The organism is Simiduia agarivorans SA1 = DSM 21679 (assembly GCF_000305785.2).
In the GTDB taxonomy this organism is placed as follows: domain Bacteria; phylum Pseudomonadota; class Gammaproteobacteria; order Pseudomonadales; family Cellvibrionaceae; genus Simiduia; species Simiduia agarivorans.
The window spans coordinates 2,426,029-2,483,699 of the sequence record NC_018868.3; the positions used below are offsets into that span (position 1 = coordinate 2,426,029).

Consider the following 57,671-nt stretch of genomic DNA (forward strand, 5'->3'; position numbering starts at 1 on the left):
GGAGCGCCCGGTGGAATCGAGCAACAGCACCGGTTGGTTGCTTTTGCCTTTCACCGACAGCTTGTATTTGTCGCCCGATTTGTAGCTGAGGGCGGCCGGGTCAATGTCGTGACCTTTGGCCGCGCGTATCCAGCCCTTATCGGAAATCACCACCGTGATGGGGTCGGCGCTCATGAGCTCAGTTTCGCTGAAGGCCTGCGCCGCGTCGCGCGCCACGATGGGCGAACGGCGCTCGTCGCCGTGAATTTCCGCCACTTCGAGCAATTCTTTTTTGATCAGGTTTTTCAGTTTTACCGCGGAATCCAGGGTTTTCTGCAGGTTGGCCTTTTCCTTTTCCAACGCTTCCTGCTCTTCCTTGATCTTCATCTCTTCCAGCCGCGCCAACTGGCGCAACTTGGTATCGAGAATGTATTCCGCCTGCGCTTCACTCAGATTAAAGCGCGCCATCAGCACCGGCTTGGGTTCATCTTCGGTGCGGATAATGCGGATCACTTCATCCACGTTCAGGAACACAATCATCAACGCGGCCAGGCGCTCCAGGCGCTCTTCCACCTTTTCCAGGCGGTGCTGCAAACGCCGGCGGGTGGTGACGGTGCGGAAGCTGATCCATTCGCTCAACAAAGTGTTGAGCGGTTTAACCGCCGGCCGGCCGTCGATGCCGATCATGTTCATGTTGATGCGATAGGTGCGTTCCAGATCCGTGGTGGCGAACAGGTGCTGCATCATCTGATCCATGTCCACGCGGTTGGAGCGCGGCACAATCACCAGCCGGGTGGGATTTTCATGGTCGGATTCATCGCGCAGGTCGGCCACCATGGGCAGCTTCTTGGCCTGCATCTGGGCCGCTATCTGCTCCAGCACTTTAGCGCCACTGACCTGATGCGGCAGCGCCGTCACCACGGCGTCGCCATCTTCCATAGTCCAGACCGCGCGCATGCGCAGACTGCCGCGGCCGGTTTCGTACATTTTGATGATTTCATCGCGCGGGGTGATGATCTCCGCGTCGGTGGGCATGTCCGGACCCAATACGTGCGTGCACAGATCGGTGACACTGGCCTTGGGGTTATCGATCAGATGAATACAGGCGCTCACCACTTCGCGCAGGTTGTGCGGGGGAATATCGGTGGCCATGCCCACGGCAATCCCCGTGGTGCCGTTCAGCAATACATGCGGCACCTGTGCCGGCAACACCGCGGGCTCGTTCAGGGTGCCATCGAAGTTGGGCAACCAGTCCACCGTGCCCTGCCCCAGCTCGGACAGCAGTACTTCGGAGAATTTGGTCAGGCGCGACTCGGTGTAACGCATGGCCGCGAAGGATTTCGGGTCATCGGGTGAACCCCAGTTACCTTGGCCGTCTACCAGCGGGTAGCGGTAGGAAAACGGCTGCGCCATCAGCACCATGGCCTCGTAGGCGGCCGAATCGCCGTGCGGGTGGAATTTACCGATCACATCACCCACGGTACGCGCCGACTTCTTGTACTTGGCACTGGCCTTCAGGCCCAGCTCGCTCATGGCGTAGATAATCCGACGCTGCACCGGCTTCAGGCCGTCGCCCACGTGCGGCAGTGCGCGATCGAGAATCACGTACATGGAATAGTCCAGGTAGGCTTTCTCGGTGAATTCTTTAAGGGAGACGCGTTCGTCCGCTTGTACGGCGGGGATCAGCTCTGACATCTTCGATCCTGATAGTTATGGCTTTATCGTCCCGCAGCCTTCAAAGTGCGGGAATGGCATGGCTTATACCAAAATCGGGCCCTGGCTGCCACTGCCCATGGCAAGGCGCAGGCGCTAGAATAGGCAATACGCAGTCGTATCAGGGGCGAGGATGCACCAGGCAGTATCGACAATCATAGTCACAGGGATTTTGGCGGCCAGTGCGCCAACCGCGGCTCAGGCGCCCCAGCCCGATTGGCTGGAGGCCATCGGGCAGCAGGCGCAACTGCCCGCCACGCCCACCCCATGGACCATCACCGAATGGCCCGATTTACAGCGGTCGGCGAATACACGGCAGGATGGACACCAGCACGGTGAAATTGACATCCATCATGCGCCCGCGGATTACCGGCCTTACGACAACAGCCACGAACTCAACCTGCGGATGGTCGTGCACACCCGCCAGCACCTGGCCAACCCCGATATCTGGCCCACCTTTCTGGTCAAGGAAAAGGATCAGAACTGGATCGACACCACGCGCGAATACGTGCACGACACCGCCACCGGTCCGGTGGTGTGGTTTGATAACTTCTTCGCCCTCAAGCGCAGTAACACCGAGGACACCGCCAGCCACGACCTGCGCATTACCCCCAAGCTCTCCTGCCGCAATCAGGATGGTTGTAAGCAGGATGTCCGCATCCGCTCGCGCGTGACCCTGCCTCATACCCAGCAACGTCTGCGGTTGTTGCTGACCAACGAAGACCCGAACAGTATTTACGATACCCTGGACCGGCGCCGGACCCTGCCCGATGACCAGACCGACAACCCCTTCTCGGCGGCATTGAGCTACGCGGTCAAGATGACCGACAACTACGACATCCGTTTGTCGTCCGGTGTGCAAGGCGGCGGCACACCGCAGGTGTTCATCCAGGCCGGCAGTTCCGGCCGACTGGAATTAACACCCAACGTGCTGGTGTCCGCCGGCCAGAGCTTTTTCTACCGCACGGCCGAGGGTTGGGGCGCAAGAACCCAGTTGGATTTCGACACCACCTTGCGCCAGAAAGTGAATGAAGTGATCCGGATCCGGCAGACGCTGGATGTGAGTGAGGACTTTGTTGGCGCCGATTACGACGCCAGTGTGGAATACCTGCATCAGGTCAATCGCAACCGCGCTTGGGGCGTGGGGGTATCCACTTCCGTCAATCATTTAAGAAATTTTGACGATGAAGGGCACCGGCTCTGGTATCGCTACCGCAAGCGCTTTTATCGCGAATGGCTGTTCTGGGAAATCCAGCCATTCGTCGCCTGGACCCGCGAATACGATTTTAAAGCCGACCCCGGCCTCGCGCTCAGCATCGAGATTTATCTCGACGAAGAATCATGATTGCTCCTGGCGTGCCACGTAATCCAGCATGGGCATGGAATGCCCGGGGCTGGTAATAATGCGTACATGCGACGGCCGCAACGCGCGCGGCTCGCGCACGCCGCAGGAATGCGCAATCATCGACACGCTCTCGGTCATCTGCCGCTGATACTCCGCCACCCGTTCGCTTTTCTCCGCCGGCACCAGGCCGCGCTGTAGTTTTTTATTGTGCGTAGTGATACCCGTGGGACAGGTGTTCTTATTGCATTGCAGCGCCTGAATGCACCCCAGGGCAAACATGAAACCACGCGCACTGTTGACCGCATCGGCGCCACAGCATAGCGCCATCGCCACCGCGCCCGGCGTGATCAGTTTACCCGCCACAATCACCCGGATGCGCTCGCGCAAACCGTACTGGGTCAGCAATGCCACCACTAACGGCAGGCTTTCCTTGATCAGCAGCCCCATATTATCCATCAACGGTTGTGGCGCCGCACCGGACCCACCATCGCCGGAATCCAGGGTAATAAAATCCGGCGCGCTGGCGTGACCGCGCTCGCCAATCACGGTAAACAGTTCGTGCAGCCATTCGCTGGCACCCAGAACAAATTTGATGCCTGTGGGTTTACCGGTAATGCGGCGGACCCGTTCGATCATGTCGAGCAGATCGCCCACACTGTGCACTTCGCTGTGCGATGACGGCGATATGGACGCCTGACCTTCCGGGATGCCGCGAATGGCGGCAATTTCGGCGGTGACTTTATCGGCCGGGAGTATGCCGCCTTTGCCGGGTTTGGCGCCCTGGCTCAATTTGATTTCAAACATCCGCACCTGGGCGTGACCCGCAACCGCCGCGAGCTTTTTTTCGTCCAGTTCACCGGCGTCATTGCGCACACCGTATTTGGCCGTGCCAATCTGGAAAATAATGTCGCACCCCCCACTGAGGTGGTGCGGCGCGAGTCCGCCCTCACCGGTATTCAACCAACAACCCGCCTTGGCCGCACCGGCCGACAACGCTTGCACCGCGGGCGCGGACAGCGCGCCAAAACTCATGGCCGAAATATTGAAAATGGATCGTGTGGTATAGGGCGATGGACAATCGGCACCAAAAGTAATCGCCGCCGGCGGCTCATGGCTGTTGGCGTCCACCGGCAAAAATGCGTTGAGGAAGATCGGCGTACCGGGCTTGTCCATATCGCGGGTGGAGCCAAACGCAATGTTGAGTCCATTGCGCTTTGCCGCCTTGTACACCCAACTGCGATCGGCCCGATTGAACGGCATTTCCTCCCGGTCCTGGGCAAAAAAGTACTGCCGGAAAAACACCCCCAGGTGTTCAAACAGGTAGCGGAAACGGCCTATCACCGGGTAATTGCGCCGGATGGTATGACGGGTCTGGCTTCGATCCACCAACCAGGCGTACGCCACCCACAAGAGTCCCAAGCCCACCGCCAGTGCCAGCAAATCACCCAGTAACGCCAATAACCAAATGCCCCAATCCATATCCACCTCCATGATGACAGCCTCCATTTTAGGCTTTATGACTAAATGGTCTATCCTTTCAGGATATTGAAACCGGGAGAAACCTGATGAAAGCCTCTGACCTGATGGTGAAGTGCCTTGAAGAAGAAGGCCTGGAATACATTTTCGGCGTGCCCGGCGAGGAAAATGCCGACTTTATGATGTCGCTGGAACACTCCGATCAGATCCGCTTCATATTGACCCGCCACGAGCAGGGCGCCGCCTTCATGGCCGAAATTTACGGGCGCCTGACCGGCAACCCGGCTGGCTGTCTGGGTACCCTGGGCCCCGGCGCCACCAACCTGATCACCGGCGTGGCCGATTCCAACATGGATCGCGCGCCCATGCTGGTGCTCACGGGCCAAGGCGCTTCGACCCGCCTGCACAAGGAATCCCATCAGGTGATGGACGTGGTCAACATGTTCAAACCGGTGACCAAATGGGCCACTACCATCTGGCACCCGGAAAACATCCCCGAAATCGTGCGCAAAGCCGTACGCGTGGCGCGCACCGAAAAGCCCGGCGCCGTGCATGTGGAACTGCCGGAAGATATTGCCAAGCTGAAGATCGATAAGGCGCCCCTGCCGGTACGCAAATTCCGTCGGCCGGTGCCCGACGACAAGGCCATGGACCGGATTTTTGACCGGATCAAAAGCGCCAAACGCCCGATCATCATCGCCGGTAACGGCTGCATCCGCCGCCGCGCCAGTAAACAGCTGAGGATATTCTGCGAGAAAACCGGCATCGGCGTGGTGTCGACGTTTATGGCCAAAGGCTGCGTGGACATGGACGCACCCTATTGCCTGTACACCATCGGCCTTGGCGCCAAGGACATCCCGGCCTGCGCAGTAGATGCCTCCGATCTGGTGATTTGTCTGGGCTATGACATGGTGGAGTACCACCCCAAACTGTGGAACAACGGCCGCACTAAGCCGGTGATTCACATCGATTTCTTACCGGCAGAAATCGATGAAAACTATCACCCCCAATTGGAAGCGGTGGGTGATCTGGCACACGCCTTGTGGATGCTGAACGAACGGGTCGATAAAAACCCGGGCGCGTTTTCGTTTGATTTCACGCAACAAAACGCCGTGCGCCGCGACATGAGTGCGGAGCTGGCCAAACACAAAGACGATAACACCGAAGGCAGTATCCGCCCGCAAAAAGCCCTGTGGGACGCGCGCGCGGTCATGGGGCCCGAGGACATTTTATTGAGCGATGTGGGCGCGCACAAAATGTGGATCGCGCGGCATTTTCAGTGCCATGAACCCAACACCTGCCTGATTCCGAACGGCTTTTGTTCCATGGGCTTCGCCCTGCCCGGCGCCATCGCTGCGGCATTGATCAACCCCGATAAAAATATTCTCGCCATCAGTGGCGACGCCGGCTTCATGATGAACGTGCAGGAAATGGAAACCGCGCGCCGATTGAATCTGAACCTGACGGTGATGGTCTGGGCCGACAACGCCTACGGTCTGATCGCTTGGAAACAGGACAACGAGTTCGGCCGCCACACGGATCTGGATTTTGGCAATCCCGATTGGCTCAAGCTCGCAGAAGCCTTCGATTGGCACGGTCACTGGGTGGATAAATCCACTGATTTACAGGCAGCGCTGAAACAATGCTTTGCCGAATCCGGCCCAAGCCTGCTGGTGATTCCCATCGATTATCGCGAAAACAATCTGCTCACCAAGCGCCTGGGCGAGCTTACCTGCCCCATCTGATCGGCGCCGCCCCGCCGCACGGCGGGGCCTGTGCCGCCCCCCTCCACGCAATAGCATCGCGCCATAAAGCAGCTGAGTGGCAGCGCGTGTCCTGCAATGCCGGTTTCGGCACGATTATGTCTGCCGGTAAACAGCCGCCCGCCAATATGTTTAAATAGCGGCCAAATAATACACAGATGACGGAGTGTGCATGCAAACCGGCGAATTAATTTCATTGGCCTTTTATTTCACCGCCATGATCGGCATCGGCATTTACGCCTGGCGCAAAGCCAGTAAGGACGTCTCCGGCTATATGCTGGGCGGACGCCAGCTGAGCCCTGCGGTCACCGCACTCTCTGCCGGGGCCTCCGACATGAGCGGCTGGATTCTGATGGGCCTGCCCGGCGCCATGTACGTCACCGGATTGTCGTCCAGCTGGATTGCCATCGGCCTGGTGCTGGGCGCCTGGCTCAACTACCTGCTGGTAGCACCGCGGCTGCGCACCTACACAGAGATTGCCGGCGATGCCATTACCCTGCCCGACTATTTTGAAAAGCGCTTCGACGATACCAGCCGGACACTGCGCATTTTGTCCGCCCTGGTGATTATTATTTTCTTTACCCTGTACACCTCCTCCGGCGTGGTCGCCGGTGGCAAACTGTTCGAGAGCTCGTTCGGCTTGTCGTACGAAATGGGGCTGTGGATTACCGCTGGCGTGGTGGTTATCTACACCCTGTTCGGCGGTTTTCTGGCCGTGTCGCTCACGGATTTCGTGCAGGGCTGTATCATGTTTGTGGCGCTGATTCTGGTGCCGCTGATCGCCTTCGGTCAGTTCGATTCCATCGCAGAAATGAACCGCACCGTGCAGCAACAAGACCCCGCACTGCTGACGTTTTTTACCGGCGTCACCTTCGCTGGCATCATTTCCAGCATGGCCTGGGGCCTGGGTTATTTTGGTCAACCGCACATCATCGTGCGCTTTATGGCGATCCGCAGCGTGAAAGATATTCCCGCCGCCCGCCGCATCGGCATGAGCTGGATGATCGTCACCATTGTGGGCGCGTTGGCCGTCGGTTACACCGGCGTGGCGTACGTGGCCGACACCAATGCCGCGCTCACCGACCCGGAAACGATTTTTATTTTCTTCGCCCAGACGCTGTTTCACCCGCTGATCAGCGGTTTCTTATTGGCGGCCATTCTGGCGGCCATCATGAGCACCATTTCGTCGCAATTGCTGGTGAGTTCCAGCTCGCTGACCGAAGACGTGTACAAAGCGTTTTTGAACCGCGACGCGTCTGACACCACGCTGCTGTTAATCGGCCGTGGCAGCGTGCTGGCCGTGGCACTGATTGCCATCTGGCTCGCCTATGACCGCAGCAGTACCATCCTGAGTCTGGTGAGCAACGCCTGGGCGGGCTTCGGCGCGGCATTCGGCCCGCTGATTCTGTTTTCCCTGTTCTGGCGTCGCACCACCCGCGCGGGCGCCATTGCCGGCCTGGTCACCGGCGCCTCTACCGTGCTGTTCTGGCTCTACGCGCCGATCGAAATCGACGGTCAGAGCCTCAGCAGTCTCATGTATGAAATTGTCCCCGGCTTTATTCTGGCCAGTGTTGCGCTGGTATTGGTCAGCCTGAAGACCCCGGCACCGGCCCAACACCTGATGGATCAGTTTGATCAGGCCAAAGCCGCAGCCAGCTGATTTTTTTAGTACACTTCGGGCAAATGTCCCAAAAAGACCTTGCCCATGTACAAAAGGATTTGGCCCGCCGTGCTGTGCACGTTGCTTGCCTGCAAAGAAACCCCTCCACCGGCCCCGGTGGAGGTGGTGACCTCCCCCGCACAATCCACTTATTTCCCGATCTACGGTGATTATGTCGCCACCACCCGCGCCTCACTCGACGTAGAAGTGCGCGCGCGGGTGAACGGCTTTATCGAAGAAGTAGCCTTCACTGAGGGCAGCCGGGTCAAAGCCGGCGACCTGTTGTACCGGATTGATGACCGCCCCTACAAAGCCCGAGTTAACCGCCTTTCAGCAGGTGTGGAAAATGCGCAGGCGTTGCTGCGAAAAACTCAACGCGATGTGGAGCGACTCGAACCGTTGTTCAGACAGGATGCCGCCAGTCAGATGGATCTGGATAATGCACTGGCCGCAAGGGATCAGGCCCGCGCCGGCCTGGCCGCCGCGCAAGCCGAATTGAAAGAAGCGTCATTGGAGCTCGAATACACCCGGGTGACCGCGCCCATCGATGGTCTTGTGGGTGCCACCCAGGCCGACCTGGGTGCGCTGGTGGGCAGCAGCGCACAATCCCTGCTCACCACCGTCAAACGGGTCGACCCCATGTACGTCCAGTTCCACATGTCGGCACTCGACTACCTGAACGCCCGTCGCCGTAAATCCAGCTTTGACGACCAGCAGAAACTGGACACCGAGGGCAAAGCGGTGGAGGGCTTTGTTCAGATCACGCTGCCCGACGACACTCGCTACCGCTATTGGGGCGACGTAGACTTCACCGACCCGCAGGTGAACCCCCGCACCGGGACCTTTGCCGTGCGCGCAGTGATTCCCAACCCCGATCGCGAATTGCTGCCCGGCCAATACGTGCATGCCCGGCTGGAACTGGATGTGATTGCCGATGCGGTGGTGATTCATGAAAAAGCCATCCAGGTCGAGCAGGGCGGGACCTTTGTCATGGTGGCCATGCCAGACAATACCGTTGAACGCCGCTTTATTGTCACCGGCCCCCGCTCGGAAGCGCGAGTAGTGGTGTCTTCTGGACTGTCGGCAGGCGAGCAGATCATTGTGGAGGGCATTCATAAAGTGCGTCACGGCCAAACCATTCGCACGGTCTCGGCCGAGGCCTACGCCAAGCGTCTGGAACAGCAACAAGCGGACCTGCTCGCGCCCGAGGACAGCGCCCCTCAGGACACGCCAGTGCCCGATCAACCCAGCGGGGAGGCCGGCGAGCAACCATGATTGCCGCACATTTTCTGGACCGGCCGGTGAAAGCATCGGTCATTTCCATCGTTATTACGTTGGTGGGATTGATCGCAGTATTTACCTTGCCAATCGACCAATACCCTTACATCAGCCCGCCTTCGGTGAAAGTCAGTACTTCCTTTCCCGGCGCCTCGGCGCGCACTGCCTCGGAGTCGGTCGCCACCCCGATCGAGCAGGAGCTTAACGGCACCCCCAACATGCTGTACATGCGCTCATCCAGCTCCAAAAGCGGTGGCGTCAATATCACTCTCACATTTGAAGTGGGCACCGACCCGGATTTTGCCGCCATCGATGTACAAAACCGGGCCAAACAGGCCGATGCCAACCTGCCTGTGGATGTGATGCAGGAAGGCGTGAGCGTGGACAAGGAATCCGCGGTCGAGTTACTGAAGCTGGCGATTACCTCAACCGATCCGAAATACGACGACATTTACCTCTCCAACTACGCCACCATCAACATCGAGGCCGCCCTGCGTCGCATTCCCGGTGTGGGCCGCACCCGCAATACCGGCGCGCGCTCCTACTCTATGCGGGTCTGGCTCAGGCCCGATTACATGACCGCACACGGCCTGACCACCAGCGATGTGATCAATGCCATTAAAGAGCAGAACACCGAAGCCGCGGCCGGTTCGCTGGGCGGGCAACCTACCAAGGACAACGTCACCCAGTCTTACCCCATCACCACCCAGGGCCGACTGTCGTCACCCGACGAATTCGGCAATGTAATTGTGCGGGCCGACAGCTCCGGTGCCATGATCCGGTTGCGCGACGTGGCGCGCATCGAACTGGAATCTTCCGCTTACACGCTGGAATCCAAACTCAATGGCAAAGACGCCGCCATTCTGCAGGTTTACCTCATGCCGGGCGCCAACGCACTGCAAGTGGCCGCTCAGGTAAAAGCCACCATGGCTGAATTGGCTGGCGCCTTTCCTCAGGGGCTGCAGTGGCAGGTGTGGTACGACGGCTCACTGTTTATTGCAGAGGCCATTAAAGAAGTGATTCTGACCCTGGCCGAGGCCTTGCTGCTGGTGGTGCTGGTGGTATTCCTGTTCCTGCAGAACTGGCGCACCACATTAATTCCCGCCCTCGCGGTACCGGTGTCGATTATCGGCACGTTTGCCGCCATGCAGGCCTTCGGCTTTACCCTCAACACGGTCAACTTGCTGGCCCTGGTGCTGGCCATTGGCATCGTCGTGGATGACGCCATTGTGGTGGTGGAATCGGTTGAGCGCATCATGAAAGACACCGGCGCCAGCGCACTGGAAGCCACCCGGCAGGCCATGGCGGAACTGTCCGGGGCACTGGTGGCCACCAGCCTGGTGCTGGCGGCGGTGTTTGTGCCGGTGGCCTTTTTACCCGGCATCAGCGGCATTCTGTACCGGGAATTTGCGGTGGCCATTACCGTCGCAGTACTGATTTCCACACTGGTGGCGCTCACCCTCAGCCCCGCCCTCTGCACCTTGTTGCTCACTCGCTCAAACACACCGCCGCCCGCGCGTTTGCGCCCCGTGTTTACCCGCGTGGACCAATGGTTGGCCCGCGGCGGCCAGGTGTACGAAACGGCCGTGCGCGCTTGCCTCCATCACCGACGCCGTGCGCTCGTAGGTTTTTGTGCACTGCTGGGTGCCACTTTTTTGCTGTTCAAATACCTGCCCGCCAGTTTTATGCCGGTGGAAGACCAGGGACGTTTTTTTGTGGACCTTGAATTACCCGATGGCGCCTCGGTGGCACGTTCGCGACTCATTGCCAGCCGCGCCCAGGCTATTGCCCAGCAACATCCCGCAGTAGCGCACGTTTTCAGTCTGGCGGGAGAGAGTAAACGCTCGGGCGGCGACGAGGCGGATGCCACGCTGGAAGTTATTCTGAAAGACTGGTCTGAACGCGAGGGCGTAAGCGTGGATCAGGTGATGAATGAATTGGCGCCTGCGTTCGACACGATTCTGGAAACCACCAACCGGGTATTCAAGCCGTCAGCCATTGCGGGGCTGGGTAACTCCAACGGCGTCGAACTGGAGTTACAGGATCGCTCGGGTACTCACTGGCAACAATTGCCCACCTATGCAGAGCAGTTGTCGCGCGCAGTCCAGCAACACCCGGCGGTGAAACGCATGAGCACCGATTTCAAATCACATATTCCGCTTTATGAACTGGAAGTGGACCGCGCCACCGCCAAAGCCATCGGCGTTCCACTGGCGGACATCTATTCCACCATGCGGACCTTTACCGGCTCCAGCTCAGTAAACGACTTCAATTTATTTGGTCGGGTTTACCGGGTCAAAGTCCAGGCCGAAGGCAATTATCGGGACCGCCCCGATGCGATCCGCCATTACTATGTCCGCTCCAATAGCGGCGACATGGTACCCATTGAAGTGCTGGCAGACCTGAAGTTCACCACCGGCCCTGCCAACGTGGTGCGCTACAACATGTTTTCCAGCGCCAGTCTGGTGGCAGAACCCAATACCGGCTACAGCTCGGGCGAAGTCATCAGGGCAATTCAGTCCGAAGCTTCAAAGCTGTTGCCGCCCGGCATGGGCTATGAGTGGACCGGACTGACCTTCCAGGAAATCCGTTCCGGTGGCCAAACCCAAACCGCCTTGTTGTTAGCATTGGTATTCGTCTTTTTGTTTCTGGCAGCACTCTACGAAAGCTGGATAATTCCGCTCGCGGTGCTCACCATCGCGCCGGTCGCCATGCTCGGCGCATTGGCGGCGTCCTGGCTGGGCGGTGTAGAAAACAATTTGTTTTTCCAGATAGCCTTTGTTGCACTCATTGGTCTGGCGGCAAAAAATTCCATTTTGATTGTGGAGTATTGCAACACGCTCGTGCGCGAGGGCGTGTCGCCGGTGGAGGCCGCCATCACTGCCGCGCGTCAGCGATTCCGCCCGATCATGATGACCAGCGTGAGTTTTATTCTGGGTGTCATGCCGCTGGTCTTGTCGGCGGGCCCGGGTGCAATCGCACGTCAATCCATGTCGATTCCCATTCTGGGTGGCATGTTGTTGGCCACCAGTGTCGGCATTGTGCTGGTGCCTCTGTTTTTTGTGGTACTGGCGAAACGTCTGCAGGCCCGGGAGGTGCAGTCATGAGGGTTTTATCACTCGCAGTCGCAGCGTTGCTGGGCGCCTGTGCCCTCGGACCGGAACACGAGACGCCCGCACAGAACACACCCGAGGATTACTATCTGGTGGAGCAGCGTTCCGCGCCTCAGGCGGACAACCTGGCGGCCATGCAATGGCAGCAGATTTATGTGGACACCGAACTCAGCGGTTTTCTGAACACTGCGCTGGCCAACAATCCCGATCTTCAGACGGCTCGCCTGCAGCTGGCCCGCGCTGAAGCCGCCAGACGGGTAGCGCGCGCGCCGCTTTTTCCGCACATTAATGCCAATGCCGGTGCCGAGCGCGAACAAAAATCTGAACAGGACAGCCCCGGCAGTGCACCGATCGATGAATACACGCTGGGTCTGGGCGTCAGCTGGGAGCTGGACCTGTGGGGCGTTAACCGGCGCGCGGCCGAGCGCGCCGATGCCGAACTGGATGCCGCCCGCTTCAGTCACTATGACGTTCAGGTGGCGCTGATTGCCGCCGTGGCCACCACCTATTTTGATCTGCTCGATGCCCACAACCGGCTATTGATAACCCAGGACACGGTCAGCGCCCGGGAGAAAGCGCTGCGTATTCTCGAATTGCGCAAGCAAGGTGGCATTATTTCCGGTTTGGATGTGCGTCAGGCAGAGGTGGCATTGGCTCAGGCGCGCTCGCGGGTGCCGGCGCTGGAAGACGAAATACTCGCGTTGGAAAACAGTTTTAACTTGCTGCTCGGACGCGCGCCGCAGGCGCTGCCTCTGACCCGTACGCTGGGCGATATGGCGCTTCCCGATCAATTGCCGGTGGGTCTGCCGGCAGAATTACTTCAACGGCGGCCGGACATCCGCGCCGCCGACGCCCGCCTGCACAGTGCCACCGCCGGTATCGGCGTCGCCAAAGGTGCGTTGTTTCCGCGCATTCAGTTGACCGGCAGTATCGGCCAAACCAGCAACGAACTCGATACGTTACTGCAATCCAGCGCCAATGGCTGGACCCTGGCCGGCTCGCTCCTGCAACCGGTATTTAACAGCGGCGCCAATCTGGCCAATCTGGAATTGGCGCGCAATAGCCAGGCGCAGGCACTGCTGAATTACGAGAGCACGGTGCGCGTGGCACTGGTGGAAGTCAGTAACGCACTGCAAGGTTATGATTCCGCCACCCGCATCCTCGGCACCACCGAACAACTGATGCAAAGTACCCGCGCCTACCTGCGGCTGGCGCAGCTGCAATACGGTGAAGGCGTACTGGGTTATCTGGATGTGCTGGATGCCCAGCGCCAATTGTTTGATGCGGAACTCACGCTCAGTGGCGCGCGCACTATTCAGTTACAGGCACTGGTGCAGCTCTATCGCGCACTGGGCGGCGGATGGGAACCGCCAACGCCTTGAGGTTCAGGAAGCCAATTGCCCGTAGGCGCGCATGAATTCAAGCCCGGGCGCCAGCGTAATGCGCCAGGCCAGTTCCACCTGCGCATCGTATTGGTGATCGAGTTCGCGCACGGTTTTCAACAGACTCTCGCGCCATAGGTCGTAAAGATTGCTGTGGATATTCAGATTGGCGTGGCGCGTTGCCACCTTTTCCAGGTAGCTGTTGGCGCGCCGGTCGGAGGCGAACGACATCATTTGCATCAGTGACAGATGCAACATGTCGTATTGTTTTTCCATATTGGTATTGGCAAATGCTGCCGCCACCTCGGGCGAGGCGGCGACAAAATGCTGATAAAACGTTTGGAAAAAATCGTGTTGCCCCGCATTCATCAACCGCTCGTAGCTGTCGTTGAATAACTGGGTAAAATTCAGCGGGGCCGATTTTTCTGACACGTTCACTCCACGATGGCAACCATCAGCGCGTTGTCGCGCGCAATTGTGCGGGTTTGAAAAATGGCAGCGGGCCAGCTTCCTCCACGGTAATGGAAGGCAGCATGGCACCCACATCCAGTTTGGCCGACAGCTTGTAATCCAACTCATCGGGTTTGCGGTTGGCCAGATCGGATATCAACGCCAACACACTCATCAGATTAGCAGACACTTCCACCGTGACCGGCGTTTCAGTATAGGCCTTCAGTACCGGCAGCTGGCCAGCCACACCGGAAAAGATGTCGTGACCGGCAATGCCGATGTCGTAGCTCATACCGCGCAGGGCGATGTCATCGGCATTGGGGTTGGTCACCACCAGGCCCACCGCAAAACGCTGCTGGAAGCCTTCAGCCGCCACTGGCGTGAGGCTCACCACCTTCACGCGCGGCTTTTCCATGCCAGGCTTGAGCCCCGCACAGCCCACACACAGGGTGGCGACCAGGGCCACCAGCAACAATCCGATGCGCATCACAACTCCTTCACAGGCGCCCGATCAGGGCGCGGGATAAACATAACTGGCCTGTATACCCAGTGGTAAGCCGAATGACCAGTAAATCAGTAAAAATGCCGTCCACAGCACCAGCAACACCAGCGAGTAAGGCAACATAATTGAAATCAGCGTACCAATGCCGGTGCCTTTCACATAGCGCTGGGCATAGACCACCACCAGCGGGAAATAGGGCATCAACGGGGTGATGATGTTGGAGCTGGAATCGCCGATACGGTAGGCGGCCTGGGTGAGATCGGGCGACAGACCCAATTGCATCAGCATGGGTACCAGAATCGGGCCGATCAGCGCCCACTTGGCGGAGGCCGAGCCCACAAACAGGTTCACAAACGCCGTCAGCAGAATCATCCCCACCACGGTCACCGAGGCCGGCAGCGCCCATTCGCGCAGGGTGTCGGCGCCTTTAACCGCCAATAACGCACCGATGTTGGAGGTATTGAACGCACTGATAAACAGGGCACAGAAGAACGCCATCACAATGTAATAGCTCATCCCGTCCATCGCTTTGCTCATGGCACCTATTACGTCACGCGAGTTTTCGAAGGTGCCCGCCAGGTAGCCATAGACAATGCCGGGGATAATAAACAGCAGGAAAATCAGCGGCACGATGGAGTGCATCAGGGGCGCACTGAAGGACGCAATCTCGCCATTGGGCGCACGCAGCGCCGAAGATTCCGGCCACACCGCCGCCACCAGCGCCACCACGCCCAGGCCCATGGCCACCAGCGCCCAGAACAGCGCGCGCTTTTCTTTGGCGGTGACATCGGCAAATTTCGGAATGTCTTCCGGGTCGCCGTCCACCTTCACTTTGGCCAGGCGCGGCTCGATGATTTTATCGTTCAGGTACCAGCCCACCAGAATCACCAGAACCGACGAGGCACTGGTGAAAAAGTAGTTATTGAGCGGGTTCACCTGAATGGCCGGGTCCACAATCTGCGCCGCGCTCTGGGTGAAGCTCTGCAGCAGCGGGTCGATGGCTGAAGGCACAAAGTTGGCAGAAAAACCGCCGGATACGCCGGCAAAGGCCGCCGTAATACCCGCCAGCGGATGCCGGCCCATGGCGTAGTAAATCACGCCCGCCAGCGGAATCACCAGCACGTAGCCGGCATCGGTGGCCGTGTGGCTCACAATCGCCACCAGAATCACGATGGGCGTGAGCAGGAACTGGGGCGTGCGGTCCAGCACCCGCTTGATGCCGGTATTGATAAAGCCCGAGTGTTCGGCCACGCCCACACCCAGCATGGCCACCAGCACCACGCCGAGCGGCGCGAAGCCGGTAAAGGTTTTCACCATGCCGGCCAGAAAGGTGGCCAGGGCATCACCCGTGAGCTGGTTGTTCACCACAATCGCTTCACCGGTGCGCGGATCGATCTCTTCAAAGCTCATGCCGGACAAGAGCCAGCTCAGGAGCCATACAATCACCAGCGAGAAGAAAAAAATCATCGCCGGGTCGGGCAGCTTGTTGCCCGTGCGTTCAATCCAGTCCAGCACCTTTTGCAGACCGCCGGATTGTTCCGGCGCGGTGGCAGGGGTATCAGCCATGGTCATGTCCTTTTTATTGTGTTTTATCGTTTTGTGAATTTATCGCACAGGGCGTGGAGGAAGCCGATGGCTTTGGCATCCGCTTGTGGCAGAAGCTCCAACGCCCAGCGCGCCAGCTTGGATTCGGGGCCATAGCCCTGTTGTTCCAGCAGTTCCTGGGTTTTATGCCTGAGTGAAAGGTACTGGCTTTGGCGGCCATCCTCAACCACGGGCGCAGACGGGGACGCCGCATTAGCGGCCAGGCTGCGCAGCTCATAGGCGTACAGCATCACCGCCTGGCTCAGATTCAGCGAGGGATAGGTCACCGGCAGGGGAATGCAGGAAATCAGCTGACACAGGGCCAGCTGCTCGTTGGACAGGCCGGACTCCTCACAGCCGAACACGATGGCAGCGCGCGCCACCGTATCGCCCTTGTGGGCAATCAGGTCCGCCAGTTCATCGGCCGGCGTGAGGCTACGCCACTGGTGCCGGCTTTTGGCGGAGGTGGCAATGCTCAGGTCCACATCGGCCAGAGCGCTTGCCAGATCCGGAAAGACTTCCGCAGCCTCCAATACCTCGCCTGACCCGTGCGCCAGGATGCGGGCCTGCTTGTGCTGGTGCGCCTCGGTAGCCACCAGCCGCAAGCGGCCAAACCCCATGGTTTTCAGCGCCCGGCAACTGGCGCCGATGTTTTCCGGCACCGCCGGCGCCACCAGAATAAATACAATGTCCAACATTAGCCTCCTGAATGGCAGCTATTCTAAAGCTAGTGCGCCATTCGGGGTATGCTTATTGGTGTAAGCACCCGCTACACTGAAAATTCACGCATCAACGGATGGCTTCATGCGCAAAACCAAGATCATCTGCACCATCGGCCCGGCAACGGAGTCCTACGCCATGCTGGAACGGCTCGCCCATGCCGGCATGAACGTGGCACGCCTGAACATGTCACACGGCGACCACCAGAGCCATGCCAAAGTGATCAAAGCCATCAAGCGCCTGAATAAAACCCTGCCGCACCCGGTGGCGATTCTGCTGGATACCCAGGGCCCGGAGATCCGCACCGGTGAGCGCGACAACGACCTGAACCTGCAAACCGGCGACATTATCTCGGTGGTGGCGCGCGGCACCCAGGATGTGGAAGAGCATTCGCTGATGGTGAACTACGCAGATCTGATCGACGACATGGATGTGGGCGATAAACTCACCGTAGACAACGGCCTGATCAACCTGGAGATTCTGGAAAAACACGAACGCGTCATGCGCTGCCGGGTGATTGATGGCGGCGTACTCAAAAGCAAACGCCACGTGAACCTGCCCGGCATCCGCGTGAACCTGCCCTCCATCACCGACAAAGACCGCAACGACATTCTGTTCGGCATGGACATGGATGTGGATTTCATCGCGCTCAGCTTTGTGCGAGAAGCCAGCGACATTACCGAACTGAATGAACTGCTGGGCGACAAGGCCGGCCGCATCAAAGTCGTGGCCAAAATCGAAAACCAGGAAGGCGTGGACAATATCGATGCCATCATCGACGCCGCCGATGGCATCATGGTGGCGCGTGGCGATCTCGGCTGTGAGGTGGAATTCTGGGAACTGCCCCACATCCAGCGCCGCATCGTGCGCGCCTGCGCACAACAGGGCAAACGCGTGATTGTGGCCACCCACCTGCTGGAATCCATGATCGACAACCCCATGCCCACCCGTGCCGAAGTGACCGACGTGGCCAATGCCGTGTACGAAGAAGCCGATGCCATTATGCTCTCGGGCGAAACCACCGTGGGCAAATACCCCATCAAATGCGTGGAGGCCATGCACAACATCGCCACCACCATTGAGAAGCACCGCGGGCTCGCGTTCACCAATGACCTGGAAACCCGGGACCACAAACAGAACCTGGCCGCCAGCGCGGTGCACCTGGCCGAATCCTTAAAGGCCAGTGCCATTGTGGTGATTACCCGCCGCGGCCGCATGGCCAACTACATCACCAACTGCCATCCACAGCATTCAGTGATTCACGCCTTCACCAACGACGGCCGCACCCGCCGCCAACTGGGCCTGAACCGCAATGTGTACGCGCACAAACTATTGTTCTCCAAAGACCCGGAAAAAACCCTGCGCAAAGCCTTTGATCTGCTGTTAAGCTACGGCTTCAGTGAGGGCGATCAGGTAGTGGTGATTTCCGACACCCTGGGCCTTTACGATGCCGATGCCGGGCAAGGGATTGAGGCGATTCAGGTGAGGAAACTGGAAGCCAGCAAATAAGCTGACCCCCTGCCTGAACCCACCTGCTCTTCCCCGATGGCGATCCGAACATCCCGCACTGGCAACTTGTGCGCGCCAGTGCGCCATACGGGGAACTCACATGAAGCTATACGGTTCAACCACCAGCCCCTACGTCCGCCGCCTGCGGGTTTTTCTGGCCAATCAGGCGTACGACTTCGTCAACATGAACATCTTTGGCCCGGAAGACAGGGCCACGCTCAAGGCCATCAATCCCACACTGAAAATCCCCATGCTGGAAGACGACGGCAAAGTCATGTTTGACTCCAATGTCATCCACCGCTACCTCACGGAAAAACTCGGCCTTACACCGCTGAGCTGGGACCAGCAAAATCAGCTCACCCTGATTAACGCCGCCAACGATTCCATGATTGAGCTATTGCTGTGCGAGCGCTCGAATCTGGATACCAACAGCGATGTGATGTTTTTTAAATTGCAGCGCGAGCGCATGGCTGAAATCTTCAGCGAGCTGAACCGGCAGTGTGAAGCCGGATTGTTCGCAGACTGGAACTACCCGGCCATCAGCCTCTACTGCCTGCTGGACTGGGCGGCATTTCGCCATCTGTACGATTTCTCGTCTCACCCGGCGCTGGTCAAACAACACGAGGCCAACAAGGCACAGGCCTTTGTGGCGGAGTCAGACCCACGCATTTAACGCTTTACTCACGTTTAAGCCAAAAGGACCCATTGGCCATGGAAAAAATTGTATCCGCTGTATTTATCGCTGCAGGCCTAGCGTTTGCCGGCTTCTTCGTTAGCGAAACGCTCTACAAATCCAATGTGGCGGTGAATACCGCCGACGTGAAAGGCCTGGCAGAGCGCCGGGTCATGGCAGATAAAGCCTACTGGTCTATTGAATACAGTGTGACGGGTAAGACCAAATCCGACATACCGGACCTCTATACCCAATCCGAGAAAAACCGGGAAAAAATAGTCGCCTTACTGCAGGACGCCGGCTTCGATGCGGCTGAAATCAAACCCGGCATCGTGCGTTACTACAAAAACGAATTCCGGGATGAAAACCAGAAGCTGGTGGATGAAAGCCATCTTCTGGTGGGTGAAATTGAAGTGGAAACCAGTAAAGTCAAGCTGGTGGCCGACGGCAGGAACAAGCTGAATCGCCTGGTGGCTGAAGGCATGGACCTGCAGAACAACGCACCGGCCTATCACTTTACCCAACTCAACGATATCAAACCCGACATGCTGAAAGAGGCCACCAGTAACGCAAAGATCGCAGCCGCAGAATTCGCCGCCATTGCCGGCGTGAAAGTAGGCGGAATCCGTAGTGCCCGCCAAGGGGGTTTTGAAATCCGCGATGTAGGCGAAAACTACGGCGACACCAAAAAACTTGAAAAGGACGTGCGCGTTGTAACCACCGTCACTTTTTTCCTGGAAGACTGACACCGCAATAGGTTTTAACGCAGCATCAAACCGACATGAACGGCGAAGCCGAAAAATTTAAAACAGAACAACGTGTATTTCTGGCCTTTGCTCAGACCATTGGCCTGAACACCAACCACCTGCACATTGAGAAAGGTGACCCAACCCAAGGAGAACCGGATATCCGTTGCCATACGCAGGGCCGCGTGCAGTATTTTGAACTAACGGAAGCCTGCAATCCGGCCTTGGCGGCAGCGAAACAACCCGATCATTCCGCCAGCGTCAACGACGGCATCCACAACGCCCGCCAGACCGTTATCAAGAAACTCACCAAGCGCTACCGCGTCGCCGAACCGATCGACCTGGTGATCTACACCGCCGGTCAAACCCTCGCCACCGATACCGCCATCGTCGCAGCCATTAAGCCGCTCCTGAGCAATGATCTTGGGCCCTTTAAGAACATATGGTTTTTCGGCAAGCAAACCGAGCTACTTGCCAGCACTGCGCCGAGGAACAACCCGGCACCCAGTGCATGATTCATTGCCAACACCCTCTATCGATATAGGCAGCCCCACCTGTGCATCCGAGCAATCTTAGTAACCTTGGCTACAGCACCCGCGACATGTAATAAAATCTGTCATCGCTTGATTCAACAACAAAGCCGGATCTCTCATATAAACGATAAGCCGGACTGATTTGAAACACCTTTAACTTCAATACACGTGCACCTTTGGACAATGCCAACTGCACGCACTTGGCTATGGCAGCCGCACCATAGCCACGATTCTTATAGCCTTCCGCTACCTGTAAATCCCGCAGATAACAGCAGTCGCTTTCATAGGAAAGGCGCACAGCACCAACAGCCACACCGTCCGCAATGAGGTCAAAGTTATCAAGATCAGCAGTCTGTGATTCTATAGCAGCAACATCCCACGCCACACCATAGCGCTCATAGTATTCTCGCATATTGACGCTGGTGAGCTTGGCGGATGCGGCCAGATCAATGATTGGGCTAAAGGAAATCAATTGAATTTTCTCGAAAAATACTTTTAAGACCTTATAAATTAGGGGAATTGTCGTATTATTGGGGCTAACTCAATCCGCCCATTTTATCTCTTTATCTCATATCTACGCGAGTACTTGATAAAATCATAAGCACATACAATTTTTATAAACTGACTTCTTTCTCCCGTAGAAAAATCATCATCTGCATGTGCTTTCAGTATGCTTTCAAGATCCGACAAATCAACTTTTTCAGGTGGAACAAAAACTGCCATTCTCAAAAACAGGTTAAAATCCACCGCGTTATACAACTGCTCTATACCTTCTTGTACTTGCGGGATGCCTCTTGATCGCTTCTCTTCATACCCAGTAGGTCTAAACTTTTCAACGCCATGCCCTATTCGTGACTTTACCGCATCACATAGGCCGTCGCTATTCACTTCGCCTTTCTCAGAAATTAAGCCGGCACCGTTTAGATACTTATATATTGGGATGTTAACCTGGCCCTTAATAATACTGGGAAACGCATCAAAGAGAATCGAGCCTGCTTGATAGCCTCCACTATCAAAAATCACATCCCTAACTATGTCCTCCCTAGTGACACCAACAATTCCTTGCTTGGCTATTCCCTCTGACATTTTTATCTTGCTAATAGCTCCGTAGCCGACCACAAATTCGTGTTGCCCCTCAGTTCCATCCAGGTCGTCAGCTTCTTTAACATAGAGCTTGCCTTTCGGATCATTAGTAACAACCAATTCGTATAACTCATCTTTAATTTGTCGAAATATGTGTGCAGGAATACGTCTTTTTACTTCCGAAAGAACTTCAAATATTTGCACATAAGAATTTGCTCTAATTAGCTTAACAGGCAGCGTCTTGAGTATGATTGATTCTGTTAGCACTGGCTCATTGGCATCTGCAGACCATTCAACAAAAATAATATTCTCTCTTAATGCGTCAATCTTGTCACTTGGGAAACATTCGACAATTTCCTCTAGAATTTCCAGTATATGAGGATCTGTTAGTGAGTACCCTAAAAAAATAATTGGGTGCTCTATAAATATCGTTAGCAACTTTGAAGATAGATAAGGATTCTTTTTTCTAAAACGATCATAGTCTTCAGAAGTTAATATGAGGCTATTAGGCTCGCTAGAGCAACCATGAATCTTATATATTTCCGCTATTCCATGGTTTCTACTAGAGAAAAGCCCATCCTGCCCAACAAAAACGGAAAATTCGGTAAATATAGATTCCAGAAATAGATCCCAGTTTGTAGTGATAACTCCATCAATTTTGCTAGAGGATAAGAGCTTGATTTCTGTGTGATATTCTTCTCGTATATTCTCGTGAATATTCTTTAAGTAATCTGATATCTCAATTTTTATTGGAGAGTCCATCTTCAACAAATGGTTTGAGTAGGCATCCTCCTTGCCTCCCTTGATGTCACTATCCCACCACTTGTCACTATATGATTGGGCCAATATACTAGCAATCCTCATCATGTCACCGTCAGCTTGAGATCTAATTTTTGTATAATTTTCACCAATCAATTTGCAAAATCGTTTTAATAACTCCTCCCAGTTTTCTGCTCCTAGGTATCGCCTTGACATACCCGAGCCAACAAAAAGAAATGGAGATGCAGAGAACTTCTTAAAGTGGTCAGAGAGATTCTTTTTAAAATCCATGGATTACCCTACTTAACGGCTATAATTTGATATAATACAAGGCAGTCAAGTGAATTATGCCTGTAGCAACTAGGTTAATTCACTCAGATCCATTTATTATTTTTCTTTGGCTTGTTAAATAATTATTCGAATGGCTCATGAATAAATTTAATATCGTAAAAACGACCCGAGCAGGAATAATTTTTCACCGAAGAATCACTAGAAAATAACAAAAGGCATGACGGAGGATTTGATCTTGCCTTTGACTGTGGCCATTTACTGAACTTGGTCTCACATTCTTCGCTTATAAAACTGAGCTCTCTTCTCACTCCGAGAATCTCTTTCAGTATACCTTTCTTCATCCCAGTATTCTTACATTCGACACCAAGCCATATTTGATCAGGAGTTGGATAGGATTCCAACCCGGGATCAACCATCAATATGTCGAGCTCATGATAATCACCGTATTGTGGTTGTGCAGACCTCAGAAAAGAACTTGTGCGCAAGTAGCTCTGTGAGAGAAAGCAGACATCCGTCCATATTTCTGCAACTAACTCATCATTTTTATAAGCTTGAATGCAAGGATAATTACGATTGATTGGGCCTGTACCACGCTTAAGATAAAGCTTGTGGCCTTTACTTAAAACCAACCGAAATCCTTCTTTTTCCTTCAGATTCCTACATAGGATTGCTAGCGAGTAAGCTTCATACAGCTTGCCTCCTTTTTCCTCAGCCTTAATGATCTCATATTCTGATTCAGACTCCGCATAAATTGATTCTTGAAACATACTAACGATTTCATTTTTAAGGGAAACTAGGGCCACCACTTGGTCCTCTTGGTGTATGTTCTGGAGTATTGCTAATTTTTTTCTTAAAAGATTCTAAACTGATAATCAGAGGCGAATAATCTACGCCTTTTCTTAAGCTTTCAGATTTAACCTTATACCTTTGAGATTCCTCGTTCGATAAAACAATCTCAATCTCTTTTATTGGGTTTCCGGACTTGGTTTCGATGGAACCATTTAATTCATCTAATACCGAATCTCCCATCTTAAAATTACGTTCACGAAGCATCTTTATTAGATATTCAAGGTAACTCTCAACGGCTTCTTTCCCTTCTTGACTTCTATTAAATTCACCGTCGATCACTTGGTCAATATAGCTGAAACCAGCGCGAGAAACCTCAGACCTTAAAAACCTATAAAGCTCATCAAATTCATCTTTGTTCAATGCGATTCCTATAGATTTAACTTAATCCTAACGTGCGCGAATTTACGAGCGTCACGGTTCGGCGCAGATTCCGGGCAGATTCCGGGGACAGTTTACTTAATCTCCCAGACAGACAACTCTGGAGTGGGAACTAGGTAAACCATCCCCGGATCTCGCTGTTATGCCTCCCGAATTCAACACTTGAAGCTCCGCAAAAACAGAATCATGTAACACTACAGAAAACCTTCCCGACCTTCATTTGGATTGCCGGTAAACACAGTCATTCTTAGCCCGCCAAGCACCGAATCGGGCGGATGCTGGTTTTCCACGATTACGATCTGGCTATCAGCACTATGGTGATCGATAAGATAAGAATAAAAACTCTCTTTCAAATTGGTGCCCTGTAGTTGCCGATCTTCGTCGCCTTCCGGCTTGAAATAAGCGAGTAGCGGCGAGTCCAGCACAACAAAGCCAGGATGCGGCAGATCATTTTCGAGGCAATACTCCAGCAATGCGATCGTTACCGCTGCGTGTGTAATAGCACGGAGCCCCTTGCCCCGGCTACCTCGCGGCTTTCCATCAATGACGAAATCGGTAGTTTCCTTGTCAAAATGAACTAGGCAGTCACCTGGAAAATCCCATTCCTTCAGCAATTTGGAAACCCTAAGAGAAAAGTCGTGCGCAATAGAGTCCGGCAGGCCGGAGACAATAGCGCCAGAAGAGCGTTCTTCGCCTTCTTCCTGCTCTAAAGCTGCCCTGCGCTCTTCGAGCTTTGCCGCTCTAGCGTAAAGATCGAGCCCTAAATGTACCTCGGCCCGCTTTTCAATAAGCTCCGAGAAAGATGCCCTTTCTTCACTCACCGTTGGTACGATGGTTTCTTGAATCTGGGCGTTAACATGCTCATACTCGTCATTCTTATTTGATAACTCTTCTTCTAGAGAGACTGCCTCGGACTTTAAATCAGCAACAGTCGCTTGGAGTTCGTCTTTAAGTCGCGTTATTTTTTCAATTTCTGCAGTAGCCGCCTGAACGATCGCCTCAACGTTCCCATCGCAGGCTGCAGCATGTTGTTGTGCTTCTGGTGGCGCTCCGCAGAGAGGGCAAAAAACCGATTCCACATGAGCAAACATCGCTCCGCTTTCCTGTATTGCTGTTAGACGCCCAATATCTACGGCATAGTGCTCCAGAAGCAGATCAAATCTCGTCAAAAGATTCGCAATTTCATCCAATCGATCCTGAATCGCCGTTCGGACATCCATCAGCTTCCGCCGTTGCGCCAAAAGAGAATCGAGCTTAGCTTGAATGCTCTTCAGAGTTTCCCGACGCCGCTCGATAGTCTCGTCAAGGCGACCAATCTGTTCTTTAAGATCTACCTCTTCTTTACCAACATCCGCAATCTCCTGTCTGATTTCGGCCAGCAGCTCGTCGATCAGTTCGATTTGTTTCGCACTATCTGTTCCACCCCTCGCCGTCGCAACAACATCGGAGTCATCTACGCCTGTCAGAAGGAGCTTTATCGTCGCCAACTCGGCAGTTTTCAAAGTGTATTGACCACCCCAGAAGGGTGAGCCAGTTTGCTGAATCTCGCCTTCCTGGACAAGCGCAAGTCTTGCTAGATTTCTGAAACTAAGACTCTGCGTCGTACCATTCTTCTTGCTGCGCAATATGCGTTTTCCAAGAAGCCCGATCTTATCGAGAAGGAATCCCGACATATTGTCGGTTTTGCAGTGACTATGATCTTTTCTAAGAACTTCAATTTTGGCTTCCTCATCGCGCAGATTCTCCGCCTTGAAGTTTCCGCCAGAACTCGCACGATAGAACCGCCATTTCTCCCCGGAGGTCACATCAAGGTCAAATTGGACTTCACCGAACGGGGTTCGCTCCGGAATATCCCTTAGTACAGACCCTCCAAGCATGAAATCAATGGATTCAGCGAGGAACGACTTCCCTGTGTCAGATGCGCCGCAAATCACATTTACGCCATTCGAGAATGTCATCTCGGCCATTTTCTTGGGGCCGGAAAAGGCGATCCGTCGCAGTTGGAGATAACTGTTGCTCATTGGTTACCTCGTGGTCTATCTATGGCTTGGAACTGGCTTGACCAATTCTCAAACAGCCGGTGCGTCATTTGTCGAACCTCCGATGTTGCCACACCCGCAAACCGCTCGACCGCCCATTGCGCCCGCTCTTTGAGTCTCTGAGAATAGGTGGATGTAAGCGAGGCGAGAAACGGCGCAGCCGCGTCTCCGGCGATGTAGTCGAAACCATCTTCTGTGGGTATTTGCTGTATGAGATTCCGGCTTGTCATCAATAGAAGGCCTTTTTCAATCAGCCCGCGTCGAACCAGCAATTCTCCTGCCCTCATAGGCAGGGGCGCATGAAGACTTCCAGGTCCATCTGCATCACCGGAATGTACGACGAGATAATCTAGTTCGACCAGCCTTTCGAGGTCGAGAGCTGCCGGATAGGCAGCGACCAAAATCTCCAGGGAGCGGATACCAGTCTCCAGTGGACTGTTGAATGGTGTTGGGCGTGAGTGGCTAGTCATCATCCATCACCCATTTGAGACGATCTTCATTAGCTAGCTGGTGGCAGATACCCTGCCTGTCCTGCGACTTGGTTACTGACGCAAGTGGATTTGCGGTCAAAGCGATAGATGACGCCTGCACCACTGTCGCTTTCATCCTTTCATACCCATCGGGATGGTTTGCGTCCGTAACATCTACGACGCCGTTATAAATCTCTTCCTGAAGATCATCGAATGTCCCCTCTGGCACCGTGTCTCTGGCGAAGTTTCTCAATGCTTCAGCATGATAGAAGCGCTCACGTTGCCTTCTGAAATCCTTTTCCAACATGCTGTTTGCAACGAGAGCGCTGATGTCCTGGAGCGAGCCCCCTAAATGTTCTCCATAAGCGTCAAGGAGCTGTCGGATATACCGGCTCTCCGATATCGCAGGGACTGCTGGAGGCGCTTTGGGATCTGGGCGTGCAGGCAGACCACCTCCAAACCTGACCGCGTGAAACCCGGTATGGCTATGCGCTTCGATCAGCTCAATATGTGACTTCGACGAGAAGATCGTATAATCGAAAGCGTCCACATATGACAGCAGCTTTCCGCTGAGTTCGATTTCCTTGGTTGAGGTGATTCCGCTTTTGCAGTGCCCCTCCCAATGCTCCTTGAATAGTTCATGAAGCTCTGTCGGCTTATTTAGAAGTTTTTCCAATGTTGTTCCGACACCAAGAGAAGCCACAAAATAGTGCTTTCGTGGTGGTGTATATTCCCCGATGTACGAGTAATAAATGACCTTACCCAGTTCAACCCAAATATCGCTTGGTCGCAAAGGGTGCGCATAACGCTTGCATTGGTAATTGTCCCACGTATCTTCAAAACCCTTATAGGTGCAGAATCCGGCGATATCGACACCGCAATCGCCTGAGCCACCGAAACGACGCACTTTGACATACGAGCCGTCAAGGCTCGTCGACCATTCCTCGATAAAGTCTTCCCAATCATCAGGGCTAAAATTCTTGACACGGATCGCCTTGGGAACAGGAATACCTGATTGCACATGAGCGGACGAAGGTGCAGCTGTTGGCAACTTAGGCCTTATCTCCTTTAGATCGGTCTCAGCAATCATCCAATATATCCCTTTGCCTTCACAGGGTGAAACGTTTTCCTAAGCAAACTACGAGTAAATTGCACATCTCTTTACTTTTCTTCTGGCATAACGCATGGCTTTTGAGCGGCGAAGCGAATGCGTAGCCGTCCCGCCGCACGTTTTTTTTGCGATTCCAGGGATAGTTTACTTAATTTCCCATACACAAAACTCTGGTGCGGTAATTAAGTAAACTGTTCCCGGATCTCTGACCTCCGGCAGCCCGAACCTTTAGAGGGCAACGGGATCGCCCTAAGCAACCGCATACTCCGCTTGCCCATCAGCTTCAAAGCAGCTCACGTGAAAAATTAACAATATTTTCACCAAATTGTTTTATCGCTTTTTCCTTAAGAGGTTTCAAAAGTAGCCTAACCTGAATCAAGTCATTGCCGATATCTGCTACCTCATCCTCATCATTCGAAGCTTCGCAAATATTTGACATTCTTGTCTCCATTTCCGTCAGAGCCTCAAGAACTATCTTTAGTTCCGACTCCACGAGATTTAGCTGAAAGTCACTCATACCACTTTTCCTTCTTTCTTGAAGACTCTTGTTGCCTTAAGCGCCATTTCTTCTAGAAGCCCTTTAAATTTGTCTATTGGCATGTTCTGCATGGGAGATATGCAATAGTGATGAGGTTTATCTTGCACCATTTTCAGTCCAACAGGAGGCTTAGTGTTTGGCGGAAATCTCCAAACCCAACCGGTCATCGGGGATTCATTTATACCTTCCTTATCAAAAACACTTATACCTTTGCCATTGGCAATAATCACTCGAATTCCATTTATCTCTGTTGTATCGACGTCTCTTTGTCGAACATTCGATAATTTTGGACTTGTGGAATTGCCGAGCCTGAACAGCTCTTCTGGGACAATAAAGAATTCCTTTGGGAACATAATGATCTCCTTTTCATATTTATAAGTTAACGCCTGGCTTTGCGGCGGAAGAACGATAGCAAAACCTACCCGTCGCAGGACTTTTGTGTGGCGTACAAAAGTCAATTGTTCGAGGTTCACTCAATTACACGAACGTTCTGTGTTGTAAACGCGTCAAAGAACATACCTATAATTTTTGCTACTACAAAGAGCAGCCCTATTGGCAACAATACGACAAACAAAGAAAGCTGAACAATACTTCCGAACAAGCCATAAACAAAATTTGCTTTTTTTGAAGTTCACAAACACGGTTGCCAGCACTACAACCAAACCCAAACCACCTATAATTATGCCATTTAGAATGTCACCATTTTTCAAGCTCTCACTGTGCCACCACAAAAAACCAAAAAAACAAAGGGCTGAAGATATGAAAAGAGCCAAGAAAGAGCCCGCCGAGAAAAATCTGTACCCAAATTTTTCATCTACTCTGCTCTCAAACAGATACAACCCCCAGCCCACAAGAGCGAAAATGGCTACCGCGGCAATAATCGATAAAACTAACATAGAAGCTCCCTCTCTATATTTAATACACTAACAATCTTAATCCATAACTTATAAGCGCTATTGAGTGCGTCTCGGCGGCACATATCCGCTTATCAACTAATTCATACTTTTTAAATTCCCCCAATAATCAGCAAGTCAGGACCGCCGGTCAATATGAAACGTGATTATTTGCGCTTTGCAGGCATATATCTGCAGATTTTCTGCTGATGAATGGGCGATAGAGAATCCACAAAATTCGTGTGGTTAAAGTTTTATGTGGTTTTACGTGCCACAACAGATGCCAGCGATGTGTCTATCGTATCGATACTGAAGTGCGGTCAGGCAGTGCGTAGCGCCCGCCTGAGAGCACGTCTTCCTTTGCGCGGTTCGAGGTGTTTGTTTACCCCACGTCATGGCGGGCACACACCAAAACTTACGAAGCGCTCACGCGATTACCGCAATCAATGCCCTGCCGTTCACTTTCGGCATTGGCGAGGCTGGTTTCGGCAATATTAGCCAGCGCTTCCTGGGTCAGGAACGCCTGGTGGCCGGTGATCAATACATTGGGAAAGGTTTGCAGCCGGGCGAAGACGTCGTCCTGCAAAATGTGGTCTGATTCGTCTTCAAAAAACAAGCCGGCTTCCTCTTCATACACATCCAGGCCTAAGTAGCCCAGGTGGCCGGTCTTGAGGTGTTTGATCACAGCGCGGGTATCCACCAGCCCACCCCGGCTGGTATTGATGAGCATGACGCCTGCCGGCATGGCACTGAGGGCTGCGTCGTCAATCAGGTAGCGGGTTGCCGGTGTGAGCGGGCAATGCAGGCTGACAATGCGGGAGGCGCGGCACAGTGCATCCAGAGGCACATAGTTCACACCCAAAGCGGTGAGCGCGCTGTCTGGGGTTGGGTCATGAGCCAATACGTTGCAGCCAAAGCCCAGCATGATGCGGGCGAAAGCAGCGCCGATTTTGCCGGTGCCCACCACACCCACGGTGCAACCATGCAGATTAAAGCCCTGCAAATTCTCTAACGAGAAATTGTTTTCCCGCACCCGGGCATGGGCCTTACACAACTTGCGGTTGAGCGCCAGAATAAGACCGACCGCGTGTTCGGCAACGCCTTCAGGTGCATAGGCCGGCACTCGCGCCACCACAAGATTGTGCGCGCTGGCTGCGGCCAGATCCACTTGATTGAACCCCGCGCAACGCAATAGCACCAGCCGGATACCCACGGCAGCCAGTTGGCCAATACATTCGGCGTCGAGTTTGTCGTTGACAAAGGCGCACACAGCGTCGGCACCCGTCGCCAGCGCCGCCGTGGTGGCGTCGAGTCTGCAATCCAGATAGCGGAGATTGATGTGTGGGTATTGCGCAATCGCAGCGTTAAAACTTGCGCGGTCGTATTTTTTGGTGCTGAAAAATGTAATGTCCATGCATCACTCCGTGTCAGAACGCATTGCCAAACTGTAGATAGAAACCGTAGTTGTCATGTTTACCCAGCGCGATTTCGGCCCGCACATTCATGCGCTCTTCCACTTTCAGCTGATAGGTAATGCCCGCACCTACTGCCGGATACCAGTCTTCACGGTTATCACAACGGGCTTTTTCGCCAAACAGGCAACTGGCACCCGCGAACAGGGTCGCGCCCCAACGATTGCCCAGCTTAATGCGATCTTCCACTTCAAACGTCGCCACGTGTGGCGCCAGGTATTCGCCGCGGGTATAGCCGCGCAAATCCAATGAGCTGTAGCCGCTGATGGGCGCATCTGCCGTGATCCGGGTGTTGAAACGGGCCGCCAGTACCTGACGCCCGGTGATGCGGGCGAAGTGCGCGTACTTGGCAGTGACCACATCGAACTCCACGTCGCTACCCCAGGCATCGCGGTAGTGATTGGTGTGAATTTCCGTGTGGGAGCCCTGGTAGGGGCTGTTCTGGTTGTCGCGGGTATCGCGCTCGGCCGACAGACCCAGGGCATTGCCCTCAAAGCCGGTGAGCCCCAGCTGCTGCAAAATCAGTTTGGAGAAGGGGTCATCCCCTTCAATGGTGTATTCCGTGCGTATCAGCTGACCGCCCAAAAACCAATTGCCTTGCACGCGGTGCAAATAGCGGAACAACGTCAGCGTCAGGTCGTCGGTGGTATTGATATTGAGCCCGGTACCGAGAAAATCTTCGTATTCGTTCAGAATTTTACCGCGGGCATGACCGGCCAATATCCGCTGCCGGTCCTGATCAAAGAACACGCGCCCAAACATCCCGGCCACAGTGGAGTCGGTATCGCTGGTACTGGCCGCAATGGCCACCATTGACGAAGGCGATTGCTCATCAAATTTGTGCAGATAACCCGCCAGGAAACCCAGTGTATTTCCCAGTTTGGGGTTACTGGAAACGGTGGGAGCCAGAAGCCAGGGAGATTCTTTTTCAGTGCCCGCATCCGCTTCGACTTTGTCGTTATTTGCCTGACTCCATGCCAGATGGCTGAATAGCGCCAGCGCCATCACGATCAGCTTTCTCACGTCTGCATTCCCTGTTCTTTTGATACCGCCAGACTATCACAGAAAAACCACGCGGATCATTCAGCGGGGCGATCGGCAGATCACCAGCCCCACTCCGGCCAGCACAGCGATACTGGCAAGCACCAAAGACAGCGAAAGCGGTTCCGACAAAACCACAACACCCATGAGCGCGGCAAGCACGGGCACGCTCAATTGTACCGACGCGGCTGTCATCGCCTTAAGGTGCGGAAGCAGCGCGTACCAGAGTGCGTACCCCATACCCGATGCCAAGGCACCGGAGGCAATCGCTAACGCAACGCCCTTGGCATTGACGTAAAAAAGATCATTAAAAGCCCATAGCAAGGGCGCCGCAAAGACCAGCGATTTCACAAAATTGCCGGCAGTAAAAAACAAGGCGCCGCGACTTTGTTTACCCAATAGTGAGTAGACGGCCCAGGCTACGCCCGCAGCGGCCATCAACAACGCCGACCACAGGTCAGGGCGCGTCGCGTTTGGCACAAGCAGATACGCAAGCCCGGCCAGAGCGCAAACTAAACCGGCCCACTGCAGCGCGCTGAAACGCTCGCCCTGCCACAGGCCGAATGCAATCATGCACAACTGCACCGCTGCAAACAGGATGAGCGCACCGGTGGCGGTATTGAGTTCCACGTAAGCAAAGGAAAAGCCCGCGGCGTAGATAAACAATGCAAAGGCGCCGCGCCAGCTGCCTTGAACAAACACAGGCGCCCTGGGTTTAGCGGACACTGAAACCAATAGCGCCAGCATCACCGCGCCCGCGATCAGGCGCAGCGCGGTAAAACTGGCGGGATCAATGTGCCCCTGCGCTAACGCCATACGGCACAACAACGAATTGGCCGCAAAGGCCAGCATGGCAATGGCGGTCAGCAGCCAGACGCGGGTGGCAGGCATCAATAGATCAGGCTTTTATCGCGCACGAACAAAATGTCCATGACGATTTCCGGGTTCCAGGCTTTCATGATTTTCATACTGTGTCTGCGCACTTTATCCATTTCCGATATGGAGACCTGATCAAAGGCGTCTGTTACAAGTACGTGCACCAGCAAGTAAGTATTGCGCCCCCGCTTGTTGACCCGGTATTCAATCAGCTCGTGGGGAATGTGCGAAAGCGTGGGTATCAGGCGTTCGCCGATTTCATCCACCACCGTTTCGGGCGGTGCCATAACGATGATTTCGCGCAGGCTGTTAAGAAACACCTTGCCGGGGATGGGCAGCGCCAGCGCGATGATCAGAATCAACAACAAAGGGTCCACTAACGGCGCCCAATGGGCATAGGCCGATACCGATAAGGCGTAGGCGATAATAAAGCCCAACAACACCGAGCCGGATAACATGCCGTCTACAAACCAGGCTTTGGATTCCACGTTCACCAGGTCCGAGCGCGCATCGCGCCCGAACCGGCGCAGCAACAAGGCAACAATAAAGCAGCCACCGGTTGCCAACACGCCATACACCACTGCCCAGCCGTAAACGGTTTCATTGCCACCATCCAACAAACGCCGCAAGGCTTCGGTGGCAGCATAAATACACACCACGATGGTGATCAGTGATTTGAACAGGTTGAGCGTGGGTTCGAGCGTGGTGTAACCAAAATGGAATTGCTCGTCATCTGGCCGCTCCGCCAGCTTGGCCACTTTGATGGTCAGCAGGCCGGTGGCAAAAGACACCAGCGAATAGATGCCATCAAACAGGATCGCATCGGAATTGGTATATACGGCAAAGCCCAGCGCCAGCGCCACAAAAAACACCACCCCGCCCAGCGACAGGCGCAGGGCGATTTGTTCCTTGCGGACGCGTTTCTTTTTGTCGGTCGAAGTTGGCATAGTCAGTCCAGTATAGTGATTGCGCTGCTATAAATATGCACCCCAACAGGGTAGAGTCACCGGATCAAAGGTACTGCGTCACGGCAATGCTGTCACCTTGCCGCAGACGGTTTTCAACCCGGTCATTTGCCACGAGGTAGTCATGGCCCACCAACTCAAATTCCCGCCCGAACCCTTTGGCACCCTGCTTGGTTATGCACCGGGCAAGGTGGCGATTTACTCCAGCCACTACCCCAGCGCCAACAAGGCCGAATACCCGGACCGTCAGAGTTACCGTAGCACACTCGACGGCCACCCCATGGGCTATAAGTGGCAATGCGTGGAATTTGCCCGGCGCTGGCTGTACCAGAATTATGGCTATGTGTTTGACGACGTGCCCATGGCCTACGATATTTTTCAACTGCACCATGTCACCCGCCTGGCAGACGATACGCTCCTGCCCCTGCGCGCCTTTGCCAATGGCAGCCTGCGCGCGCCGGAAGTGGGCTGCCTGCTGATCTGGGCCGAGGGCGGCGAATTTGAAGTCACGGGCCACGTGGCCATCATCACCGATATCGGCCCGGATTTTGTGCGCATTGCCGAGCAGAATGTGGAGCATGCCAAGCTGCCCGAAGGCCAGCATTGGAACCGGCAGCTGCGCCTGGAGCGCAAGCCCAACGGCCGGTTCCAGATACACGAACAGTTCAGTAATACCCGGATACTGGGCTGGATGATCCAGACCCAGGACGATACCCACGCCCAGCCGCCCACCAAACGCGATTATTCGCTGTTCCGCCTAAACAGCCGGGTAACCAATCAACTGGGCCAGCACACGCGCCCGTGGCTCGATGAAGCCAATAAAATTGATGCGGCCTTTATCAAAGCCATGGGCGGGCATCGCTTATGTGAGTCGGATTCAGACGCAGAGCATTATCGCTACTTCCGCATGTCGGAAACCGCTGAAGCCGAATTGGTGCGCGCCACCAACGAATTGCACTTAATGTTCATGCACGCCACCCAGGCGGTACTGAATGACGACAAGCTGCTGGCGCGGTTCAATATTCCCAAAGCGCTCTGGCCCCGGCTCAGAAAATCCTGGGAAAACCGGCGCGGCCAAACCGTTACCGGCCGGTTCGACTTCTGCATGTCGGACAAAGGCCTGAAGGTGTACGAGTACAATGCCGATTCCGCCAGCTGCCACACCGAAGCCGGTCGCATACAGGGGCAGTGGGCCAAAGCCTTTGGCGTGCAGGAAGGCACCGACCCGGGCGCAGCGCTGGCCGAGCGGATTACCCACGCCTGGAAAAACAGCGGCGCCCACGGCCTGCTGCACATCATGCAGGACAACGACGCGGAAGAAAGTTATCACGCCCAATTCATCAAGGCCGCTGCTGAAGCCGCCGGTTTGCAATGCAAAGTGATTAAAGGGGTCAGCAGTCTGCGTTGGAACAGCGAGGGCCGCATCACCGATGCCGAAGGTCAGGTGATTGAGTTTGTCTGGAAAACCTGGGCCTGGGAAACCGCGCTGGATCAGATCCGCGCCGAATGTGAAGACGACGACGCCCACCCCAATTTACGCCACGCAAAAGACGAGCACAGTCATCCCCGCCTGGTGGATGTGTTACTCACACCCGAAGTGATTGTGTTTGAACCCTTCTGGACATTGATCCCCAGCAACAAAGCGATCCTGCCGATTTTGTGGCAGATTTTCCCCAATCACCCCTATTTGCTCAACGCCCAGTTCCAGCTGACCAAAGATCTGAGTAAACAAGGCTATGTGTCCAAACCCATTGCCGGGCGCTGCGGTTACAACATCAGTCTGGTGGATAAAAATGACCAGGTGTTGAACGAAACCGATGGTCGCTTTGACGAGCAGGACCAGATTTATCAGGCACTCTGGAAACTGCCCGAGATTGATGGCTACCGGGTGCAGTTGTGTACCTTCACCGCGCGCGGAAAATACGCCGGCAGTTGTGTGCGGGTGGATAAATCACTGATCATTACCACCGGCTCGGATTTATTACCCTTGCGCACAGTAGAGGACGAAAAACTCTGATGACACTCACCAAGCCCCAGGATTTATCCACAGAAGCGATTGCCACCTTAATCGGAAAAAACGCCCGCGTTTACACCACCGGCGATATGCTGACGCAGGATTTTGTGCCCAACAGGGTGAATATTGAATTGTCGGACACACGCGAGATTGTACGCGTTTGGTTGGGGTGAAAGGATCACGATTGATAACACTGGGATTTTCGCGCAAAGGATTGCGCTCCCACAAAAGAAAAAGCCCGCACTGAGTGCGGGCTTAATTGTGTTAACCGGTATTGCGCATCCCCGCCGCAATACCCGCCATGGCCACCATCAGTGCGCGATTGCAATCACTGACCTGATCCACATCCTGCTTGGCGCGCACGCGCGCGAGCAATTCGATTTGCAACAGGTGCAGTGGCACCAGATAAATTTCCCGCACGTCGAGTGATTGCGCACCCCAGGCATCATTTTCCAGCAGCGCCTGCTGACCGAGGAAATTCAGCAAGGTGGCGGTATCTTCACTCAATTGATTGCGCAGGGCCTGCCCCAGGCCTTTGAGCGAGTCGTCTACCAGGCGCGCGTCGTAGAGTGAGGCTATGTGGCTGTCGGATTTGGAGTACACCATTTCCATCATCGCCAAACGCGAGCGCATGAACGGCCAATTGGCCTGCATGTCTTTCAACAAATCCGCGCTGCCATTGTCCACCGCTTGTTTCAGCGCGGTGCCAAAACCCAGCCAGCTCGGCAACACCAGGCGGTTTTGCGACCAGGCAAAAATCCACGGAATCGCGCGCAGGGATTCAATGCCGCCTTCAGCTTTGCGCTTGGCCGGCCGGCTACCCAGCGGCAGCTGACCCAGTTCCTGCTCCGGCGTGGCCTGACGGAAATAGCGGACAAAATCCGGCTCTTCGCGGATGTAATAGCGATAAGTTTTGCAGGCGGTGTCGGCCATGGAATCGAGCAACGCACGCCACTCGGCCTTGGGCTCGGGTGGCGGCGCCAGCAGCGCTTCCAGAATCGCACTGGCATACAGCGACAGGCTGCGCACCGCGAGTTTTGGCAAGCCGAATTTGTAGCGAATGGTTTCGCCCTGCTCGGTCACCCGCAGGCCGCCGTTCACCGAACCCGGTGGTTGGCTCAGGATGGCCGCATGGGCTGGGCCGCCGCCACGGCCGATGGTGCCGCCACGGCCGTGGAACAGTGTTAAGTCCATGCCTTCGGCGGTATGCAATTTGATCAAGGCGTCCTGCGCGCGGTACTGGGCCCAGGACGCGGCCAGCACACCGGCATCCTTGGCGGAGTCGGAGTAACCAATCATCACATACTGGCGACCCTTTGCGCGCGCCTTGTAACCGGGCATGGCCATCAGGTCGCGCATCACGCCTTCGGCGTTATCCAGGTCGTCCAGGGTTTCAAACAGGGGCGCCACCGGCAGCGGTTTTTTCACGCCACAGGCTTTTTGCAGCAATTCCACCAGCAACACATCGCTCGGCTGACTGGCCATGGAAATGATGTAGATGGCCATCATTTCCGCCGGCGTTTCGGCAATCACCTGCACCGTGTCGAGCACTTCCTGCACCTCGGCCGAGGGCGCAAAGTGAATTGGCAGCAGTGGCCGCGGGTTATCCAGTTCGGCACGCAAAAATGCCTGCCGCTCTGTTTCACTCCAGCTCAGGTAATCGCCCACGCCGAGCGCACGGGTGATTTCTGCCATCACATCATTGTGGCGCTCGGAGTGCTGGCGGATGTCGAGCCGGATCAGGCCCACACCAAAGCACTGGATGCGGCGGATGGTATCGAGCAAATAACCGCGCGCAATGCGGGTCAGGCCGCAACGCATCAGGCTGTCGTAACACTGGTACAAGGGCGTCAGCAATTGCTCCACACTTTCCAATACCGGCTGGTTATCACTGCGGCTGCCGGTGCGATAGAGTTCGTCCATCTGCTCGCGCGTGTGCGCCAGTAATTTTCGCACCGGGCGGATCAGTTCGCGGTAGGGTTGTTCGGAATCCTTGTGCTGTTCCGGCAACAGCGCCCAGAGGTCATCGCTGGCATCCATCATGGACAATTCCATCGACAACTGCTCCAGATCGCGCGCATACAGCTCGGCCGCTTTGGCGCGGCTCATGGCGATCACCTGACGGGTGAGCTTGGCGGTAACGAAGGGGTTGCCATCGCGATCGCCGCCCATCCAGGACGACATGCGCAGGGGCGTAATCTGCGGCGCCAGTGGCTTGCCGGTAATCTGTTCGGACTGGGCGTCGAGCTCACGCAAAAAGCGCGGCACAGCTTCCCACAGGGAATCTTCAATCACTGCCAGACCCCAGGACGCTTCATCCACGGGGGTGGGCCGGATGCGGCGGATGGAGTTGGTCATCCAATCCTGGCTGATCAGCTCCTGAATGCGGGTCATGTCCACATCGTCGCCGCGGCGCAACTGATCGAAAATCTGCCGGTACTTGTGAATCAGCGTGCGACGGGTCACCTCGGTGGGGTGCGCGGTCAACACCAGATCCATGTGCAGTTTTTCCGCCGCGCGGGTAAAGGCTTCCGCACTCCAGCGTTGGTTTTCAAACTGGCTGCGCAAGCTGGCGAAGGGATCGGGACGGTCGATCAGGGTTTTGGCTTCATCACTGACGGTGTAAATCTGTTCGGCAATATTGGCCAGGTTCAGAAACTGGCTGAAGGCGCGGGCGATGGTGAGCAGGGTTTTGTCGTCTGCGGCACTGATCTTGCCCGTCAGATCCGCCAACGCGGCCTGGTCGCCGGCATCGATGGCCTTGCTCTGTAACCGGATAGTTTCGATGAGATCCAGGCAATCCTGGCCCTCGTGATCGGCAATGGTCTGGCCCAGCAGGCTGCCCAAGGCCTTCACCTGATTGCGCAATGCGCTCATGGTAACTCCTGTGACGGTGTAGTGACTTGTCTATAACTGCCCGGCATTCACTGTTCAATGCGGCAGTGCATCAGTGCTCTGTCTGGTCGCGTTCAGCGTGATTACAGTGCTGAACGCTGGCACCTGGTATGGCCTGGGCTCTTAAAGGTTACTTAAGGCCCGGGTCCTGATTGATGCGCGGTATCTCGCCCTACCGGCCCCGTCTGTGCGGGGCGCCTATTGTAACCGTTGTCCGGCACTAATTGCACAGGTACACTGGCCGGCCTTTAAAAAGCGTCAATTATTGCGATGAAACGGCCCAATACCGACGATTACCGCCGTCTGTTCATTGAGGACTTACCCTTGATGGATGTGCGCGCGCCGGTGGAATTCAACAAAGGTGCGTTTCCGCAATCCGTCAACATTCCCCTGCTGGACGATGAGCAACGCGCCGCCGTGGGCACCCGCTACAAAGAGCAGGGCCAGGATGCGGCCATCGAGCTCGGTTGGCAGTTGGCCACGCCAGAGATCAAGGCCCAGCGCCAACGGGATTGGCTGGCCCACGCCAGCCAGCACCCCACCGGCTACCTGTATTGTTTCCGTGGCGGCTTGCGCTCGCGCCTGTCGCAGCAGCTGCTGCGCGAAGCGGGACTCGACTACCCTTTGGTCACCGGTGGCTACAAAGCCCTGCGCCGGTTTCTGATCGATGCGCTGGAAGCCAACAGCCAGACGGCGCCACTGGTGCTGGTGAGCGGCCGCACTGGCTCGGGCAAAACCCTGTTACTGCCCAAACTCCCGCGCACGCTTGATCTGGAGGCCATGGCCAACCACCGGGGCAGCGCCTTCGGACGCCAGCTGGCACCACAACCGACGCAAATCGATTTTGAAAACCGGCTCAGCATCGGCTTGCTGAAGGCCATGCACCAATCTGCCAGCGCGCCCTTGTTTGTGGAAGACGAGGGCAAACTGATTGGCCGGGTGTCCATGCCCATCTGCTTCAAAACCCGGATGGAAAATTCGCCGCTGGCGGTATTGGAAACGCCCATGGACGAGCGGGTGGAGATAGCGCTGGCGGATTACGTTACCGAGGCCTTCCCGCAGTATCTGGCGCACTTTCCGGATTCACGCGGCGATGCCGAACAGGCCTTCCGCAAACAGATACTGGACAATTTGTCGCGCATCCGTAAACGTCTGGGCGGTGAAAAATACCAATTTTTATCCACCCAATTTGAGCAGGCGTTAACGCGGTTTTTTGCCACCGGCGTGGCTGACGATTTCCGTCCGGGCATCGAATTGTTGCTCACCGAATACTACGACCCCATGTACGATTTCCAGAAAGGATTGCGCAAGGGGCGTGAAATTTTCCGCGGTGATAAAGCGGCCTACATCGAGTGGGCCGCGTCACTGGAAACCTTCCCATCATGAACCATTACTGGAGAATCTACCGTGCGGTTATTGACTGCTTTAGCAGCGCTGCTCGTTTCTCTTGGCGTTGGTGCCGCAAGCACCGGCAATGCCTCGGAAGCACAGCCTGAATTTACCTTCACAGCCATCCCCGACCAGAATGAGGCCGCCCTGCGCGAGCGCTTTGGCGCCATGGCCGATTACCTGAGCGGCGCGCTTGGCCTTAAAGTGCACTATGTGCCGGTTAAAAGTTACCCGGCTGCCATCACCGCCTTCCGCAACAATCAGGTGCAACTGGCCTGGTTTGGCGGCTTGTCCGGTGTGCAGGCGCGTGCACTGGTGCCCGGTTCACAGGCGCTGGCACAAGGCTACGAAGACCAGTTTTTCAAAACCTATTTCATTGCCCACAAAAGTGCCGGCATCGCACCCGCTGAGCAACTGACCGACGCCCTCAAAGGCAAGACGTTTACCTTTGGCTCCAAAGGCTCCACCTCTGGCCGGTTAATGCCGGAGTTTTATGTGCGCGAGCAATTTGCCGCGGCACCCGAGCAGGTGTTTTCCCGCGTGGGATTTTCCGGTGATCATTCGCGCACCCTTGCGCTGGTGGCGAGCGGCGCCTATCAGGTGGGCGCGCTGAATTATTCCGTGTGGGATCAGGCGGTAGCCAACGGCGAGGTGAATACCGACGACGTACAAGTGATCTGGACCACCCCCACCTACCCGGACTACCAGTGGAGTGCACGCGGCGATCTGGACGCAGTATACGGCGAGGGCTTCACCCAGAAACTGCGCGCCGCCTTGTTGAACATGAACGACGCGGCATTGCTGAAAAGTTTTGCCCGCACGCGCTTTGTGCCGGCCAGCAATGATTTCTACCAGCCTATTGAAGACACGGCCAAGGCCATTGGCCTGATGAACGACTGGTAACACCGGTGCTGCATTTTCAGGCCGCGCGCCTGGGCTTTGGCGACCAGACGGTGCTGGCGGATATCGATCTCTGCATCCGGCCCGGCGATCGTATTGCACTGCTGGGCAAAAGCGGCGCAGGCAAATCCACCCTGCTGGCCGCCGTGCGCCAGGCACAGGAATCCCAGTGCGCCTGGTGCCCGCAGGCGCCGGCACTGGTGCCGGGCCTGAGCACTTACCAGAATGTGTTTACCGGCGGGCTGCAACGCCATAACGCCCTGTACAACGCCATCAATCTGATCCGCCCCTGGCCCGACCGGCTGGCAGAAATCAGTGCGCTGAGTAAGCCGCTGGGCATCGATACCCTGTTGCATGCGCCCGCCGGCGAACTCTCCGGCGGTCAGCAACAACGGGTGAGCCTGGCGCGCGCGGCCTGGCAACAGAAACCCTGGTTGCTGGCAGACGAGCCGGTATCTGCCCTGGATGAACAACAGGCCGAGGCCGCCCTTGGCTGGCTGCTCGAACGCCATCGGGGTGGCCTTGTGGCGTTGCACCATGTGGCGCTGGCGCAACGCCTGTGCAACCGGGTGATTGGCCTGCGCGATGGCCGGGTGCTGTTCGACAAGCCCATCCACGCGTTCAGTCCCGCCGATCAGGCCGCCCTGTACCAGTGATCCGGCTACCGCCTCTGACAACCCGCACTGTGAGCCTGTGGCTCGCGTTGACCGCCATGGTCGCGTGGCTGCTGGCCGATACCGATCTTGCCAGCCCCAACCCCTGGCGCGAGCTGACGGCGATGGGGCGCGGACTGTTGATGCCCACCGTTGCCGATTGGGGCCAGTGGTTGTCTGCCATTGGCATGACCCTGGCGTTTGCCCTGCAGGCGATTGCGCTGGCGGCATTGGTGGGATTTGTTCTGGCGCTGGTGTGGCACCGGCGCTGGGTGCGCTGGCTCGCGGCACTGGCGCGCAGCGTACACGAAGTGTTCTGGGCATTGCTGTTCATTCAGGTGCTGGGGCTGAGCACTGGCGCAGGACTTCTGGCCCTGTTCCTGCCCTATGCCGGCACGCTGGCAAAGATCTATGGCGAACAATTGCAGGAGTCGGACCCCCGCCCGGTGCAAGCGCTTACTCTCTCTACGCGCGCCGGTTTATCCTACTTTTTGTATTGCCGTCTGCCCCTTGTGTGGGCGGGCTTTGGCCACTACACCCGCTACCGGTTGGAATGCGCACTGCGCTCGTCGGTGGTGCTGGGGTTTATCGGCCTGCCGACGCTGGGCTACTTTCTGGAAACCGCCCTGCGCGAAGGTGACTACGCCAGCGCCTCGGCACTGCTCTACGCCCTGATCGCACTGGTTTTCAGCCTGAAACTGTGGCTCAACCGCTGGGGCTTTGTGCTGGCACTGTCGCTGTCACTGTGGTGGTTTCCGCCGGCGGTGCACTGGCAGCCGGGCTTGTTGGCACAATTCGCTCAGGATCTGATACCCGCTCCCTTGCGCCTGGACCTGAACGCCGAACAGGCCATGGCTTGGCTCAAGGCCTTGCTCACCCAAGCATTGGACGGCAGCTGGCATACGCTGGTATTGGCACAAGTGGTGGTGGCCGCCACTGGCCTGCTGGCCTTGTTGGCCATGCCACTCAACAGCCCCCAGATGTTGCCGGGCTGGGCGAGGTGGGCCGGCGATGGGCTCCTGATTGTGGTGCGCTCGCTGCCGGAATACCTGCTCAATTTTATTGGCCTGATTTGCCTGGGCCCGTCCATGTTGCCCGCCATGATTGCCATGAGCCTGCACAATGGCGCCATCATTGCCCACCTGTTGGGCCAGCACTCGGGCGAGCTGCCGGAAGCAGCCATGCACTCAGGCGCCACCGACCGCTTTTTTTATCATCTGCTGCCGCGCCTGTACCGCCAGTTTCTGGCGTATTTGCTGTATCGGTGGGAGATCATCGTGCGGGAAACCGCCATGCTGGGCGTGCTGGGTATACCGACCCTGGGGTTTTATATCGATTCCGCCTTCGAGCGGCTGGCGTTTGATGTGGCGCTGCTGTTGATACTGGTGAGCAGCCTGATGACCCTGGGTGCCGATAGCCTGTCGCGCTGGCTCAGATCGCACCTGGCGCTTAAAACAACACCTGAAAGTGAGTAAATCCGGCGATAAAAAACGCTGAACGCCTGCTTTTTGAGCAACATTATTGTTTTTTATACTGACTGCAAAGTCCCTGTTGTGTTTCTGTTCTGGGGTGTTAGTATCAGTTCCAGCCGCTTTTCGCATAAGAAATTCGACCGACTAGACCATACTGGAATAAGACGATCGTACCAGTCAGCGAAGCGGCCCAGAACAATAACGAGCCTAAGTGCCTTACTTACACATAGCTAATTACCAGAGGTTGTCCAGCCAATGTCTCAGCCCCATGTTGCGTTAACCGGGTCAGAGAATAAGGAAGTTCAGTTTGCCAGCCGACAGGAGTCAGTGTTCCCTCATCTCATGCGCTTGTGCATGGATTTCAGCTTGCGCGTCATCGACGACAAGGCGCAGTTTCATTTGCGCGCCAGCCAGGGCAACCCCATTACACCGGCATTCGATTCGCTCGAAGCGTTAGAACGGCACGTGCATGCCAATATGGTGGATATCCTGCACGGTTACCTGTTCCAGACCGAAGACGCGGTTGCCCACTAAGTTTTCTGCCGCAAGCACAGCCTGGCCGCTATAATCGGCGGCCATGATGCCCGCCTCTCCTATTCTCAAAGACCTGGTGCTGCTCGGCGGCGGCCACGCCCACGCCCTGGTGTTGCGCCAATGGGCGATGCAACCCATGCCCGGTGTGCGCCTGACGCTGGTGTCGCCCGAACCCCACACGCCTTATTCCGGCATGCTCCCCGGTCTGATTGCCGGCCAGTACAGTTTTGACCAGACCCACATCGATCTCGATCGCCTGTGCGCATTGACGGGCGCGCGCTTCATCCGCGCCGCCGCCACGGGTATCGATTGCGCGCACAAAACCCTGACCTTTGACGACCGACCGCCGCTGGCGTTTGATCTTTTATCGGTGGATGTGGGCGGGGCGCCCGATCTGGCCATTGCCGGCAGCCAACAGGCGGTGCCGGTAAAACCTATCAGCCGGTTCTACGCACGCTGGCAATCAATGCAGGCATCGCTGGCCGAGCGGCCCCGGCAAACGATCGCCATTGCCGGCGGTGGCGCGGCCGCGGTGGAGCTGGCCGCTGCGCTGCGGGCCAGCGCGCCTGACACCCGAATCGGCCTTTACTTTCCAGCCGGTCAATTGCTCAGCGGCTACAGCGCCGGCTTCCGGCGCAAAGTCAGCCAGGCACTGGCGCACAGGGCCATCGAACTGCACGAAGGCGCACGCCTGACCCGCATTGAGCCTCATCAGTTTGAGACCGAGCGGGGCGACACCGAAGCGTTTGATCTGTTGCTGCTGTGCACGCCGGTGCGGGCGCCCGACTGGCTGGCCAGACAAGACATTGCCACCGACAGCAACGGCTTTATGGTGGTGAACGATCATCTGCAGAATCCGCGTTACCCCTGGCTGTTCGGTGCCGGCGATTGCGTCAGCCTGCAGCATCAACCCCGGCCCAAAGCCGGCGTTTACGCCGTGCGTCAGGCGCCCGTGCTGTTCCACAATCTGCGCGCCGCCCTGCTGGCGGAGCCACTGATTGCCTACCGGGCCCAAACCAGTTTTCTCAGCCTGCTCTCGCTCGCCGACGGCAGCGCGCTCGCAAGCCGGCCGGGCGGCTTTATGCCCAGTTTCAGCGGGTCCTGGGTCTGGCGCTGGAAAGACCGCATCGACCGGCGCTTTATGGCCATGTTCGAAAACCTGACAGCGCCCATGCAGGCAAGCACCGGTGCACCGGACGCGCGCCTGTGGGATGACAAAACGCCTGCACCCGGCGCACTCGCCATGCGTTGTGGCGGCTGTGGTGCCAAAGTGGGCGGCGACATCCTGCAGCGGGCGCTGGCCGAACTGGAGACGGTGACGCATCCGGAGGTGCTGATCGGGCTGGACCAACCGGACGATGCCGCCGCCGTGCGCTTCGCCGCCGATACCACGCTGGTGCAAAGCGTGGATCAGTTTCGTGCGGTGATAGACGATCCCTGGTTACAGGGGCGCATCGCCGCTTTGCATGCACTGAGTGACCTGGACGCCATGCATGCACAGCCGCACACCGCGCAAGCACTGGTGACGCTGCCGTATGCGGCCGATGCCATCAGCGAACGGGATCTGGGGCAGTTGATGCAGGGTGCGGTGCGGGAGCTCAACGCCACCCACTGCCAACTGACCGGTGGCCACACCAGCGAGGGCGCCGAGCTGAGCCTGGGGTTTGCGGTTAACGGGGTGGCCGGATCACGGCTGATGACCAAAGCCGGCCTGCAACCGGGCGACTACCTGCTCCTGACCCAACCGCTGGGCACCGGCTGTCTGTTTGCCGCGCGCGCACAGGGCGCGGCGCGCGGCCGCTGGATCAGCGAGGCACTCAAGGTCATGACCCAATCCAACCGCACCGCGGGCCACATACTGTTCGACCAAGGCGCGCACGCCTGCACCGACGTGACCGGCTTTGGTCTGGCTGGCCATCTGACCGAAATGCTGCGCGCGTCTTTTGTGTCGGCGCGGGTCAACCCCGCGTTGGTGCCCCTGCTGCCGGGCGCACTTGAGCTGATCAGCCAGGGCTGGGTGAGCAGCTTGTACGACAGTAACCTGCGCATCAAATCGGCGCTGGCCGCCCCCGAGGCGCTCGCCGATCCCCGGGTCCGGCTCTGGTTTGACCCTCAAACCAGTGGCGGACTGCTGGCTGCCCTGCCACCGCCAGCGGCCGGGCAGGCGCTGGAACAATTGCGTGCCGCCGGTTACCACGCTGCGATCATCGGCAAGGTGGTGCCCGACGCCGGCTGGCTGATCGAGACCGGGAACTTCAGTCCCAAAACGCCGGTCTAAGGGCTGTATTCAGCAGCAGATAATTTGCCATGCGTTTGTTCTTTCTGTTCATCGCCCTGTCGGGCGCCGCTCGCCTGTGGGCCGACCCCGCACCCAACTGGATTCTGCCGGATGCCAATGACCGCAGCCTGACGTTCTACGATGACGCCCACAACCGGGCCGCGGTGCTGTTGTTTCCGGGGGCGCATTGTCGCGCCAGTTGCGAACAGGCCCTCGGGCTCTGGGTAGAAGCCGCGAACGCGCAACACGCCAAGGTGTATTGGCTGTCGAGCAGCCGGCAACCTGCGGCAGCACCGGCGCCGGCAACACAGCTGTACAACGCGCGCGTGGTTGCGCGGCAGTACGGCGCGTTACAGGAAGCTCGCGTGGTATTGGTCAATGCGGCGCGTGAAAAAGTGTGGAGCGGGCCGGCTCAATCGGAACCGGACGCGGTGTTGGCAGTGTGGCAATCGCAGTGGCTGGCAGGCACCAGCCAATAGAAATCAGGACAACTCGTCGTCGATGTCTTCGAGCAGATCCAGCGGCTCTTCTTCCGCGCCTTCCAGATCGTCATTCCAGTTAATACCTACCAGGATCACATCCTGATGCAGGCCGGGCAGCCAATCGTCGAGAAACTCTTCCAGATCGATGGCGACCGGAGAATACACTTCCCATTCATCCACACACACGGCTTCGGCTAATTCGCGGCTGGACCAGAAGGGCATCACGTCGGTGTCTTCGTGCTTGACCGACGGGCATACCGCAAAGCCATCATCGCCTTCCAAACCCCAGACCACACCGGACTCTGTCGCTTCCACAATGAAGCGATCGTAGTTTTCGTCAAAGTCTTCACTGAGCGGAGTCATGGCAATCTCGTGCGGAATCATTATGCGCCGCTACTATAACCGAAGCGTGGAACCAAGGGGTCAAAAAACTTTCTGTTTCAGAAAAAAAGTGAATGGCCCTGCTCTTTGAGCCACCGGCGCGACGCTTTGTAATCCGGGCAATGCTCGGCCACCAGCGACCAGAACGCGGGACTGTGATTTGGCTCGCGCAGGTGACACACCTCATGCACCAACAGGTATTCGATCACCGGCAAAGGCGCTTGCATGATCAGCGGGTTGAACTGCAGCACTGCCCGACTGGTACAGTGACCCCATTTGGAGCGGGTCACCCGCACCTGCACCCGGCTGACCCGTTTACCCAAACGCGCGGCCAGCGCCGGCGCCCGTTCGGTAAACCACTGCAGGGCGCAGTCCGCATACCATTGCAGTAATTGCTCGCGCACCAAGGTCCGGGCATCGCGACGGGCGCGCGACGACAAGGTGATATGGATTGCACCCGGCTGGTGCTGTAACGACGACTCACGACCGCGCTGTACGGTCAGCACCTGGGCCTGGCCAAGCCAGTCAAACCGGTCACCGGTTTCAAAGCTGTGCTCCACCTCTGTGGCCAGACGTTCGGCCTGCAATTGCAGTTTGGCTTTGATCCAGCGCGACTTGCGAACCAGTAATGCATGCACTTCGGCATCGCTGACACCGCGCGGACGGCGCACGATGACCTGCCCGGCCCGCACCTGAATTGCCAGCGTCCGGCGCCGCGCCGAGGTGGCAATGGTGAGGGGGTAAGGGGTCATCCGCCGTGTCTGACGGCGGCAATGGTCAGGCGCGAGATACAGGTCAGTCGACCGCGTTCATCTTCCAGACGGATTTCCCACACCTGGGAAGTTTTGCCGATGTAGGCCGGCGTTGCGGTCCCTGTCACCAGGCCCTGGCTGACTCCGCGCACATGGTTGGCATTGATCTCCTGCCCCACGCAAAAATACTGCGCCGTATCCACCACCATATTGGCGGCCATGGAACCGAGGGTTTCTGCCAGCACCACACTCACGCCGCCGTGCAGGCGCCCCATGGGTTGTACGGTGCGGCTGTCCACCGGCACGGTGCCGCGGACAAAATCGGGACCCACTTCGGTGATGACGATCCCCAATTGCTCGGCCGCCGTATTGCGACCCATGTCATTCAATTGCTCAAGGCTGGCAGGGCTTTTCCAGATAGATTCCATGGCTTATCCAAACCGGTGATCGGCAACAAAAGGATTGTGTTTGCGCTCTTCGCCAAAACTGGACATGGGCCCGTGTCCGGGCACAAAGCGCACGCTGTCACCCAATGGCCAGAGTTGCGTGCGGATCGCATTGACCAGGGTATTGTAATCGCCACGGGGAAAGTCGGTGCGGCCAATGGAGCCAGCAAACAACACATCGCCCACCCAGGCCAATTGCTGGCCGGGATGGAAAAACACCACATGCCCGGGGGTGTGGCCAGGGCAGAACAAAACGTCGAGCGTTTCTTTGCCCACCCGGACCTGCTCGCCCGCTTCCAGCCAGCGGGTCGGCGTGAAATTTCCCACCGGCGGAAAGTTCATCATTTGCGCCTGCATCGGCAGCTGATCAATCCAGAAAGCGTCTTCGCGGTGTGGCCCGATGATCGGCCATTGGTATTTTTCCGCCAGCGCGGCAGTGCCGCCCACGTGGTCCAGGTGACCGTGGGTGAGCAGAATCTGTTTGACCGTGACGCCCACGTGCGCGACCGCCGCCTCAATCAGGTGCAGGTCACCGCCCGGATCAATCAAGGCCGCCTCGTTGGTCTGGTCACACCAGATCAGCGAACAGTTTTGTTGAAAGGGCGTGACGGGAATAATCTTGAATTGCAGCATCAATACTCAAACGGGCGCTCAACGCGCCCGCATCTCGTTCCATTAACGATTATTTTTCCGGCTGGGTGCCCGGTGGGAATTGGGCCAGAATGGTGGTTACCGCGTAGTTGATGGCATCAATCCGCTCTTGCTGGGTTTTCAGGTTACTGATTTTTGCACTCAGGGTACCGCGCCAGACGCTTTCATTGGATTTGGTATCGATCATATCGATGATCAATGTGCCTTCAGTGTATTCGTTCACGCGCACATCGGTGCCGTAACCCATGCCCATGCCCGGTCCACGGCCCCAGCAATTCCAACAGGAATTCACCCCCACGTTGTAGGTGCGGATATCCTGTTTGTCTTTGGTGGTCACGTGGTATGACACCAGCAAATCTGCCTTGGCTTTATCGGCCTCGAGCGTGAATTGCTTCAGCTTCATGGATTTATCCACCGCATTCTCGATGCGGTTGCGGGTGATGTCATCGGTCAGCGGCGTCATGTCGCGCAGCTTCGAACGATCGATAAAGTTGTACGTGTGGACTTTGCTGAAATCGAAATCCTGATTCCAGTCGCTGTCGGCTTTAGGCAGGCTGCTGCAACCTGCTACAGCAAACATGGCCGCGGCCACCAATAACGTTGCTAACTTGTTCATGCTTCCTCCGTTGGGCATGTATCAGGCAATATCTGCCAGGTTACCTTTCTGTTCCAGCCAGGCTTTCCGATCGCTCGCGCGTTTTTTCGCCAGCATCATATCCATCACCTGCAGGGTGTCGTCGCCATTGTCGACGAACAATTGCACCAGGCGGCGGGTATCGGGTGCCATCGTCGTTTCACGCAATTGCAGTGGGTTCATTTCACCCAGACCTTTAAAGCGCTGCACGTTGGGCTTGCCCTTTTTCTTTTCGGCCGTCAGACGATCCAGTATGCCCTGCTTTTCCGCTTCGTCGAGCGCGTAATACACTTCTTTACCGAGATCGATCCGGTACAGCGGCGGCATGGCTACAAACACGTGCCCCGCCATCACCAGTGGTTTGAAGTGCCGCACAAACAGAGCGCACAGCAGCGTGGCAATGTGCAGACCATCCGAGTCCGCATCGGCCAGAATACAGATCTTGTGATAACGCAATCCGCTCAGGTCGTCGCTGCCCGGATCCACGCCCAGGGCGACCGCAATATCGTGCACTTCCTGACTGGCCAGAATTTCCGCCGAGTCCACTTCCCAGGTGTTCAGAATTTTTCCGCGCAGGGGCATGATCGCCTGAAATTCACGATCGCGGGCCTGCTTGGCAGAACCACCGGCCGAATCCCCTTCCACCAGAAACAGTTCGCCGCGTTCGGGTTCGCCACTTGAACAATCAGCCAGTTTACCCGGCAGCGCCGGGCCTTGGGTGACGCGTTTGCGCGCCACTTTTTTGCTGGAGCGCACCCGTTTTTGTGCGTTGCTGATGCACACTTCGGCGAGTTTATCGCCATCTTCGGTGTGCTGATTAAGCCACAAACTGAAACTGTCTTTGGCCACGCCTGCGACAAAGGCCGCCGCCTCACGCGACGATAACCGCTCCTTCGTCTGGCCGGAAAACTGCGGGTCGTGGTGCTTGTAAGACAGTACGAAACAGCAGGGGTTCCAGATATCTTCCGGCGCCAGCTTGACCCCGCGCGGCAACAGATTACGGAACTCGCAGTATTCGCGCATGGCGTCCAACAAACCGGTACGCAGACCGTTTACGTGGGTGCCGCCTTGTGCGGTAGGAATCAGGTTGACGTAGCTTTCCTGAATGATTTCACCACCTTCGGGCAACCATTGCACGGCCCAATCGCACCCTTCTGTGGAGCCGGTAAAGCTGCCCACAAACGGTTGCGCCGGCAAGGTTTCCCAACCCTGAGTCGACGCATTCAGGTAATCGGACAGGCCGTCCTCGTAAAACCATTCATCGGTTTCACCGGCGATCTCGTCTTTGAAGGTGACTTTCAGGCCGGGGCACAAGACTGCTTTGGCGCGCAAAACATGGCGCAGGCGACTGACAGAAAATTTAAACGAATCAAAGTAAGACGGGTTCGGCAAAAAGTGCACACTGGTGCCGGTGTTGCGTTTACCGCAGGTATCCACCACGTGCAGGTCTTTGGTTTTTTCGCCGTTGGAAAACTCGATCTGATGGACTTCGCCATCGCGCCGGATGGTCACCACCAATCGCTCCGACAAGGCGTTCACCACCGATACACCCACCCCGTGCAAACCGCCCGAGAACTGGTAGTTTTTGTTGGAGAATTTGCCGCCCGCGTGCAAGGTGGACAAAATCACTTCCACGCCCGGTTTTTTCTGTTCGGGGTGAAGGTCAACAGGCATGCCGCGACCATCGTCCACCACCGTGAGCGAGTGATCTTTGTGCAGGATGACATCGATTTGCTTGGCGTGGCCGGCGAGCGCCTCATCCACAGAGTTATCGATCACCTCCTGCGCCAGATGGTTGGGGCGGGTGGTTTCTGTGTACATCCCCGGGCGTTTTTTGACCGGGTCCAGGCCTGTTAAGACCTCAATATCTTGGGCGTTGTAGTTCGACATCGGATACCGCGTGGTGGTTATTCTGGGGCCGGCTGGCGGAGCCGGCGCATTGCCGCACTATATCACAGGGCGCCGGCTCGGAAATGGCCTCTGCCGCTGCCGGCCGCCATCGGCACTGATCAATGCTTAACCGACAGCGGAGGCATGCAGACGCGGGCCCTGGCAGGCAGTTGAAAAACCCCTTGCCTGCTAGAGCCAGTCATTCAGCAAGATGCCGACGCCGATGCGATGATTGCGATGGTTATAATCGATCAGGCTTTCACCATAGCCGTAGTAATACTGCACGTAACCCTTGAACCGGCCGCCCACGGGGAAGGTCCAATCCAGCTGCACGGCGCCTTTATCCAGGCTTTTCAGGTTGCCCCTCAGCAAGGATGTAAAGATGCTACTGCCGTATTTATAGGTCAGTGTGATATCGCCGGAGCCCAGATAATCATCGATATCGGGATTGTCGTCACTGTCGGCATCTTCCGGGATGCGCCACCAGATGCGCGGATAAACGGCCAGATTGCCCCGGTCAAACAGCATGCTGCCCATCAGGCGGTTCCAGCTGCGGGAAAAATCGCCCGACCGGCCATTGGATTCATGGTTATAACCGAAGGCAAATCCCCGCACATTGAAGCCGGCAAATTCGGCGTCGGTCTTCCAGCGCAGAAACAATTCCGGCTCGAAGTTGGTTTCCCGGAACGGCGCGGAATCTGCGGCGTAGAGTTGCCACCAGCTTTGTTGGGTGTAGCCAGCCCACAGGTTGCCACCCAGCACGCCGCGCGCCACCAAGGCTTTCATCGACAACTGGAATTTCACTTCGGTGGGATTGATATCCTGCTCGGGATGATCCAGCGCCCAGATGTCCCGGTTGGGCGTGTGATTGTAGGACCCCACTAACAGGTAGTTGCGCCGGTACGCCGAAATTTCAAACGGGTTTTCCAACGCCTCTTCTTCAGCCATCAGCCGCCGCTTCAACGCCGCTTCAAGGTCGGTTTCATCATCGAGCTTTTTGATCGCCTGCAGGTTCTCACAGCTGGTGCGCAATTCACCTACTTCGGTCTCGTCCGCGGCGAGCGCGAGCTTGTCCAGCAGACATTGCTGCATGGGGCTCAGTTCTGCCTGTGCGGGCAATACCACGAGCCCGCTGAACATCAGGCCACTAAGGATTGTCCTGAGTAACAAAGTCGACTCCTTGTTGAATAAACCGGCTGAAGCCCTGAAAACTGTGGTCCCCGCCCGGCTCGATGGTTTGCCGGCAGCCGCGGTACTTTTCCACGGCCAACCGGTAATCCAGTGTCTCATCGCCGGTTTGGGCCAATAACCAGTAATTGTCGTGCCGTTTGATGACCGGCTGATGGTAGCGCGCCAATTCGGTCAGGTGCTGTTGCGTCAGTCGGTAACTGTCGCCCGTGTGGTAGTTCTCCACGTCACTGCCAATAAACTGCGGCAGCAGTTTCATCGGGTTGACCGAGGGATTGATCAGCAACGCTCGCATGCCCTGCGTTTCCACCAGCCAGGTGGCCCAGAAACCGCCCAGGGATGAGCCCATAACCCCCACCGGGCCGCTGGCCTGTTCGATAGATTCCAGCAGTATGCTGGCGGCCTGGTCCGGGTAAGGAGGAAGGTAGGGGCAAATGAACGCCAGATCGGGCCTGTGTTGCGCCAACCACTGCTGGGTTTCAACGGCCTTGGCGGATCGGGGCGAACTGAGAAATCCGTGAATGTAGAGCACACTCGGCATGGTCAGACCTTGGTTTGGGGAAACTCAGTAGCCGGGCGAGCTGAAATCGATGGGGTAGTTTTTGTGATCAATGCGCACCACGCCCGTCTCCAACCGGCCATCGGCATAGAGTTCCAGCCAGCGGTAGCCGGGCATGGCCGGGTCCAGCGCAAAGTCGTCGCTGTCGGGCAGAAACTGGATGCAGGTGGAGGGACTGGCGAGTAAGCGCATGTGCTTGCGGGGCCGGTCGACATTCTGGTGCACATGCCCCCAGATAACGCCTTTGACCTGGGCGAAGCGATCCACAATGTCAAAAAACGCCTGGTGCGAGCGCACGATGTACTGATCGATCCAGGCACTGCCGACGGGCACCGGCTGATGATGCATAAACACCAATGCCGGCCGGGCATCGGCATTGAGTTGCTGTTCCAGAAAGGCCAGTTCGGCCTGGTCCAGATTGCCGTACTCCTGGCCGGGCACATGCGAGCTCAGCAGTATGAATTGCCACTGGCCGGCATCAATCAACCGGATCCGTTGCTGGCCCGGCATCGCGTCGTACATGGCAGACGGCTCATCGTGATTGCCGGGGATCCAGGCGTGAGGCACCCGGGTCACCTTATCGAGCAGCGCCTGATAGCGGGCGTAAGAACCCACGTGACCATGGCTGGAAACATCACCGGTATTGATAATCAGATCGGCATCGTCCTGCGCCAGACGCACCAGAACATCTTTGAAGCTTTCGTCGGTGTTCAATCCCAACAGCTCTTCGCCGGGGTATTCGCCCAGGTGGCAGTCGGTGATTTGCAACAACCGCAGCGGGCGGTTGGCGGGGAAGGCGATGTTGTCCGGAAAATCCATTCTGGGTCTGCCAATCCTGTTGCGGCTAGCCGGTCAATTTAAGGTTTACCGGGGCTTTACCCTGCGCCAGGCACAACGCAAGCCATTCGCCCAAAAACCGGTTCAACTGGGCCTTTTCATCGGCCTGATACATTTTGCCATTGGGGTACTCGTAGCGCCCCTGATTGACCCTGTGGCGCTCGCAGGCAACCACTTCCGCCATGCGGGCATCGTGGTACATGCGCACTTTCAACGTTGGACTCTGGGTCCAGCGGCAGGGCCCCTGATGACGGGATAGTAGCACGGTGGTAGTAAATCTGGCACGTTCTTCGACATTCACCGACACATGCCAGTCATGCCCCACGGGCAGGCAGATGGAGAAACACCATTGATCGCGCGTGTCGAGGTCGTGCAGGAGTTTGCACAGGCGTAAATAGTTCATATCGCCCATAGCCTGTTGCGCAACCAGATCGACCTGGTAGCGACGGCGCTGTGCAAGATGGGCCATTTGAGCCATAAATTCCCGAAATCCCCGTAAATTCAGGCTAAGCATGGCACAGCTTGGGCGCAAACTCACCCTTTTAGCGCGATAACAGTGTGCCAGCTCTCACTTCGCGATGATTCAGCTGCAGCCACTGCAAACACAGCAGGGTAGCGGCATTGTTAAAACGGCTGGTGTACAGGTTGGCGAATACCTCGGCGGCGGGCGCCACATGCAGGCGGATATCCTCGTTCTCCTCGGGCAGACCAAAAACGCCGCCACCGGCACTCAGGTCGCATAGCGCACAGTAGAGATGCAGTTTCTCATCCGAACCGCCCGGACTGGAAAGATAGTTACAAATTGGGATCAGTTTGTGTGGCGTAAGGCCGGCTTCTTCCTGTATCTCACGGCCGATCACCGCCTCCGGTGTTTCGCCGGGTTCACTGATACCCGCCACCACCTCCAGGCACCAGGGACCGGTGGGCTCACTCAAAGCCCCGATGCGGAACTGCTCCACAAAGCCGATCTGGTCCAGCGCGGGGTCGTACAAAATGGCCGCCACCGCCGGCCCACGGACAAACAATTCCCGCGAAAACCATTGGCTCCACCCGCCGTTGAACAGCCGGTGCCGGAGCTTGATCAGATCCAGCCGGAAAAAGCCCTGGTAACCCGCTTGGCGGGTCTGGATTTCCACATCTTCTTTGGCGTACTGCGGTTTACTCATCGCTGACCCTTTCTATAAATCGTTCCGCCGGTAAGGGTTTATCAAACAGCCAGCCCTGGCCATATTGCACCCCCATGGCACTCAGACGCGCTCGCTGACCTTCTTGCTCAATGCCCTCTGCAAGCGTGTGCAAGCCCAGTGCCGATGCCATGCCGACGATGTGCGGCACCACACTGCCAGTGACCGATTCGGTATCCATGGCATCCACAAACGCCTTGTCGATTTTCAGCACATCAAGCGGGAATTTCTGCAAGTAACTGAGGCTGGAGTAACCGGTGCCAAAGTCGTCAATATAGATCGCGTGTCCCGCCTCGCGCAGGCGTATGACACGGGCGACACCTTGCGCGGAATCTATCAGGCATCGTTCGGTCAATTCAATCCTCACCTGTCCGGCAGGCAGCCTTCCAGGCGAGCACGTTGCCGCCAGCGCATCAAAAAACACATCGTCGGTGAGGTCGGGCTCGGTCACGTTGATCGACACATAAAGATCCGGGCGGGCGCGCAACACAGCGCCCAGATCCCGCTCGAGATTCTCCAGTACCTGAAGTGTGATGCCGCGAATTTTTCCACTCTCCTCCGCCAGAGGAATAAACAGATCAGGCCGGATCAGACTGCCATCCGGCTTGACCCAACGCACCAGAGCCTCTGCCCCGGTAATCCGCCCCGTCGCCAATTCCACGATTGGCTGGTAATAATTAACAAATTCGCCATTTTCAATCGCGTCGTCCATCACCCCCAGTAATGAATAACGGCTTTGTAACCAGCGCCGGACCCACCAGGCAATGGCACCGAACCCAGCACAGAACAACACCAGCAAATACACAAAATAATTTTCCGCACCTTTGCGTATGTACACCAGCGGCTCCACCGCCACCACCTGCAAAAATGCGTCACCCGCCGTTGCCGCCAGCCAATCCGGCAGGGGCTCCAGCGGGTCATAGCGCGCACCGTTGCTAACCGGGAACTGGGGCCAGGAGGCCAGCACGTGGAATTCGTTGTTCTGGGCTATCAGCAATGCCAGATTGCGCTGGGGATGGTCTGGCACCACATCGATCAGGTGCGAAGGATGGATTGCGACAATGAAGTGCCCAAAGGATACATACAGATATTCGGCGTGGGCAGCCAAGGGCGCACTGCCAGGCATCCAGATCCGGTTACCTTCGCGCCCGACAAAATCGTGCGGCGGCAAATCCACCGGTTGCCCCAGCTGACTCAGCATATTGGAACATTGGATTTGCGCCTCACGTGTGACCAGCACTTCCCGGACAAATTGGTGATCGTACACCAGCTCACGTAGTCGACGACGCATCTCCACGCTGCACAAAGGCATTGTCAGTGCATTGAGTTCACGCTCGGTTTTTTCCAACCCACGCAAAAGATTGCTCACCCGGGCCTGTGTCTGCATAACGAAGCGCTCGAGTTGCTGAGCCTGTTCATGCCGGGCCGCGGCGAGCGAGAACCACCAGGCCAGCAATACCGACGCAGCCAACAGCACAAAGACCGTCAACAATCCCTGGTACATCTTCTTGCCAGATACCATGTCGCTCTCCCTCGCCTGCAATTACTTGAGTGTATTACACCTTGCGATAGATTTCCGAACCCTGGGCGCGGAATTCCCGGGCTTTTGCTTTCATTTCAGCTTCCACATCCAGCAGCTTCACCACTTCCTCTTTCGGAGCCGCCATGCCCTGGGCGGCGGCGTAGTCGCGTACTTCCTGGGTGATTTTCATCGAACAGAATTTGGGGCCGCACATGGAGCAGAAATGCGCCACCTTGGCCGATTCCTTGGGCAAGGTTTCATCGTGATAACTGCGCGCCGTATCCGGATCCAGGCCGAGATTGAACTGATCCTCCCAGCGGAATTCGAACCGGGCTTTCGACAGGGCATTGTCGCGCAATTGCGCACCGGGATGCCCTTTGGCGAGATCGGCCGCATGCGCTGCAATTTTGTAGGTGATAATGCCCTCTTTCACATCGGCTTTATTGGGCAAGCCCAAGTGTTCTTTGGGCGTCACGTAGCACAGCATGGCGCAACCATACCAACCGATCATGGCCGCGCCGATGCCGGAGGTGATGTGGTCGTAGCCGGGCGCAATATCGGTGGTGAGCGGACCCAGTGTGTAGAAAGGCGCCTCGCCGCACTCGCGCAATTGCTTGTCCATGTTCTCTTTGATCAGGTGCATGGGCACATGCCCCGGACCCTCAATCATGGTTTGTACATCGTGTTGCCAGGCCACCTTGGTTAATTCGCCCAGGGTTTCCAGTTCGCCGAACTGAGCTTCGTCGTTGGCGTCGGCAATGGAACCGGGGCGCAGGCCGTCGCCCAGCGAGAAAGACACGTCGTAGGCCTTCATGATCTCGCAAATATCTTCGAAGTGGGTGTACAAAAAGTTTTCCCGATGATGCGCCAGACACCACTTGGCCATGATGGAGCCGCCGCGCGATACAATGCCGGTCACGCGCTTGGCGGTGAGCGGCACGTAACGCAGCAGTACACCGGCGTGAATAGTGAAGTAATCCACGCCCTGCTCGGCCTGCTCAATCAATGTGTCGCGGAAAATATCCCAGGTCAGGTCTTCGGCTATGCCGCCGACTTTTTCCAGCGCCTGATAGATCGGCACCGTGCCAATGGGTACGTGCGAATTGCGGATGATCCACTCGCGGGTTTCGTGAATGTTTTTACCGGTGGATAAATCCATGATGGTATCGGCGCCCCACCGGGTTCCCCAGGTCAGTTTGGCCACCTCTTCTTCGATGGAGGAACCGAGCGCAGAATTGCCGATATTGCCGTTGATTTTCACCAGAAAGTTGCGCCCGATAATCATCGGCTCCAACTCCGGGTGATTGATGTTGGCGGGGATAATGGCGCGCCCGCGCGCCACTTCGTTGCGCACAAATTCCGGCGTGATTTCGTCGGGTATGGCCGCACCGAAACTGTGACCGGCGTGTTGCTGTTCCAGCACGCCTAACGACCTGGCCTGCTGCAGGCTCATATTCTCGCGGATCGCAATGTATTCCATTTCAGGCGTGATGATGCCCTGACGGGCGTAGTGCATCTGGCTCACATTTTTACCCGGCAGCGCGCGCCTCGGTTGGCGCTGATGATCGAACCGCAACGCGGCCAGTTCATCATCCTGTAACCGGACATTGGTAAACGCAGAGCTGTTGCCGGCAAGCCTTTCGGTGTCAGCGCGCGCCTCAATCCACTGACCGCGCACATCGGGCAAACCTTTGCGCACATCAATCGCCACGGCCGGATCGGTGTAGGGGCCAGAGGTATCATAAACGCGTACGGGCGGATTGGTTTCGCCGCCAAAATCGGTGGGCGTATCCGCTAGGCTGATTTCACGCATGGGCAC

General features: G+C 56.5%; 53 protein-coding genes (2 of these 53 only partly in view). 19 read left to right on the plus strand and 34 right to left on the minus strand.

Annotated elements, in window-relative coordinates; translation table 11 throughout:
• Positions 1 to 1,674: the 5' portion of a DNA topoisomerase IV subunit A gene (gene parC, locus M5M_RS10755; protein ID WP_015047517.1), read on the minus strand. It extends 582 nt beyond the left edge of the window; only the first 1,674 of its 2,256 coding nucleotides appear in the window; it begins with the start codon at positions 1,672 to 1,674; its stop codon lies off the left edge, out of view.
• A gap of 151 nt (positions 1,675 to 1,825) precedes the next feature.
• On the opposite strand from parC, the gene M5M_RS10760 reads away from it, so the two are divergent.
• A complete protein-coding gene (locus tag M5M_RS10760) occupies positions 1,826 to 3,037 on the plus strand; it encodes a hypothetical protein (protein ID WP_015047518.1) in 1,212 nt (403 codons plus the stop codon).
• Here M5M_RS10760 and M5M_RS10765 read toward each other — a convergent pair.
• Entirely contained in the window at positions 3,032 to 4,516 is a 1,485-nt protein-coding gene (locus M5M_RS10765; protein WP_211216983.1) for an FMN-binding glutamate synthase family protein, read from the minus strand. The genes M5M_RS10760 and M5M_RS10765 overlap by 6 nt on opposite strands.
• Before the next feature lie 86 nt (positions 4,517 to 4,602).
• Here M5M_RS10765 and M5M_RS10770 point away from each other — a divergent pair, with 86 nt between their 5' ends.
• From M5M_RS10770 to M5M_RS10790, 5 genes are all read left to right on the plus strand, one after another.
• Entirely contained in the window at positions 4,603 to 6,258 is a 1,656-nt protein-coding gene (locus tag M5M_RS10770; RefSeq protein ID WP_015047520.1) for an acetolactate synthase large subunit, read from the plus strand.
• 190 nt (positions 6,259 to 6,448) lie between these two features.
• The gene (gene putP, locus M5M_RS10775; RefSeq protein WP_015047521.1) at positions 6,449 to 7,936 is read left to right on the plus strand and encodes a sodium/proline symporter PutP; all 1,488 of its coding nucleotides are present in this window, start codon (positions 6,449 to 6,451) and stop codon (positions 7,934 to 7,936) included.
• A 45-nt stretch (positions 7,937 to 7,981) separates the two neighbouring features.
• Positions 7,982 to 9,211, plus strand: a complete 1,230-nt coding sequence (locus M5M_RS10780) for an efflux RND transporter periplasmic adaptor subunit (protein ID WP_015047522.1) — start codon at positions 7,982 to 7,984, stop codon at positions 9,209 to 9,211.
• The gene (locus M5M_RS10785) at positions 9,208 to 12,321 is read left to right on the plus strand and encodes an efflux RND transporter permease subunit (RefSeq protein WP_015047523.1); all 3,114 of its coding nucleotides are present in this window, start codon (positions 9,208 to 9,210) and stop codon (positions 12,319 to 12,321) included. Before M5M_RS10780 ends, M5M_RS10785 begins: the two co-directional genes overlap by 4 nt.
• The gene (locus M5M_RS10790) at positions 12,318 to 13,709 is read left to right on the plus strand and encodes an efflux transporter outer membrane subunit (RefSeq protein ID WP_015047524.1); all 1,392 of its coding nucleotides are present in this window, start codon (positions 12,318 to 12,320) and stop codon (positions 13,707 to 13,709) included. Before M5M_RS10785 ends, M5M_RS10790 begins: the two co-directional genes overlap by 4 nt.
• Before the next feature lie 3 nt (positions 13,710 to 13,712).
• Here M5M_RS10790 and M5M_RS10795 read toward each other — a convergent pair whose 3' ends face one another.
• The 4 genes from M5M_RS10795 to M5M_RS10810 are packed head-to-tail and all read right to left on the minus strand — an operon-like array spanning position 13,713 to position 16,943.
• Positions 13,713 to 14,141 (minus strand): globin, encoded by a 429-nt coding sequence (locus M5M_RS10795; protein ID WP_015047525.1) that lies wholly within the window; start codon positions 14,139 to 14,141, stop codon positions 13,713 to 13,715.
• Between the two features lie 22 nt (positions 14,142 to 14,163).
• Entirely contained in the window at positions 14,164 to 14,646 is a 483-nt protein-coding gene (locus M5M_RS10800; RefSeq protein ID WP_015047526.1) for an LEA/WHy family protein, read from the minus strand.
• A gap of 24 nt (positions 14,647 to 14,670) precedes the next feature.
• Positions 14,671 to 16,227: an AbgT family transporter gene (locus M5M_RS10805; RefSeq protein WP_015047527.1), complete on the minus strand. Its 1,557-nt coding sequence runs from the start codon at positions 16,225 to 16,227 to the stop codon at positions 14,671 to 14,673.
• A 23-nt stretch (positions 16,228 to 16,250) separates the two neighbouring features.
• Positions 16,251 to 16,943, minus strand: a complete 693-nt coding sequence (locus tag M5M_RS10810) for a tRNA/rRNA methyltransferase (RefSeq protein ID WP_015047528.1) — start codon at positions 16,941 to 16,943, stop codon at positions 16,251 to 16,253.
• Between the two features lie 106 nt (positions 16,944 to 17,049).
• Between M5M_RS10810 and pyk the strand changes: the two genes are divergently transcribed.
• The 4 genes from pyk (at position 17,050) to M5M_RS19545 (ending at position 20,408) form a co-directional block, all read left to right on the plus strand.
• Complete coding sequence (pyk, locus tag M5M_RS10815; RefSeq protein ID WP_015047529.1) at positions 17,050 to 18,474, plus strand: pyruvate kinase; 1,425 nt, start codon at positions 17,050 to 17,052, stop codon at positions 18,472 to 18,474.
• A gap of 100 nt (positions 18,475 to 18,574) precedes the next feature.
• Positions 18,575 to 19,147, plus strand: a complete 573-nt coding sequence (locus M5M_RS10820) for a glutathione S-transferase family protein (protein WP_016389353.1) — start codon at positions 18,575 to 18,577, stop codon at positions 19,145 to 19,147.
• Positions 19,148 to 19,185: 38 nt separating this feature from the next.
• On the plus strand, positions 19,186 to 19,893 hold the full coding sequence (locus M5M_RS10825) for an SIMPL domain-containing protein (RefSeq protein WP_016389354.1): 708 nt from the start codon (positions 19,186 to 19,188) through the stop codon (positions 19,891 to 19,893).
• Between the two features lie 35 nt (positions 19,894 to 19,928).
• Complete coding sequence (locus tag M5M_RS19545; protein WP_015047532.1) at positions 19,929 to 20,408, plus strand: hypothetical protein; 480 nt, start codon at positions 19,929 to 19,931, stop codon at positions 20,406 to 20,408.
• Between the two features lie 70 nt (positions 20,409 to 20,478).
• On the opposite strand, the gene M5M_RS10835 is transcribed toward M5M_RS19545, so the two are convergent.
• The 14 genes from M5M_RS10835 to M5M_RS10900 form a co-directional block, all read right to left on the minus strand.
• Positions 20,479 to 20,898: a GNAT family N-acetyltransferase gene (locus tag M5M_RS10835; protein WP_015047533.1), complete on the minus strand. Its 420-nt coding sequence runs from the start codon at positions 20,896 to 20,898 to the stop codon at positions 20,479 to 20,481.
• A gap of 83 nt (positions 20,899 to 20,981) precedes the next feature.
• Positions 20,982 to 22,559, minus strand: a complete 1,578-nt coding sequence (locus M5M_RS10840) for an SIR2 family protein (protein ID WP_015047534.1) — start codon at positions 22,557 to 22,559, stop codon at positions 20,982 to 20,984.
• A 122-nt stretch (positions 22,560 to 22,681) separates the two neighbouring features.
• Complete coding sequence (locus M5M_RS10845) at positions 22,682 to 23,362, minus strand: hypothetical protein (protein ID WP_016389355.1); 681 nt, start codon at positions 23,360 to 23,362, stop codon at positions 22,682 to 22,684.
• The gene (locus M5M_RS10850; protein ID WP_015047536.1) at positions 23,343 to 23,768 is read right to left on the minus strand and encodes a hypothetical protein; all 426 of its coding nucleotides are present in this window, start codon (positions 23,766 to 23,768) and stop codon (positions 23,343 to 23,345) included. The genes M5M_RS10845 and M5M_RS10850 overlap by 20 nt, the downstream gene beginning before the upstream one ends.
• Before the next feature lie 212 nt (positions 23,769 to 23,980).
• Entirely contained in the window at positions 23,981 to 25,807 is a 1,827-nt protein-coding gene (locus M5M_RS10855; RefSeq protein WP_015047537.1) for a coiled-coil domain-containing protein, read from the minus strand.
• Positions 25,804 to 26,298, minus strand: coding sequence for an ABC-three component system middle component 2 (locus tag M5M_RS10860; RefSeq protein WP_016389356.1), 495 nt, complete (start codon positions 26,296 to 26,298; stop codon positions 25,804 to 25,806). Before M5M_RS10860 ends, M5M_RS10855 begins: the two co-directional genes overlap by 4 nt.
• Complete coding sequence (locus M5M_RS10865; RefSeq protein ID WP_015047539.1) at positions 26,288 to 27,385, minus strand: ABC-three component system protein; 1,098 nt, start codon at positions 27,383 to 27,385, stop codon at positions 26,288 to 26,290. The genes M5M_RS10860 and M5M_RS10865 overlap by 11 nt, the downstream gene beginning before the upstream one ends.
• Before the next feature lie 304 nt (positions 27,386 to 27,689).
• The gene (locus tag M5M_RS10870; RefSeq protein ID WP_015047540.1) at positions 27,690 to 27,923 is read right to left on the minus strand and encodes a hypothetical protein; all 234 of its coding nucleotides are present in this window, start codon (positions 27,921 to 27,923) and stop codon (positions 27,690 to 27,692) included.
• On the minus strand, positions 27,920 to 28,417 hold the full coding sequence (locus tag M5M_RS10875; protein ID WP_244431026.1) for a Tse2 family ADP-ribosyltransferase toxin: 498 nt from the start codon (positions 28,415 to 28,417) through the stop codon (positions 27,920 to 27,922). Before M5M_RS10875 ends, M5M_RS10870 begins: the two co-directional genes overlap by 4 nt.
• Positions 28,418 to 28,450: 33 nt before the next feature.
• Positions 28,451 to 28,840, minus strand: a complete 390-nt coding sequence (locus tag M5M_RS10880) for a hypothetical protein (protein ID WP_015047542.1) — start codon at positions 28,838 to 28,840, stop codon at positions 28,451 to 28,453.
• A 412-nt stretch (positions 28,841 to 29,252) separates the two neighbouring features.
• Positions 29,253 to 30,251 (minus strand): 2-hydroxyacid dehydrogenase, encoded by a 999-nt coding sequence (locus M5M_RS10885; protein WP_015047543.1) that lies wholly within the window; start codon positions 30,249 to 30,251, stop codon positions 29,253 to 29,255.
• A 13-nt stretch (positions 30,252 to 30,264) separates the two neighbouring features.
• The gene (locus M5M_RS10890) at positions 30,265 to 31,332 is read right to left on the minus strand and encodes a BamA/TamA family outer membrane protein (RefSeq protein ID WP_015047544.1); all 1,068 of its coding nucleotides are present in this window, start codon (positions 31,330 to 31,332) and stop codon (positions 30,265 to 30,267) included.
• A 60-nt stretch (positions 31,333 to 31,392) separates the two neighbouring features.
• Positions 31,393 to 32,241: a DMT family transporter gene (locus M5M_RS10895; RefSeq protein ID WP_015047545.1), complete on the minus strand. Its 849-nt coding sequence runs from the start codon at positions 32,239 to 32,241 to the stop codon at positions 31,393 to 31,395.
• Positions 32,241 to 33,173, minus strand: a complete 933-nt coding sequence (locus tag M5M_RS10900; RefSeq protein ID WP_015047546.1) for a cation diffusion facilitator family transporter — start codon at positions 33,171 to 33,173, stop codon at positions 32,241 to 32,243. The genes M5M_RS10895 and M5M_RS10900 overlap by 1 nt, the downstream gene beginning before the upstream one ends.
• A 142-nt stretch (positions 33,174 to 33,315) precedes the next feature.
• On the opposite strand from M5M_RS10900, the gene gss reads away from it, so the two are divergent.
• Positions 33,316 to 35,208 (plus strand): bifunctional glutathionylspermidine amidase/synthase, encoded by a 1,893-nt coding sequence (gss, locus tag M5M_RS10905; RefSeq protein WP_015047547.1) that lies wholly within the window; start codon positions 33,316 to 33,318, stop codon positions 35,206 to 35,208.
• Complete coding sequence (locus M5M_RS20165) at positions 35,208 to 35,378, plus strand: I78 family peptidase inhibitor (protein ID WP_015047548.1); 171 nt, start codon at positions 35,208 to 35,210, stop codon at positions 35,376 to 35,378. Before gss ends, M5M_RS20165 begins: the two co-directional genes overlap by 1 nt.
• A gap of 91 nt (positions 35,379 to 35,469) precedes the next feature.
• Here the strand turns inward: M5M_RS20165 and ppc are convergent, their stop codons facing one another.
• A complete protein-coding gene (gene ppc / locus M5M_RS10910; RefSeq protein ID WP_015047549.1) occupies positions 35,470 to 38,082 on the minus strand; it encodes a phosphoenolpyruvate carboxylase in 2,613 nt (870 codons plus the stop codon).
• Positions 38,083 to 38,370: 288 nt separating this feature from the next.
• On the opposite strand from ppc, the gene mnmH reads away from it, so the two are divergent.
• The 7 genes from mnmH (at position 38,371) to M5M_RS10945 (ending at position 45,805) form a co-directional block, all read left to right on the plus strand.
• Positions 38,371 to 39,486: a tRNA 2-selenouridine(34) synthase MnmH gene (gene mnmH / locus M5M_RS10915; protein ID WP_015047550.1), complete on the plus strand. Its 1,116-nt coding sequence runs from the start codon at positions 38,371 to 38,373 to the stop codon at positions 39,484 to 39,486.
• Positions 39,487 to 39,507: 21 nt separating this feature from the next.
• Positions 39,508 to 40,392 carry a putative selenate ABC transporter substrate-binding protein gene (locus M5M_RS10920; RefSeq protein WP_015047551.1) on the plus strand — a complete coding sequence of 295 codons (885 nt, stop codon included), beginning with the start codon at positions 39,508 to 39,510 and terminating at the stop codon, positions 40,390 to 40,392.
• Between the two features lie 5 nt (positions 40,393 to 40,397).
• Positions 40,398 to 41,045 (plus strand): ATP-binding cassette domain-containing protein, encoded by a 648-nt coding sequence (locus M5M_RS10925; protein WP_015047552.1) that lies wholly within the window; start codon positions 40,398 to 40,400, stop codon positions 41,043 to 41,045.
• Positions 41,046 to 41,074: 29 nt separating this feature from the next.
• Positions 41,075 to 42,517 carry a PhnE/PtxC family ABC transporter permease gene (locus M5M_RS10930; protein WP_244431027.1) on the plus strand — a complete coding sequence of 481 codons (1,443 nt, stop codon included), beginning with the start codon at positions 41,075 to 41,077 and terminating at the stop codon, positions 42,515 to 42,517.
• A 252-nt stretch (positions 42,518 to 42,769) separates the two neighbouring features.
• On the plus strand, positions 42,770 to 43,048 hold the full coding sequence (locus M5M_RS20170) for a hypothetical protein (protein ID WP_016389358.1): 279 nt from the start codon (positions 42,770 to 42,772) through the stop codon (positions 43,046 to 43,048).
• Positions 43,049 to 43,094: 46 nt separating this feature from the next.
• A complete protein-coding gene (gene selD / locus M5M_RS10940) occupies positions 43,095 to 45,326 on the plus strand; it encodes a selenide, water dikinase SelD (protein WP_015047555.1) in 2,232 nt (743 codons plus the stop codon).
• 29 nt (positions 45,327 to 45,355) lie between these two features.
• Positions 45,356 to 45,805, plus strand: a complete 450-nt coding sequence (locus M5M_RS10945) for a thioredoxin domain-containing protein (RefSeq protein WP_015047556.1) — start codon at positions 45,356 to 45,358, stop codon at positions 45,803 to 45,805.
• Positions 45,806 to 45,808: 3 nt separating this feature from the next.
• Here the strand turns inward: M5M_RS10945 and M5M_RS10950 are convergent, their stop codons facing one another.
• From M5M_RS10950 to thiC, 13 genes are all read right to left on the minus strand, one after another.
• Positions 45,809 to 46,171, minus strand: coding sequence for a DUF2750 domain-containing protein (locus M5M_RS10950; protein WP_024330314.1), 363 nt, complete (start codon positions 46,169 to 46,171; stop codon positions 45,809 to 45,811).
• Between the two features lie 77 nt (positions 46,172 to 46,248).
• Positions 46,249 to 46,941: a M48 family metallopeptidase gene (locus M5M_RS10955; protein WP_015047558.1), complete on the minus strand. Its 693-nt coding sequence runs from the start codon at positions 46,939 to 46,941 to the stop codon at positions 46,249 to 46,251.
• Positions 46,938 to 47,369: a hotdog fold thioesterase gene (locus M5M_RS10960; RefSeq protein ID WP_015047559.1), complete on the minus strand. Its 432-nt coding sequence runs from the start codon at positions 47,367 to 47,369 to the stop codon at positions 46,938 to 46,940. Before M5M_RS10960 ends, M5M_RS10955 begins: the two co-directional genes overlap by 4 nt.
• Positions 47,370 to 47,372: 3 nt before the next feature.
• Complete coding sequence (locus M5M_RS10965; protein WP_015047560.1) at positions 47,373 to 48,020, minus strand: MBL fold metallo-hydrolase; 648 nt, start codon at positions 48,018 to 48,020, stop codon at positions 47,373 to 47,375.
• Positions 48,021 to 48,069: 49 nt separating this feature from the next.
• Positions 48,070 to 48,654: a DUF4136 domain-containing protein gene (locus M5M_RS10970; RefSeq protein WP_015047561.1), complete on the minus strand. Its 585-nt coding sequence runs from the start codon at positions 48,652 to 48,654 to the stop codon at positions 48,070 to 48,072.
• A gap of 21 nt (positions 48,655 to 48,675) precedes the next feature.
• Positions 48,676 to 50,562: a DNA topoisomerase IV subunit B gene (gene parE, locus M5M_RS10975; RefSeq protein ID WP_015047562.1), complete on the minus strand. Its 1,887-nt coding sequence runs from the start codon at positions 50,560 to 50,562 to the stop codon at positions 48,676 to 48,678.
• Positions 50,563 to 50,751: 189 nt separating this feature from the next.
• A complete protein-coding gene (locus tag M5M_RS10980; protein ID WP_015047563.1) occupies positions 50,752 to 51,702 on the minus strand; it encodes a phospholipase A in 951 nt (316 codons plus the stop codon).
• 7 nt (positions 51,703 to 51,709) lie between these two features.
• Positions 51,710 to 52,291 carry a YqiA/YcfP family alpha/beta fold hydrolase gene (locus tag M5M_RS10985; RefSeq protein ID WP_015047564.1) on the minus strand — a complete coding sequence of 194 codons (582 nt, stop codon included), beginning with the start codon at positions 52,289 to 52,291 and terminating at the stop codon, positions 51,710 to 51,712.
• 24 nt (positions 52,292 to 52,315) lie between these two features.
• Positions 52,316 to 53,128, minus strand: coding sequence for a 3',5'-cyclic-AMP phosphodiesterase (gene cpdA / locus M5M_RS10990; protein WP_015047565.1), 813 nt, complete (start codon positions 53,126 to 53,128; stop codon positions 52,316 to 52,318).
• A gap of 25 nt (positions 53,129 to 53,153) precedes the next feature.
• Entirely contained in the window at positions 53,154 to 53,615 is a 462-nt protein-coding gene (locus M5M_RS10995) for a DUF1249 domain-containing protein (RefSeq protein WP_015047566.1), read from the minus strand.
• Between the two features lie 73 nt (positions 53,616 to 53,688).
• A complete protein-coding gene (locus M5M_RS11000; protein ID WP_015047567.1) occupies positions 53,689 to 54,312 on the minus strand; it encodes an NUDIX domain-containing protein in 624 nt (207 codons plus the stop codon).
• Entirely contained in the window at positions 54,305 to 55,852 is a 1,548-nt protein-coding gene (locus tag M5M_RS11005) for an EAL domain-containing protein (RefSeq protein ID WP_015047568.1), read from the minus strand. The genes M5M_RS11000 and M5M_RS11005 overlap by 8 nt, the downstream gene beginning before the upstream one ends.
• 34 nt (positions 55,853 to 55,886) lie before the next feature.
• On the minus strand, positions 55,887 to 57,671 hold the 3' portion of the coding sequence (thiC, locus tag M5M_RS11010) for a phosphomethylpyrimidine synthase ThiC (RefSeq protein ID WP_037433314.1). The gene runs 111 nt beyond the window's last position; the window shows 1,785 of its 1,896 coding nt (coding positions 112–1,896); its start codon lies beyond the right edge, outside the window; it ends in the stop codon at positions 55,887 to 55,889.

Excerpts from the sequence above, each read along its gene's own strand:
- M5M_RS10760 (WP_015047518.1), top strand. The coding sequence starts at position 1,826 with ATGCACCAGGCAGTATCGACAATCATAGTCACAGGGATTTTGGCGGCC.
- M5M_RS10765 (WP_211216983.1), bottom strand. The coding sequence starts at position 4,516 with ATGGATTGGGGCATTTGGTTATTGGCGTTACTGGGTGATTTGCTGGCA.
- M5M_RS10770 (WP_015047520.1), top strand. The coding sequence starts at position 4,603 with ATGAAAGCCTCTGACCTGATGGTGAAGTGCCTTGAAGAAGAAGGCCTG.
- putP (WP_015047521.1), top strand. The coding sequence starts at position 6,449 with ATGCAAACCGGCGAATTAATTTCATTGGCCTTTTATTTCACCGCCATG.
- M5M_RS10780 (WP_015047522.1), top strand. The coding sequence starts at position 7,982 with ATGTACAAAAGGATTTGGCCCGCCGTGCTGTGCACGTTGCTTGCCTGC.
- M5M_RS10785 (WP_015047523.1), top strand. The coding sequence starts at position 9,208 with ATGATTGCCGCACATTTTCTGGACCGGCCGGTGAAAGCATCGGTCATT.
- M5M_RS10790 (WP_015047524.1), top strand. The coding sequence starts at position 12,318 with ATGAGGGTTTTATCACTCGCAGTCGCAGCGTTGCTGGGCGCCTGTGCC.
- M5M_RS10800 (WP_015047526.1), bottom strand. The coding sequence starts at position 14,646 with ATGCGCATCGGATTGTTGCTGGTGGCCCTGGTCGCCACCCTGTGTGTG.
- M5M_RS10805 (WP_015047527.1), bottom strand. The coding sequence starts at position 16,227 with ATGGCTGATACCCCTGCCACCGCGCCGGAACAATCCGGCGGTCTGCAA.
- M5M_RS10810 (WP_015047528.1), bottom strand. The coding sequence starts at position 16,943 with ATGTTGGACATTGTATTTATTCTGGTGGCGCCGGCGGTGCCGGAAAAC.
- pyk (WP_015047529.1), top strand. The coding sequence starts at position 17,050 with ATGCGCAAAACCAAGATCATCTGCACCATCGGCCCGGCAACGGAGTCC.
- M5M_RS10820 (WP_016389353.1), top strand. The coding sequence starts at position 18,575 with ATGAAGCTATACGGTTCAACCACCAGCCCCTACGTCCGCCGCCTGCGG.
- M5M_RS10825 (WP_016389354.1), top strand. The coding sequence starts at position 19,186 with ATGGAAAAAATTGTATCCGCTGTATTTATCGCTGCAGGCCTAGCGTTT.
- M5M_RS19545 (WP_015047532.1), top strand. The coding sequence starts at position 19,929 with ATGAACGGCGAAGCCGAAAAATTTAAAACAGAACAACGTGTATTTCTG.
- M5M_RS10840 (WP_015047534.1), bottom strand. The coding sequence starts at position 22,559 with ATGGATTTTAAAAAGAATCTCTCTGACCACTTTAAGAAGTTCTCTGCA.
- M5M_RS10855 (WP_015047537.1), bottom strand. The coding sequence starts at position 25,807 with ATGAGCAACAGTTATCTCCAACTGCGACGGATCGCCTTTTCCGGCCCC.
- M5M_RS10860 (WP_016389356.1), bottom strand. The coding sequence starts at position 26,298 with ATGATGACTAGCCACTCACGCCCAACACCATTCAACAGTCCACTGGAG.
- M5M_RS10865 (WP_015047539.1), bottom strand. The coding sequence starts at position 27,385 with ATGATTGCTGAGACCGATCTAAAGGAGATAAGGCCTAAGTTGCCAACA.
- M5M_RS10870 (WP_015047540.1), bottom strand. The coding sequence starts at position 27,923 with ATGAGTGACTTTCAGCTAAATCTCGTGGAGTCGGAACTAAAGATAGTT.
- M5M_RS10880 (WP_015047542.1), bottom strand. The coding sequence starts at position 28,840 with ATGTTAGTTTTATCGATTATTGCCGCGGTAGCCATTTTCGCTCTTGTG.
- M5M_RS10885 (WP_015047543.1), bottom strand. The coding sequence starts at position 30,251 with ATGGACATTACATTTTTCAGCACCAAAAAATACGACCGCGCAAGTTTT.
- M5M_RS10895 (WP_015047545.1), bottom strand. The coding sequence starts at position 32,241 with ATGCCTGCCACCCGCGTCTGGCTGCTGACCGCCATTGCCATGCTGGCC.
- M5M_RS10900 (WP_015047546.1), bottom strand. The coding sequence starts at position 33,173 with ATGCCAACTTCGACCGACAAAAAGAAACGCGTCCGCAAGGAACAAATC.
- gss (WP_015047547.1), top strand. The coding sequence starts at position 33,316 with ATGGCCCACCAACTCAAATTCCCGCCCGAACCCTTTGGCACCCTGCTT.
- M5M_RS20165 (WP_015047548.1), top strand. The coding sequence starts at position 35,208 with ATGACACTCACCAAGCCCCAGGATTTATCCACAGAAGCGATTGCCACC.
- ppc (WP_015047549.1), bottom strand. The coding sequence starts at position 38,082 with ATGAGCGCATTGCGCAATCAGGTGAAGGCCTTGGGCAGCCTGCTGGGC.
- mnmH (WP_015047550.1), top strand. The coding sequence starts at position 38,371 with ATGAAACGGCCCAATACCGACGATTACCGCCGTCTGTTCATTGAGGAC.
- M5M_RS20170 (WP_016389358.1), top strand. The coding sequence starts at position 42,770 with ATGTCTCAGCCCCATGTTGCGTTAACCGGGTCAGAGAATAAGGAAGTT.
- selD (WP_015047555.1), top strand. The coding sequence starts at position 43,095 with ATGCCCGCCTCTCCTATTCTCAAAGACCTGGTGCTGCTCGGCGGCGGC.
- M5M_RS10945 (WP_015047556.1), top strand. The coding sequence starts at position 45,356 with ATGCGTTTGTTCTTTCTGTTCATCGCCCTGTCGGGCGCCGCTCGCCTG.
- M5M_RS10950 (WP_024330314.1), bottom strand. The coding sequence starts at position 46,171 with ATGACTCCGCTCAGTGAAGACTTTGACGAAAACTACGATCGCTTCATT.
- M5M_RS10955 (WP_015047558.1), bottom strand. The coding sequence starts at position 46,941 with ATGACCCCTTACCCCCTCACCATTGCCACCTCGGCGCGGCGCCGGACG.
- M5M_RS10960 (WP_015047559.1), bottom strand. The coding sequence starts at position 47,369 with ATGGAATCTATCTGGAAAAGCCCTGCCAGCCTTGAGCAATTGAATGAC.
- M5M_RS10965 (WP_015047560.1), bottom strand. The coding sequence starts at position 48,020 with ATGCTGCAATTCAAGATTATTCCCGTCACGCCCTTTCAACAAAACTGT.
- M5M_RS10970 (WP_015047561.1), bottom strand. The coding sequence starts at position 48,654 with ATGAACAAGTTAGCAACGTTATTGGTGGCCGCGGCCATGTTTGCTGTA.
- parE (WP_015047562.1), bottom strand. The coding sequence starts at position 50,562 with ATGTCGAACTACAACGCCCAAGATATTGAGGTCTTAACAGGCCTGGAC.
- M5M_RS10980 (WP_015047563.1), bottom strand. The coding sequence starts at position 51,702 with ATGTTCAGCGGGCTCGTGGTATTGCCCGCACAGGCAGAACTGAGCCCC.
- M5M_RS10985 (WP_015047564.1), bottom strand. The coding sequence starts at position 52,291 with ATGCCGAGTGTGCTCTACATTCACGGATTTCTCAGTTCGCCCCGATCC.
- cpdA (WP_015047565.1), bottom strand. The coding sequence starts at position 53,128 with ATGGATTTTCCGGACAACATCGCCTTCCCCGCCAACCGCCCGCTGCGG.
- M5M_RS10995 (WP_015047566.1), bottom strand. The coding sequence starts at position 53,615 with ATGGCCCATCTTGCACAGCGCCGTCGCTACCAGGTCGATCTGGTTGCG.
- M5M_RS11000 (WP_015047567.1), bottom strand. The coding sequence starts at position 54,312 with ATGAGTAAACCGCAGTACGCCAAAGAAGATGTGGAAATCCAGACCCGC.
- M5M_RS11005 (WP_015047568.1), bottom strand. The coding sequence starts at position 55,852 with ATGGTATCTGGCAAGAAGATGTACCAGGGATTGTTGACGGTCTTTGTG.